The organism is Streptomyces sp. NPDC002104 (genome assembly GCF_053593795.1).
Genome location: NZ_JBSFDF010000049.1, coordinates 1 through 55,477 on the forward strand (window position 1 = coordinate 1; position 55,477 = coordinate 55,477).

At 74.5% G+C, this 55,477-nt stretch carries 52 protein-coding genes and 1 tRNA gene (1 of these 53 cut by a window edge); 33 read left to right on the top strand and 20 right to left on the bottom strand.

Going from position 1 to position 55,477, the window contains the following annotated elements; translation table 11 throughout:
- The 4 genes from ACWCP2_RS30425 to ACWCP2_RS30440 form a co-directional block, all read left to right on the top strand.
- Positions 1–500 (top strand): ABC transporter substrate-binding protein (locus ACWCP2_RS30425; RefSeq protein ID WP_450911770.1); only part of this gene is annotated, 500 nt, incomplete at its 5' end.
- A gap of 57 nt (positions 501–557) precedes the next feature.
- The gene (locus tag ACWCP2_RS30430; protein ID WP_450911771.1) at positions 558–1,352 is read left to right on the top strand and encodes an ABC transporter ATP-binding protein; all 795 of its coding nucleotides are present in this window, start codon (positions 558–560) and stop codon (positions 1,350–1,352) included.
- Complete coding sequence (locus ACWCP2_RS30435; RefSeq protein ID WP_450911772.1) at positions 1,339–2,241, top strand: ABC transporter permease; 903 nt, start codon at positions 1,339–1,341, stop codon at positions 2,239–2,241. The genes ACWCP2_RS30430 and ACWCP2_RS30435 overlap by 14 nt, the downstream gene beginning before the upstream one ends.
- A gap of 5 nt (positions 2,242–2,246) precedes the next feature.
- Positions 2,247–3,023 (top strand): sirohydrochlorin chelatase, encoded by a 777-nt coding sequence (locus ACWCP2_RS30440; RefSeq protein WP_450911773.1) that lies wholly within the window; start codon positions 2,247–2,249, stop codon positions 3,021–3,023.
- A 240-nt stretch (positions 3,024–3,263) separates the two neighbouring features.
- Here the strand turns inward: ACWCP2_RS30440 and ACWCP2_RS30445 are convergent, their stop codons facing one another.
- On the bottom strand, positions 3,264–4,268 hold the full coding sequence (locus ACWCP2_RS30445; protein ID WP_450911774.1) for a ketopantoate reductase family protein: 1,005 nt from the start codon (positions 4,266–4,268) through the stop codon (positions 3,264–3,266).
- 45 nt (positions 4,269–4,313) lie between these two features.
- Here ACWCP2_RS30445 and ACWCP2_RS30450 point away from each other — a divergent pair, with 45 nt between their 5' ends.
- Both ACWCP2_RS30450 and ACWCP2_RS30455 read left to right on the top strand, forming a co-directional pair.
- Complete coding sequence (locus ACWCP2_RS30450) at positions 4,314–5,180, top strand: aldo/keto reductase (protein WP_450911775.1); 867 nt, start codon at positions 4,314–4,316, stop codon at positions 5,178–5,180.
- Positions 5,181–5,437: 257 nt separating this feature from the next.
- Positions 5,438–7,042, top strand: a complete 1,605-nt coding sequence (locus tag ACWCP2_RS30455) for a TROVE domain-containing protein (protein ID WP_450911776.1) — start codon at positions 5,438–5,440, stop codon at positions 7,040–7,042.
- 3 nt (positions 7,043–7,045) lie between these two features.
- Here the strand turns inward: ACWCP2_RS30455 and ACWCP2_RS30460 are convergent, their stop codons facing one another.
- Positions 7,046–7,609 (bottom strand): DUF1697 domain-containing protein, encoded by a 564-nt coding sequence (locus tag ACWCP2_RS30460; RefSeq protein ID WP_450911777.1) that lies wholly within the window; start codon positions 7,607–7,609, stop codon positions 7,046–7,048.
- Positions 7,610–7,648: 39 nt separating this feature from the next.
- A complete protein-coding gene (gene mgt / locus ACWCP2_RS30465; protein WP_450911778.1) occupies positions 7,649–8,875 on the bottom strand; it encodes a macrolide-inactivating glycosyltransferase in 1,227 nt (408 codons plus the stop codon).
- 151 nt (positions 8,876–9,026) lie between these two features.
- Between mgt and ACWCP2_RS30470 the strand changes: the two genes are divergently transcribed.
- Positions 9,027–9,896 carry a phosphotransferase enzyme family protein gene (locus ACWCP2_RS30470; protein ID WP_450911779.1) on the top strand — a complete coding sequence of 290 codons (870 nt, stop codon included), beginning with the start codon at positions 9,027–9,029 and terminating at the stop codon, positions 9,894–9,896.
- A gap of 74 nt (positions 9,897–9,970) precedes the next feature.
- On the opposite strand, the gene ACWCP2_RS30475 is transcribed toward ACWCP2_RS30470, so the two are convergent.
- Complete coding sequence (locus ACWCP2_RS30475) at positions 9,971–10,570, bottom strand: DUF2867 domain-containing protein (RefSeq protein ID WP_450911780.1); 600 nt, start codon at positions 10,568–10,570, stop codon at positions 9,971–9,973.
- Positions 10,571–10,666: 96 nt separating this feature from the next.
- On the opposite strand from ACWCP2_RS30475, the gene ACWCP2_RS30480 reads away from it, so the two are divergent.
- Entirely contained in the window at positions 10,667–11,224 is a 558-nt protein-coding gene (locus ACWCP2_RS30480; RefSeq protein WP_450911781.1) for a TetR/AcrR family transcriptional regulator, read from the top strand.
- A 13-nt stretch (positions 11,225–11,237) separates the two neighbouring features.
- On the opposite strand, the gene ACWCP2_RS30485 is transcribed toward ACWCP2_RS30480, so the two are convergent.
- Positions 11,238–11,981, bottom strand: coding sequence for an exonuclease domain-containing protein (locus ACWCP2_RS30485; protein WP_450911782.1), 744 nt, complete (start codon positions 11,979–11,981; stop codon positions 11,238–11,240).
- A 90-nt stretch (positions 11,982–12,071) separates the two neighbouring features.
- On the bottom strand, positions 12,072–13,352 hold the full coding sequence (locus tag ACWCP2_RS30490) for an SAV2148 family HEPN domain-containing protein (RefSeq protein ID WP_450911783.1): 1,281 nt from the start codon (positions 13,350–13,352) through the stop codon (positions 12,072–12,074).
- A gap of 320 nt (positions 13,353–13,672) precedes the next feature.
- Between ACWCP2_RS30490 and glgX the strand changes: the two genes are divergently transcribed.
- Positions 13,673–15,787, top strand: coding sequence for a glycogen debranching protein GlgX (gene glgX / locus ACWCP2_RS30495; RefSeq protein WP_450911784.1), 2,115 nt, complete (start codon positions 13,673–13,675; stop codon positions 15,785–15,787).
- 57 nt (positions 15,788–15,844) lie between these two features.
- Here the strand turns inward: glgX and ACWCP2_RS30500 are convergent, their stop codons facing one another.
- Positions 15,845–17,128: an MFS transporter gene (locus ACWCP2_RS30500; protein ID WP_450911785.1), complete on the bottom strand. Its 1,284-nt coding sequence runs from the start codon at positions 17,126–17,128 to the stop codon at positions 15,845–15,847.
- Between the two features lie 82 nt (positions 17,129–17,210).
- Between ACWCP2_RS30500 and treY the strand changes: the two genes are divergently transcribed.
- Together treY and ACWCP2_RS30510 are read left to right on the top strand one after the other, a co-directional pair.
- On the top strand, positions 17,211–19,562 hold the full coding sequence (gene treY / locus ACWCP2_RS30505; protein WP_450911786.1) for a malto-oligosyltrehalose synthase: 2,352 nt from the start codon (positions 17,211–17,213) through the stop codon (positions 19,560–19,562).
- 83 nt (positions 19,563–19,645) lie between these two features.
- The gene (locus ACWCP2_RS30510; RefSeq protein WP_450911787.1) at positions 19,646–20,965 is read left to right on the top strand and encodes a M14 family zinc carboxypeptidase; all 1,320 of its coding nucleotides are present in this window, start codon (positions 19,646–19,648) and stop codon (positions 20,963–20,965) included.
- 44 nt (positions 20,966–21,009) lie between these two features.
- On the opposite strand, the gene ACWCP2_RS30515 is transcribed toward ACWCP2_RS30510, so the two are convergent.
- Positions 21,010–21,480 (bottom strand): N-acetyltransferase family protein, encoded by a 471-nt coding sequence (locus ACWCP2_RS30515; protein ID WP_450911788.1) that lies wholly within the window; start codon positions 21,478–21,480, stop codon positions 21,010–21,012.
- A gap of 97 nt (positions 21,481–21,577) precedes the next feature.
- On the bottom strand, positions 21,578–22,141 hold the full coding sequence (locus ACWCP2_RS30520; RefSeq protein ID WP_450911789.1) for an FHA domain-containing protein: 564 nt from the start codon (positions 22,139–22,141) through the stop codon (positions 21,578–21,580).
- A 112-nt stretch (positions 22,142–22,253) separates the two neighbouring features.
- Here ACWCP2_RS30520 and treZ point away from each other — a divergent pair, with 112 nt between their 5' ends.
- Positions 22,254–24,104 carry a malto-oligosyltrehalose trehalohydrolase gene (treZ, locus tag ACWCP2_RS30525; RefSeq protein ID WP_450911790.1) on the top strand — a complete coding sequence of 617 codons (1,851 nt, stop codon included), beginning with the start codon at positions 22,254–22,256 and terminating at the stop codon, positions 24,102–24,104.
- Between the two features lie 43 nt (positions 24,105–24,147).
- On the top strand, positions 24,148–24,915 hold the full coding sequence (locus ACWCP2_RS30530) for a class I SAM-dependent methyltransferase (RefSeq protein WP_450911791.1): 768 nt from the start codon (positions 24,148–24,150) through the stop codon (positions 24,913–24,915).
- A 36-nt stretch (positions 24,916–24,951) separates the two neighbouring features.
- Here the strand turns inward: ACWCP2_RS30530 and ACWCP2_RS30535 are convergent, their stop codons facing one another.
- Complete coding sequence (locus ACWCP2_RS30535; RefSeq protein WP_450911792.1) at positions 24,952–26,073, bottom strand: M24 family metallopeptidase; 1,122 nt, start codon at positions 26,071–26,073, stop codon at positions 24,952–24,954.
- Between the two features lie 170 nt (positions 26,074–26,243).
- Here ACWCP2_RS30535 and ACWCP2_RS30540 point away from each other — a divergent pair.
- Both ACWCP2_RS30540 and ACWCP2_RS30545 read left to right on the top strand, forming a co-directional pair.
- Positions 26,244–26,316, top strand: a tRNA-His gene (locus ACWCP2_RS30540).
- 147 nt (positions 26,317–26,463) lie between these two features.
- Entirely contained in the window at positions 26,464–27,588 is a 1,125-nt protein-coding gene (locus ACWCP2_RS30545; RefSeq protein ID WP_450911793.1) for an alpha/beta hydrolase, read from the top strand.
- Between the two features lie 21 nt (positions 27,589–27,609).
- Here ACWCP2_RS30545 and ACWCP2_RS30550 read toward each other — a convergent pair whose 3' ends face one another.
- Positions 27,610–28,365 carry an alpha/beta fold hydrolase gene (locus ACWCP2_RS30550; RefSeq protein WP_450911794.1) on the bottom strand — a complete coding sequence of 252 codons (756 nt, stop codon included), beginning with the start codon at positions 28,363–28,365 and terminating at the stop codon, positions 27,610–27,612.
- 180 nt (positions 28,366–28,545) lie between these two features.
- Complete coding sequence (locus tag ACWCP2_RS30555; RefSeq protein WP_450911795.1) at positions 28,546–30,609, bottom strand: phosphocholine-specific phospholipase C; 2,064 nt, start codon at positions 30,607–30,609, stop codon at positions 28,546–28,548.
- 280 nt (positions 30,610–30,889) lie between these two features.
- Here ACWCP2_RS30555 and ACWCP2_RS30560 point away from each other — a divergent pair, with 280 nt between their 5' ends.
- The 8 genes from ACWCP2_RS30560 to ACWCP2_RS30595 all read left to right on the top strand — a co-directional run bounded on the left by ACWCP2_RS30560 (position 30,890) and on the right by ACWCP2_RS30595 (position 38,939).
- The gene (locus ACWCP2_RS30560; RefSeq protein WP_450911796.1) at positions 30,890–31,918 is read left to right on the top strand and encodes a 3-oxoacyl-ACP synthase III family protein; all 1,029 of its coding nucleotides are present in this window, start codon (positions 30,890–30,892) and stop codon (positions 31,916–31,918) included.
- On the top strand, positions 31,915–32,667 hold the full coding sequence (locus ACWCP2_RS30565; RefSeq protein WP_450911797.1) for a glycosyltransferase family 2 protein: 753 nt from the start codon (positions 31,915–31,917) through the stop codon (positions 32,665–32,667). Before ACWCP2_RS30560 ends, ACWCP2_RS30565 begins: the two co-directional genes overlap by 4 nt.
- Positions 32,667–34,394 carry a class I adenylate-forming enzyme family protein gene (locus ACWCP2_RS30570; RefSeq protein ID WP_450911798.1) on the top strand — a complete coding sequence of 576 codons (1,728 nt, stop codon included), beginning with the start codon at positions 32,667–32,669 and terminating at the stop codon, positions 34,392–34,394. The genes ACWCP2_RS30565 and ACWCP2_RS30570 overlap by 1 nt, the downstream gene beginning before the upstream one ends.
- Before the next feature lie 152 nt (positions 34,395–34,546).
- Positions 34,547–35,287: a YhjD/YihY/BrkB family envelope integrity protein gene (locus tag ACWCP2_RS30575; protein WP_450911799.1), complete on the top strand. Its 741-nt coding sequence runs from the start codon at positions 34,547–34,549 to the stop codon at positions 35,285–35,287.
- A complete protein-coding gene (locus ACWCP2_RS30580; RefSeq protein ID WP_450911800.1) occupies positions 35,284–36,042 on the top strand; it encodes a glycosyltransferase family 2 protein in 759 nt (252 codons plus the stop codon). Before ACWCP2_RS30575 ends, ACWCP2_RS30580 begins: the two co-directional genes overlap by 4 nt.
- Positions 36,039–37,214 carry a cytochrome P450 gene (locus tag ACWCP2_RS30585; protein ID WP_450911801.1) on the top strand — a complete coding sequence of 392 codons (1,176 nt, stop codon included), beginning with the start codon at positions 36,039–36,041 and terminating at the stop codon, positions 37,212–37,214. The genes ACWCP2_RS30580 and ACWCP2_RS30585 overlap by 4 nt, the downstream gene beginning before the upstream one ends.
- Positions 37,211–38,137 (top strand): NAD-dependent epimerase/dehydratase family protein, encoded by a 927-nt coding sequence (locus ACWCP2_RS30590; protein WP_450911802.1) that lies wholly within the window; start codon positions 37,211–37,213, stop codon positions 38,135–38,137. Before ACWCP2_RS30585 ends, ACWCP2_RS30590 begins: the two co-directional genes overlap by 4 nt.
- Positions 38,138–38,285: 148 nt before the next feature.
- Positions 38,286–38,939, top strand: a complete 654-nt coding sequence (locus tag ACWCP2_RS30595) for a hypothetical protein (RefSeq protein ID WP_450911803.1) — start codon at positions 38,286–38,288, stop codon at positions 38,937–38,939.
- 146 nt (positions 38,940–39,085) lie between these two features.
- Here the strand turns inward: ACWCP2_RS30595 and msrB are convergent, their stop codons facing one another.
- The 4 genes from msrB to ACWCP2_RS30615 form a co-directional block, all read right to left on the bottom strand.
- Entirely contained in the window at positions 39,086–39,502 is a 417-nt protein-coding gene (msrB, locus tag ACWCP2_RS30600) for a peptide-methionine (R)-S-oxide reductase MsrB (protein WP_450911804.1), read from the bottom strand.
- 36 nt (positions 39,503–39,538) lie between these two features.
- A complete protein-coding gene (gene murC / locus ACWCP2_RS30605) occupies positions 39,539–40,933 on the bottom strand; it encodes a UDP-N-acetylmuramate--L-alanine ligase (protein ID WP_450911805.1) in 1,395 nt (464 codons plus the stop codon).
- 88 nt (positions 40,934–41,021) lie between these two features.
- Positions 41,022–41,489 (bottom strand): indole-3-glycerol phosphate synthase, encoded by a 468-nt coding sequence (locus ACWCP2_RS30610; RefSeq protein ID WP_450911806.1) that lies wholly within the window; start codon positions 41,487–41,489, stop codon positions 41,022–41,024.
- A 147-nt stretch (positions 41,490–41,636) separates the two neighbouring features.
- Positions 41,637–42,410, bottom strand: a complete 774-nt coding sequence (locus ACWCP2_RS30615) for a pyrimidine reductase family protein (protein WP_450911807.1) — start codon at positions 42,408–42,410, stop codon at positions 41,637–41,639.
- Positions 42,411–42,446: 36 nt separating this feature from the next.
- Here ACWCP2_RS30615 and zapE point away from each other — a divergent pair, with 36 nt between their 5' ends.
- The 5 genes from zapE (at position 42,447) to ACWCP2_RS30640 (ending at position 47,968) form a co-directional block, all read left to right on the top strand.
- The gene (zapE, locus tag ACWCP2_RS30620) at positions 42,447–43,550 is read left to right on the top strand and encodes a cell division protein ZapE (RefSeq protein WP_450911808.1); all 1,104 of its coding nucleotides are present in this window, start codon (positions 42,447–42,449) and stop codon (positions 43,548–43,550) included.
- A 61-nt stretch (positions 43,551–43,611) separates the two neighbouring features.
- On the top strand, positions 43,612–44,037 hold the full coding sequence (locus tag ACWCP2_RS30625; protein WP_450911809.1) for an OsmC family protein: 426 nt from the start codon (positions 43,612–43,614) through the stop codon (positions 44,035–44,037).
- Positions 44,038–44,187: 150 nt separating this feature from the next.
- Complete coding sequence (locus ACWCP2_RS30630) at positions 44,188–45,603, top strand: alkaline phosphatase PhoX (protein ID WP_450911810.1); 1,416 nt, start codon at positions 44,188–44,190, stop codon at positions 45,601–45,603.
- Between the two features lie 578 nt (positions 45,604–46,181).
- Entirely contained in the window at positions 46,182–47,012 is an 831-nt protein-coding gene (locus ACWCP2_RS30635; protein ID WP_450911826.1) for a PPK2 family polyphosphate kinase, read from the top strand.
- A 17-nt stretch (positions 47,013–47,029) separates the two neighbouring features.
- The gene (locus tag ACWCP2_RS30640; protein WP_450911811.1) at positions 47,030–47,968 is read left to right on the top strand and encodes a polysaccharide deacetylase family protein; all 939 of its coding nucleotides are present in this window, start codon (positions 47,030–47,032) and stop codon (positions 47,966–47,968) included.
- Positions 47,969–48,025: 57 nt separating this feature from the next.
- On the opposite strand, the gene ACWCP2_RS30645 is transcribed toward ACWCP2_RS30640, so the two are convergent.
- Genes ACWCP2_RS30645 through ACWCP2_RS30660 form a run of 4 tightly spaced genes read right to left on the bottom strand, consistent with a single transcriptional unit; the run spans position 48,026 to position 50,464 of the window.
- Positions 48,026–48,226 (bottom strand): hypothetical protein, encoded by a 201-nt coding sequence (locus ACWCP2_RS30645; RefSeq protein ID WP_450911812.1) that lies wholly within the window; start codon positions 48,224–48,226, stop codon positions 48,026–48,028.
- 14 nt (positions 48,227–48,240) lie between these two features.
- Complete coding sequence (locus tag ACWCP2_RS30650; protein ID WP_450911813.1) at positions 48,241–48,912, bottom strand: ABC transporter; 672 nt, start codon at positions 48,910–48,912, stop codon at positions 48,241–48,243.
- Positions 48,909–49,778 carry an ATP-binding cassette domain-containing protein gene (locus ACWCP2_RS30655; RefSeq protein WP_450911814.1) on the bottom strand — a complete coding sequence of 290 codons (870 nt, stop codon included), beginning with the start codon at positions 49,776–49,778 and terminating at the stop codon, positions 48,909–48,911. The genes ACWCP2_RS30650 and ACWCP2_RS30655 overlap by 4 nt, the downstream gene beginning before the upstream one ends.
- Positions 49,779–49,789: 11 nt before the next feature.
- Positions 49,790–50,464, bottom strand: coding sequence for an AIM24 family protein (locus ACWCP2_RS30660; RefSeq protein WP_450911815.1), 675 nt, complete (start codon positions 50,462–50,464; stop codon positions 49,790–49,792).
- 71 nt (positions 50,465–50,535) lie between these two features.
- Between ACWCP2_RS30660 and ACWCP2_RS30665 the strand changes: the two genes are divergently transcribed.
- The 5 genes from ACWCP2_RS30665 to ACWCP2_RS30685 all read left to right on the top strand — a co-directional run.
- A complete protein-coding gene (locus ACWCP2_RS30665; protein WP_450911816.1) occupies positions 50,536–51,285 on the top strand; it encodes an aminoacyl-tRNA hydrolase in 750 nt (249 codons plus the stop codon).
- 215 nt (positions 51,286–51,500) lie between these two features.
- Positions 51,501–52,994, top strand: a complete 1,494-nt coding sequence (locus ACWCP2_RS30670) for a DUF692 domain-containing protein (protein WP_450911817.1) — start codon at positions 51,501–51,503, stop codon at positions 52,992–52,994.
- Positions 52,991–54,073: a TIGR04222 domain-containing membrane protein gene (locus ACWCP2_RS30675; protein WP_450911818.1), complete on the top strand. Its 1,083-nt coding sequence runs from the start codon at positions 52,991–52,993 to the stop codon at positions 54,071–54,073. Before ACWCP2_RS30670 ends, ACWCP2_RS30675 begins: the two co-directional genes overlap by 4 nt.
- An 84-nt stretch (positions 54,074–54,157) precedes the next feature.
- A complete protein-coding gene (locus tag ACWCP2_RS30680; RefSeq protein ID WP_450911819.1) occupies positions 54,158–54,943 on the top strand; it encodes a TIGR04222 domain-containing membrane protein in 786 nt (261 codons plus the stop codon).
- 81 nt (positions 54,944–55,024) lie between these two features.
- On the top strand, positions 55,025–55,477 hold the 5' end (the start) of the coding sequence (locus tag ACWCP2_RS30685) for an alpha/beta hydrolase (RefSeq protein ID WP_450911820.1). It continues 1,332 nt past the right edge of the window; the window shows 453 of its 1,785 coding nt (coding positions 1–453); its start codon is at positions 55,025–55,027; its stop codon lies beyond the right edge, outside the window.

The window sequence follows — 55,477 nt, forward strand, 5'->3', positions numbered from 1 at the left end:
CCTTCAAGCAGGGCTCCATCGACGGCGCCTGGGTCCCCGAACCCACCGCCTCCAAGCTCGTCTCCGAAGGCGGCACCGTCCTCCTCGACGAAACCTCCCTGTGGCCCGACAAGAAGTTCGTCATCACGAACATCATCGTGTCCCAGAAGTTCCTCACCGAACACGCCGACGTCGTCGAAGCCGTCCTCACCGGCACCGTCAAGACCAACGCCTGGATCAACGCCAACCCCGACAAGGCCAAGGCCTCCGCCAACGCCAAGCTCGCCGCCGACAGCGGCAAGCCGCTCGACGCCAAGGTCATCGACCCCGCCTGGCCCAGCATCCTCATCACCAACGACCCCCTCGCGGCAACCCTGAAGACGCAGTCGGAATGGGCGGTCAAGGCCAAGCTCATCGAGCAGCCCGACCTCAACGGCATCTACGACCTCAAGATCCTCAACAAGGTCCTCAAGACCGCCGGCCAGCCCGAAGTCGCCGACGCCGGCCTCGGCGCCAAGTAACCCTCTCCGTCCAGCAACTCCTTCAGTACCCGTCCCGAATCCCAGGAGGTGACGACCATGGCCACCACGCTTGCCAAGGCTGCCGAGGGCACCGTAGCGGAGCAGACGCACGCCGCCCGGATCGAGCACGTCTCGAAGTCCTTCTCCGGCCCGGCCGGATCGCAGCTCGTCCTCGACGACATCAGCCTCGATGTCGCTCCGGGAGAGTTCGTCACCATCCTGGGTGCCTCGGGGTGTGGAAAGTCCACCCTGCTCAACCTGGTCGCCGGACTGGACAAGCCGTCCGCGGGGTCGATCGAGACCCCCGGCGGCCGTCCGGCCCTGATGTTCCAGGAGCACGCCCTCTTCCCGTGGCTCACCGCGGGCAAGAACATCGAACTCGCCCTGCGGCTGCGCGGGGTGCCCAAGGCCGACCGCAAGCCGGAGGCCGAGCGGCTGCTGGAGCTGGTCCGGCTCGGCGGCTCCTACGGCAAGCGGGTCCACGAGCTGTCGGGCGGCATGCGCCAGCGCGTGGCCCTGGCCCGGGCGCTGGCCCAGGACAGCCAGCTGCTGCTGATGGACGAGCCGTTCGCGGCGCTCGACGCCATCACCCGCGACGTGCTGCACGGCGAGCTCACCCGGATCTGGGACGAGACGAACCTGTCCGTCCTGTTCGTCACGCACAACGTCCGTGAGGCCGTCCGCCTCGCCCAGCGCGTGGTCCTCCTGTCCTCCCGCCCCGGCCGGGTCGCGAAGGAATGGACCGTGGGCATTCCGCAGCCGCGCCGCATCGAGGACGCGGACGTCGCGGAGCTGTCCCTTGAGATCACTGAACACCTGCGTGGGGAGATCCGCCGCCATGGCCAGCACTGACACCACCCCCGAGTCCCGGTTCAAGGCCAAGGCCGACGACCTCGCCGGGCTGGAGGCGGGCCTCGACGCGCTCGACGCCGTCCAGACCCACCGCACCCCGGTCCGCGAGATCCTCGTCAAGAAGGTCCTGCCGCCGGTCCTCGCCGTCGGCCTGGTCCTCCTCGTCTGGCAGGTCCTCGTCGCGGCGCACGTCACCGAGGAGACCAAGCTCCCCGCCCTGTCCTCCGTCTGGGACAGCCTGTCCGACATGTGGGCCAAGGGCACCCTGCTGGAGGTCATCTGGACCAGCGTCTCGCGCGGTCTGCTCGGCTTCCTGCTGGCCCTGGCCATCGGCACGCCGCTCGGTCTGCTCGTGGCCCGGGTGAAGTTCGTCCGCGCCGCGATCGGCCCGATCCTGCAGGGCCTGCAGTCGCTGCCCTCGGTCGCCTGGGTGCCCCCGGCGGTGCTCTGGTTCGGGCTCAACGACGCGATGATGTACACCGTCATCCTGCTCGGCGCCGTCCCGTCGATCGCCAACGGCCTCGTCTCCGGCATCGACCAGATCCCGCCGCTGTTCCTGCGGGCCGGCCGCACCCTGGGCGCCACCGGCCTGGCCGGTGCCCGGCACGTGGTCATGCCGGCCGCGCTGCCCGGTTACCTGGCCGGCCTCAAGCAGGGCTGGGCCTTCTCCTGGCGCTCCCTGATGGCCGCCGAGATCATCGCCAGCTCCCCCGACCTGGGCCTGGGCCTGGGCCAGCTCCTCGAAAACGGCCGCAACAACATCGACCTGCCCGGCGTGTTCCTCGCGATCATCCTGATCCTGGTCGTCGGCATCGCGATCGACCTGCTGATCTTCAGCCCGGTCGAGCGGTGGGTGCTGCGCACCCGCGGCCTGCTGGTCAAGAGCTGATCACCATGTCGGCGCGCCCCTCCACGCACTCCCCGGCCCTGCTGGTCATCGCCCACGGCAGCCGCGATCCGCGGCACGCGGCGACCGTGCACGCCCTCACCCGGCGGGTACGGGCGCTGCGGCCGGGGCTGCGCGTGGAGACCGCCTTCCTGGACTTCGACACCCCGACGGTCGACCAGGCGGTCGCCTCGCTCTACCTGTCGGGCGTACGCGACGTCGTGGCGCTCCCGCTCCTGTTGACGCGGGCGTTCCACGCGAAGTCCGACATCCCGGCGGTGCTCGCGGGCGCCGCGTCCCACCTGCCGGACCTCTCGGTCCGGATCGCGGATGTGCTCGGCCCGTCGCCGCTGCTGCTGGCGACCCTGGAGCGCCGGCTGTGGGAAGCCGGCCTCACCCCGGCGGACCGCGCCACCACCGGTGTGGTGCTCGCGTCCGCCGGATCCTCCGACCCGGAGGCGATCGCAGTGATCGCTGAAACCGCGCGGGAGTGGCGGCACACCGGTTGGTGCGCCGTGCGGCCTGCGTTCGCCTCCGCCGCTCTTCCCCGGACCGAGGACGCCGTACGTGCGCTGCGCGCGGAGGGCGTCCGCCGGATCGCGGTGGCCCCCTACGTCATCGCCCCCGGGCGGCTGCCCGACCGCATCGCGGCGGGCGCCGAAGCCGCGGGCGCCGACGTGATCTCGGCCGTCCTGGGCCCGTCCCCGGAACTGGCCCGCCTGCTGCTCCGCAGGTACGACGCGGCCACCGCTTCCCCGGCCCGCATCCCGTCCCTGGCGGCCTGACCCGCCTGCCGCTGCGCGGGGCCGGTTCCCCGACCCGCCCTTCCACCGTTCCCCGGGGCTGCGCCCCGGACCCCGCGCCGCGGGCGATCTCAGCCCCTCCGGCGTTTGAGGAGCGGGGGTCCGGGGGCTGGCCCCCGGGAACGGCGCCGCACGCGGCAAGGGTCCGGGCGGAGCCCGGGGAACGGTGGAAGGGCGGGTCGGTGACAGGCCCCGCAGGGCACGCCCACCCGCGGCCGGCCGCTAGGCTCGCGCGGCCGCCTCGTCGGCCAGGGCCGTCAGGTCCTCGATGGACATCGCCCCCGGCGGCAGACCCTCCCGGGCGAAGATGTTCGCCGCCACGCGCAGCGTGTCGTTGACCGGCGTGGCCACCCCGTGCAGCCGCCCGAGCAGCACGATCTCCCCGTTGAGATAGTCCGCCTCCACCGACCCCGTCCCCCGGGCCAGGCTCTGCCAGGACGACCCGCCCCGCACCACCCCCGCCGGCGCATCGACCTTCCCCTCACGCGCGGCCGACTGCTCGGCATCGGAGGCCCAGTCGATCCCCGCCGCGGCGAAGGCGGCCTTCGCCTCGCGCACGGCCCGCAGCAGCAGCGCCGCCTTCGCGGGCTCCGGCTCGGGCCCGGTGGTCGCCTGGATCGCGTTGCCCAGGTTGCCCAGCAGCTTCGCGTACTTCCACCGCATCACGTCCTCGACGACCGGCGCCCCGAACCCGGCCTTCTCCAGGTCGGCCGCGATCCGCCGGGCCCGCGCGTCCGCGCCCCCGGCGGCCTTCCCGAGGTGCAGGATCCCGGTCAGCGGAGCGCACAGCGCGGAGACCACCCCCGGCTCCAGGAAGGTCGCCGGCAGCCACACGCAGACCCCGTACACGCGCGCGAAGCGCCGTAGGGCGAGGCGTTCGCTCTCCACCCCGTTCTGCGCGCACAGCACCGGCAGCCGCTGCGCGGCCGTGCCGCCGCCCGCGACCTCCGCGTCACCCCACGCGTCGAGGGCGGCGAGCGCGTCCTGGGTCTTCACGGTCAGCAACAGCACGTCGTCGGGGCGCAGTTCGCCGAGCTCGGCCGGTCCGCCGACCACGGGCAGCCGGTGCACCCGCTCCCCGTCCGCCGTGGTGAGCCGCAGCCCGTCGGCCCGCAGGGCCTCCGCGTGGGGGCCGCGCGCGACGAGCACGACCTCGTTGCCGGACTCCGCGAGCCGTCCGCCGATGGTCGCGCCGATCGCTCCGGCGCCGATGATGATGTAACGCATGCCCACGAGCCTGGCACATCCGGCGGCCTGGGTTACCGTCGGGCCATGTCTGTTGACGTGGATGAGACGTTCGCCCTCGGCGGGGACCTGCCCGTACGCCGCCTCGGACTCGGCACCGGCGGTCTGGTCGGCTCCGGCTACTGGGGCCCGCGCGCCGCGCGCCCCGCGTCGGTCGCGCTGCTGCGCACCGCCGTCGCCCGCGGGGTCACCCTGATCGACACCGCCGACAACTACGGCCCCCACCTGGCCGAGGAGCTGGTCGCCGAGGCCCTCCACCCGTACGGGGAGCGGCTGGTGGTGTCCACCAAGGGCGGGGTGGTGCGCACCGGCCCCGACCAGTGGCACGCGGCGGGCCGCCCGCAGGACCTGCGCGCGATGTGCGAGGCGAGCCTGCGCAGGCTCCGCCTGGACCGGATCGACCTCTACCAGCTGCACCGCTTCGACCCGGCCGTCCCGGCAGCGGAGCAGCTGGGCACGCTGGCCGAGCTCCGGGCGGAGGGCAAGATCCGCCACATCGGGCTGAACACGGTGACGGCGGACCAGCTCAGGCAGGCCCTGTCCCTGGTCCCGGTGGCCTCGGTCCAGAACCCGTACAACCTCCTGGACCGCTCCTGCGCGGAGCTGCTGGCCCTGTGCGAGGAACGCGGCATCGCCTTCCTCCCCTACTACCCGCTGGGCAGCGGAGCCCTGACGCGGGAGAGCGCCGCCGCACTGACGGCGGTCGCCGCCGAGCACGGCGCGTCCACCGGCCAGATCTCCCTGGCCTGGCTCCTCCAGCACTCCCCCGTCCTGTGCCCCACCCCTGGCACGGGCTCCCCGGACCACCTGGCGGAGAACCTCGACGCGGCAACGGTCCACCTGACCCCGCACGAGATGACCCTGCTGAACGGACTGGCGGATCCCGCCGTCTAATAATTGGCTGGCACGCGGTGCGCGGGCCTGCCTAAGGTGGCGGCGCGACCGCGTCCCCCGATGCGCTCGGCCGCGGCTACTTCCTTCCGAAACCAAGTGACGCCGCGGCCACTTCTGATCTCGGGGTGGCGCGGGCGCCTGTGCCCCGCCCGTCCCTCCGCCCGTCGGAGGTCTCGGCCGGGGCTCTCCATTGCCTCTGGATCCGGGGGGATTCCCTGCCTCGCCACACCCCGCGCACGTCGAAGATCTGGTCCGAGATGCTCGTGGCCCCGCACGTCTCCGCCGCGGCGGCCCGTACCCCGCCCGTTGCGTGGTCCCAGCCTCAGCGCGCCGGGGCGGACCCGCTCACCCACGAGGGCGGCCCCGGTTTCGTCCGGGAGCCGCGCGAGGAACTCTTCCTCCTGGCCGTGGGGAACTTCGTCTCCCAGCGGACCTTCTACGAGAGCGGCTCGGAACGCGACGAGCGCTACACCCGCCTCGTGGGTGAACTCGCCCTGGAGGACCCCGTGTGGACGGCCGGTCTGCTGCGCTGGCTCCGGGGCGAGGGAAACATGCGTACGGCCTCCCTGACCGGCGCGGCCGCGTACGTCAGGGCGCGGCTCGCCGCCGGGTCCTGCGACGGCCCGTCCAACCGGTCCGTCATCGATTCCGTGCTCCAGCGCGCCGACGAACCGGGCGAGTTGCTCGCCCACTGGACCTCGGCCTACGGGCGCGGCGTCCCTCAGCCCGTGAAACGGGGCATCGCCGACGCGGTACGGCGGCTGTACTCCTCCCGCTCCCTGCTGAAGTACGACACCGAGTCCAAGGCCTTCCGCTTCGGCGACGTCCTGAACCTGGTCCACGCCGCGCCCGACCCGGCCAAGCCCTGGCAGGGCGAGCTGTTCCGGTACGCCCTGGACCGCCGGCACCAGCCGCAGGAGGCGGCGCCGCCGCCCGGCGACCGGTTGCTCACCGCACACCGGATCCTGAGGGAACTGCCGTTGGACGAGCGGCGGGCCCTGGTCACCGGGCCGGACGGCGCCGAGCGGCTGGCGGAGGCGGGCATGACCTGGGAGGCCCTGGCGGGCTGGCTGCAGGGACCGATGGACGCCGCGGTCTGGGAGGCCGTGATCCCCTCGATGGGGCCGATGGCGCTGCTGCGCAACCTGCGCAACTTCGACGGGGCCGGGATCTCGGACGAGGCGGCGGCCGCGGTCGCCGCACGGATCTCGGACCCGCGGGAGGTCGCCCGGTCCCGGCAGTTCCCCTTCCGCTTCCTGGCCGCCCGCCGCCACGCGCCCTCGGCGCGCTGGTCGGCGGGGCTGGAGGCGGCGCTGAGCCATTCGCTGGCCAACGTACCGGCCCTGCCGGGGCGGACCCTGATCCTGGTGGACCGGTCGGATTCCATGTTCTACGACACCGTCTCGGAGCGGTCCACCCTGACCCGGGCGGACGCCGCGGCCGTTTTCGGCACGGCGCTGGCGATGCGCGCCGAGGACGCGGACCTGGTGGAGTTCGGATGGTCGAGCGCGCAGGTGCCGTACCGGTCCGGGGAGCCGGTGCTCGACGTGCTCCAGCGGTTCCGCCGCCTCGGCGGCACCGACACCACCAAGGCGGTACGTGCCCACTACCGGGACCACGACAGGGTGCTGATCGTCACCGACGAGCAGACGGGCCCGGCCCCGAGGCCGCGCGGTCCCGCGGAACCGGTCCCGCGGGACGTCCCGGTGTACACGTGGAACCTGGCGGGGTACCGGCCCGCCCACGGCCCCGGCGGCCCCCACCGGCACACCTTCGGCGGCCTGGCGGACGCCGGGTTCCGGATGATCGGCCTCGTCGAGGCCGGCCGCGAGGCCCGGTGGCCGTGGACGTCCCAGGAGTAGGGATCAGGAGGTGCCCCGCGTGAGTTCGACGAGCTTCACGACCGTGTTCCAGTTGCGGGTGGTCACGTCCAGGCCCTTGACCACCGCGGGCTTCGCGAGGGCCTCGGCCAGTTTGGAGCGGCCCAGGCCGTCCGGGGCGTAGAGGTAGATGACGCGGTCGCCCAGGCGGTACTCCTCCGGGAGGTACGCGGCGGCGTCGATCGGGGCGAAGCGGGACTCGGCGGGCTGCTCGGAGCAGAAGGTGGCGTGGAGCTGCTTGCCTTCGAGTTCGGCGGCCGGGAAGGGGCAGGCGTCGGCGACGGCGCGCAGGTAGCTGCCGTCGAGCACGAGGCAGGGGACCCGGAATCCGAAGTGGGCCTCGATGGCGGCCTCCAGCTCCCGGGCGAGGGCGGTCGGCGTCTTCCCGGCCGGGCCGGTGAAGACGGCGTTGCCGCTCTGGAGGTACGTCTGCACGTCCTCGTGGCCGAGGCCCTCCAGGACCTGGCGCAGCTCGGCCATCGGGACCTTCTTGTTCCCGCCGACATTGATGCCCCGGAGCAGGGCCGCGTACGTGGTCGTCTTGGTCATGTCCGCACGATAGGGCGCACCCCTGACACCACGCTCCGTTCACCCCTCTCCGGGCAGTTCGGCCTCGATCAGGTCGGCCGCCCGGCGCGCGCCGCCCTCGGTGGCCGTCTCACGGCGGATGCGCTCCGCGCGGGCGGCGACCTCCGGGTCGGCGACCAGGGCGAGGACGGCGTCGCGCAGGGTCGCGGCGTCGGCCTCGGCCATCGGGACGTGCCGGGCGACGCCCAGGCCGGCCAGCATGTCGGCGTTGCCGAACTGATCGACGGCCTGCGGAACCGCGACCATCGGGGTCCCGGTGGCCAGTCCCTCCTGGCTGCCGCCGGCACCCGCGTGGGTGATGAAGGCGTCGGCCTGGCGCAGGATGTCCAGCTGGGGAACCCAGCGGTGCACTTCGACGTTGGCGGGGATCTCGCCGAGCTCCGCCTCGTCCGTGAACGTGCCGATCTGGAGCACCACGTGCCAGTCGGGCAGGTCCCCGAAGGCTTCGGCGCAGGCGCGGTAGAAGGCCGGCTGCTTGGTGAAGGTGGAACCGAGGGAGACCAGGAGGACCTTCTTCCCGGCCGCGGCCGCCGGGCGCGTCCAGGTGCCCTGGGTGGCGCTGCGGTCGCCCTGGCAGGCGCCGACGAAGGTGTACACGGCCTCGTCGACCCGGTCGGCGTTGGGCTGCAGGGCGCGCGGGATGAGGACGATGCTGCGGCGGGGGCGGCCGACGAACCGGTCGCTGTCCTCGTCGATGCCGTTCTCGTCGAGCCAGGCCCGGAACCGGGCGTAGTACGCCTTCCCGCGCTCGGAGGCGCGCAGTTCGGCGAACATCGGCTCGGCGACCTCCTCCTCGTAGCCGGTCCAGGCGACCAGGTTCGGGGAGAGGGACACGGCGGGGACGCCCCAGCGGTGGGCGAGGACGATCGCCGGGTAGGCGGTGATGTCGTGGAGCACGAGGTCCGGCTCGTCGCCCGCGAAGGCGGCGGCGAGCTGCGGGAGCGCCTGGACGGCGTCGGCGAGGAAGGGCTCGATGGTGTCGATGAGCTCGGTGCCCCAGGCCTCGGGGTCGTCCTCGGTGGGGAGGGTGGAGTCCCAGACCACCGGGGTGGCACCGGTCTCGGCGATCTTGTCCGCGTACGCGGCGGGGATGGCGTAACTGACACGGTGGCCGCGGGCGACCAGCTCGCGGATCACTTCGATGCTCGGGTTCACGTGGCCGGCGGCCGCGATGGAGAACATGGCGATGTGGGCGGGCTTCGCGGTGGTGGTCATGAGCGAAACCATAACGAGACGATACGTCTCGTGCAACTGATATGGGGACCCGAGAGGAGGCGGGGGTCGGGGCCGAGGCCGGGGCCGGGTGCGAGACTTGTGCGGTCATGAGCGCCCGGTCCTGCCCGGGGCACCCGGGATACGGACGGACTGCGGAGACGGCATGGACGAGGCACGGGCCCGGGAGGCCCTGACGGCGGCGGGGCTGGCCGGGGCGGGAGCGCCCGCTCCCCGACTGCTGGCCCTCGGCGAGAACGCCGTCTTCGCGCTCGACGGCAGCGGCCTGGTCGCCAAGGTCGGCCGGGAGGCGGCGCTGCTGCCGCGCGCCGAGCTGGAGCTCAAGGTGGCGGGCTGGCTCGCCGATTCCGGGGTCCCCGCGGTCCGCGCGGCGGAACCGGAGCCGCGGCTGGTGGACGGGCACCCGGTGACGCTGTGGCACCGGCTCCCCGACGCGGTCCGGCCGGCCGGACCGGAGGACCTCGCCGCGCTGCTGCGGCGGATCCACGCCCTGCCGGCGCCCCCCTTCGTCCTGCCTCCGCGTGATCTGCTGGGCGGGGTGGAGCGCTGGCTGCGGCTGGCGGGCGCGGCGATCGACCCGGAGGACGCCGCGTACCTGCGGGCCCGCCGCGACGGGTACGCCGCCCAGGTCGCCGCCCTCACCCCGCACCTGCCGCCGGGCCCGATCCACGGCGACGCCCTGCCCCGCAACGTGCACGTGGGCCCGGCCGGGCCGGTGCTGGTGGACCTGGAGACGGTCTCCGCCGACCTGCGCGAGCACGACCTGGTGGTGATGGCGCTCTCCCGCGACCGGTACGGCCTTCCTGGCGCGGCGTACGAGGAGTTCACGGCGGCGTACGGCTGGGACGTGCGCGCGTGGGAGGGCTGCGCGGTCCTGCGCGGCGCCCGCGAGACGGCCAGCTGCGCCTGGGTCTCCCAGCACGCCCCGGCCAACCCGAAGGCGCTGGCGGAGTTCCGCCGCCGGATCGCCTCCCTGCGCGAGGACGACCCGGAAGTCCGCTGGCACCCGCTCTAGGAACGGCGTTTCCCTTCCTACCGGGCCCGGTTCGGCCCCGCGGGGTTCAAGGCGATCCGCCCGGCCCGCCCGGATCAGGCCGGGCCGGAGACCGAAGGGGCCCGCCATGCGCGGCCGATGCCGCGGATCAGCGCCGGGTAGACCCCCAGATACCGGAAGGGCTTGATGCCCAGCATGTAGAGGGCGCCGAAGCGTCCGTTCGGCTTGACCAGGACGGCCATCCGGCCGTGGTAGCCGCCCGCGCCGTCCTCGTCCGGGACCCAGCCGATGTGCATCACCCCGTGCACGGTCCGGTTGGCCGTCTCCGCGACCCACTCGTCGTGCGTCCGGTAGACGGAGGTGAACGGGACCGAGCCGAGGTCGGGCCCGCGGGGCCCCTCGCGCAGGTCCGCCGGCAGCCGGTCGCGCAGGGTCGCCACCCGGCCCCCGAGGCCGTCGGCGGGGTCGTCCCAGCCGAGCAGCGCCCCCAGCTTCCAGCGGATCGCGAACAGCGTGCGGCCCGCGAGGGAGGGGACGGGGTCTCCCCCGCCGCGCGCGAACTGGCGCACGAGCCGGTCGAGGTCGTCGGGGCCGCCCGGCGTCGGCAGCTCCCACACGTCCTCGACGCGGAAGTCGCCGGCGATCTCGTGGATCCGCCAGGGGCGGTCGGTGTGCGCGGTTCTGGGGAGTCTCATGAGCAAGCCCCTATCTATACGATGCCGTATAGAAAAAGCCTAGCACCGATTTATACGGCACCGTATAGATCGGGCCGTGCAGGAGGGAGAGACATCGTGGGCACGACCCGCACGCCGCGGCGCGGCTGGATCGAAGAGGGCCTGCGGGCGCTCGCCGCCGGGGGCCCCGAGGCGGTCCGGATCGAAGCGCTCGCCCAGGCCCTCGGCGTCACGAAGGGCGGGTTCTACGGGCACTTCGGCAACCGGGACGCGCTGCTCGGGGAGATGCTCGACACCTGGGAGCGCGAGTCCGCCGAGGCCGTGATCGAACAGGTCGAGGGCGCGGGCGGAGACGCCAGGGCCCGGCTGAAGCGGCTGTTCGCGATCGTCTCGGTCGCCGACGGCCCGGCGCGGGGCGTGGCGGCCGAACTCGCCATCCGCGACTGGGCCCGGCGCGAGGAGTCCGTCGCGGAGCGGCTGCGGCGCGTGGACAACCGCCGCATGGACTACCTGCGTTCGCTGTTCGGCGCGTTCTGCCCCGACGAGGACGAGGTCGAGGTCCGCTCCATGCTGGTCTACTCCCTGCGGATCGGCGGCCACTTCATCGCCGCCGACCACGTCGGGCGCAGCCGCACCGAGGTCATGGAGCTGACCCGCGACTGGCTGCTCCGGTAGGGTCCGCCCCCCGTCAGACCCGGTACGGCACGACGGGCCAGGCGCGCTCGACTATCGCCTCGGGGTCCGAGGTGCGCCGCAGGTAGCTCTGCAGCGAGGCCGCCTGCTCGGCCGCCGCGCGGATCTGCAGCTCGTGCAGGTCCGTCAGGGCGACCGTCCCTATCGCCGCGTGGACGGCGCCCATCCGGCGCGCCGCGCGGGCCGCCGCCAGCGCGTCCGCGCCCGCGTCGTGCGCCGCTTCCAGGCTCACGCCGTAGTGCTCGCACAGGGCCTGGAGGGTCCGCCGGCCCTTGCGGTAGCGGTCCGCGTGCTTGTCCAGCACGAGGGGGTCGATGACGGGCGGCGCGGAGTTCTCCGGCCAGCGCTCGCCCAGCGGACGGATCCCGTGGCGGCGGCACTCGCGGTCCAGCAGGGTCAGGTCGTACCGCGCGTTCATCACCACCAGCGGGGTTCCCGAGCTCAGTGCCTCCACGAGCGTCCGGGTGATCTCCTCGATCGCCGCGGCCGCCGCCATGCCCCGTGAGCGGGCGTGGTCCGTGGAGATGCCGTGGATGGCCGAGGCCTGCTCCGGGATGGCCACGCCCGGGTCGACCAGCCAGGTCCGCTCCCGGGCCACCTGCCCGTCCGGACCGACCGCGACGACGGCCGCCGTCACGATCCGGTCGGACTCGGTGTCGGTGCCCGTGGTCTCCAGGTCGAAGGCCACCATCGGCCCGCCGTGCCAGTCCCCCATCCAGTCCCCCGCCCAGTCCCCCATCGCGTGCCCCCCGTACCCGTCCCTCTACGTCAACGGCTTTCAGCCTGACACGGGCCACTGACAAGCCGGGAACCGGGGCCGCCCGCCCGCTCAGGACACCGGGCGGGAGTCCTGCCAGATCGACTCGAACTCCTCGCGGTACGTCGGGAACAGGCCCTGCTCGTGATCGGGCCGCACCGGTGCGGCCCGGCCGCCGCCCCGCAGGACGAGGACCGGCGCCTCCATGCCCCGGGCCCGGCGCAGGTACGACTGGACCACCGCGATGCCCGAGGACTCGCCCTCCACCAGGTACGCGGTGAAGCGCGGGGTCTCGTCGAAGACGTGGATCTCGAAGCGCGAGGGGTCGCTCAGGCCCGCCCGCACCCGCCGCACGTGCAGGATGTTCATCTCCACCGAGCGGCTCAGCTCGCCCTTGCGCAGCCCCAGCTCCCGCTCGCGCCGCTTGACGGCGCTGCTCGCCGGGTTCAGGAACAGCAGCCGTACCCGGCAGCCGGCCTCCGCGAGGCGTACGAGTCTTCGGCCCGAGAAGTTCTGGACCAGCAGGTTGAGCCCGATGCCGATGGCGTCGAGCCGCCGCGCACCGCCGAAGAGGTCTTCCGCCGGGAGCTGGCGCTGGAGGCGCACCCGGTCCGGGTGGACGGAGATGACGTCCGCGTACCGGTCGCCGACCAGGTCCTCGACGGCGTCGATGGGCAGCCGGTCCGCCGCCGGGGAGCCCGCGCCGCCGCCCAGTACCTCCAGCAGCCGTGCGGAGGCCCGCTCGGCCTGTTCCAGGACCGCCCGGGACAGGGCCCGGTTGCGGGAGACGACGTTGCGCGTGACCTCCAGCTCGTCCAGCGCCTGCTCGATCTCGCGCCGGTCGTCGAAGTACGGCTCGAAGCAGGGCCAGTGCTGGACCATCAGTTCGCGCAGCTGCGGCAGGGTGAGGAAGCTGAGCACGTTGTCGTCGGCGGAGTCCAGCAGGTAGCCCTTGCGGCGGCTGACCTCGCGCACGGCGACCGCGCGCTGCACCCACTCCTGGCCGGCGGGGCCCGCGGCGGCCACCACCCAGTCGTCCCCGCCGTGCACCGGCTCGTAGACGGGCCGCAGCACCGCTCCGACCACGGAGCGCAGCCGCTGCTCGATCAGGTTCAGCCAGATGTACGCACGGCCGGCGCGCTGGGCCCGGGTCCGGACCTCGCTCCAGGCGTCCGCGCCCCAGTCCAGCTCGGCGCCGGCTCCCGCCTGCGCCTTCCCGGTCCCGCCGGCCTCCGGCGGGGCCAGCGACACGGCCCCGGCGGGGATCGCGCCGCCCGCCGGGCCCGCGGCGTCCGCCGGGCCGCCCTCGTGACCGCCGTCACCAGGGGGCAGCTCCAGACCTCCCGAGCTCACCCGTGCACCGCCTCCTGCGTCTGGACGCCCGTCTGAAGTGATCACGGAAGGGTACTCCGCGCGTACGGCACCCTGCAGCCCGATGCGGGCCCCCGGGGCCCGACGCGGGCTCAGGGTCCTCGCCCGGTCCGTCCGTTGGCCCATTATCCGCTCTGACGACGATCGGATGTCCCCATGGTCCGCCCACCCTCTTATCAGCTCTCCGGGTCACCCGGTAGGACCCTCCCAAGTCCCCGCGTGGAAGCCGTCTTTCGGGGAAGATCTGGCAGTGACGTGGTCCAGCCGGATCAGCCCGCCACTGAGGGGAAGAGTCGTTTTCTATGCAGGTCTGGCCGGGACAGGCGTATCCGCTCGGCGCCACGTATGACGGCGCCGGCACCAATTTCGCGGTCTATTCGGAGGCCGCCCGACGCATCGAGCTGTGCTTGCTGCACGACGACGGATCGGAGACCGCGATCGAACTGCGGGAGACCGACGCCTTCGTCCGGCACGCCTACCTGCCGGGCATCATGCCCGGCCAGCGCTACGGGTTCCGGGTGCACGGACCCTACGAGCCCGAGCGCGGCCGCCGCTGCAACGCGGCGAAGCTGCTCCTGGACCCGTACGCGCGGGCCGTCGCGGGGAGCATCGACTGGGGCGAGGAGGTGTACGGCTACCACTTCGGCCGGCCCGACTCCCGCAACGATCTGGACTCCGCGCCCAAGAGCATGAGTTCGGTCGTGGTCAACCCGTACTTCGACTGGGCCAACGACCGCCCGCCGCGGCACGAGTACCACCACACCGTGCTCTACGAGGCCCACGTGAAGGGCCTGACCATGCGTCACCCCGACCTCCCCGAGGAGCTGCGCGGCACGTACGGGGCGCTCGCGCACCCGGCGGTCATCGGGCATCTGACGAAGCTCGGGGTGACGGCGCTGGAGCTGATGCCGGTCCACCAGTTCGTCAACGACCACCGGCTCGTCGACGACGGGCTCAGCAACTACTGGGGCTACAACACCATCGGCTTCTTCGCCCCGCACAACGGCTACGCCTCGGGCGACCGCGGCCAGCAGGTGCTGGAGTTCAAGTCGGCCGTGCGCGCCCTGCACGAGGCCGGCATCGAGGTGATCCTCGACGTGGTCTACAACCACACCGCCGAGGGCAACCACCTGGGCCCGACGCTGTCCTTCCGCGGGCTGGACAACGCCTCGTACTACCGGCTCGCGGACGATCCGCGGCACTACATGGACACCACCGGCACCGGGAACTCGCTGCTGATGCGCTCCCCGCACGTGCTCCAGCTGATCATGGACTCGCTGCGCTACTGGGTCACCGAGATGCACGTGGACGGCTTCCGCTTCGACCTGGCGGCCACGCTGGCCCGCCAGTTCCACGAGGTGGACCGGCTGTCCTCGTTCTTCGACCTGGTGCAACAGGATCCGGTGGTCAGCCAGGTCAAGCTGATCGCGGAGCCCTGGGACCTGGGCGAAGGCGGCTACCAGGTGGGCAACTTCCCGCCGCTGTGGACCGAGTGGAACGGCAAGTACCGCGACACCGTACGGGACTTGTGGCGCGGGCAGCCGCGCACGCTGGCCGAGTTCGCCGGCCGGCTGACGGGCTCCTCCGACCTCTACCAGGACGACGGCCGCCGTCCGCTGGCCTCGATCAACTTCACCACCTGCCACGACGGTTTCACCCTGAACGACCTGGTCTCGTACAACGAGAAGCACAACGAGGCCAACCGCGAGGGCAATCGGGACGGCGAGACCCACAACCGCTCCTGGAACTGCGGGGTGGAGGGGCCGACGGAGGATCCGGAGACCGTGGAGCTGCGCGAGCGCCAGATGCGCAACTTCATCGCCACGCTGATGCTGTCGCAGGGCGTGCCGATGATCAGCCACGGCGACGAGTTCGCCCGCACCCAGGGCGGCAACAACAACGCCTACTGCCAGGACAACGAGCTGGCGTGGGTGAACTGGCCGGATCCCGGCAAACCGGCGCCCGCCCTGCTGGAGTTCACCCGGCGGATGGTGTGGCTGCGGCGGGAGCACCCGGTGTTCCGGCGGCGCCGCTTCTTCCACGGCCGGCCGGTGGAGGGGACGCACGACGAGCTCTCGGACATCGCCTGGTTCACCCCGCACGGCGAGGAGATGCGGGCCCGCGACTGGCAGGCGCAGCACGCGCGGGCGCTGGCGGTGTTCCTGAACGGGGAGGCCATCTCCGAGCCGGGCACCCGCGGGGAGCGGATCACCGACGACTCGTTCCTGCTGATGTTCAACGCGGGCGCCGAGGCGCAGGACTTCACGGTCCCGGCCGGGCACGGCGCGCAGTGGCGGCTGGTCGTGGACACGGCACGGCCCGAGGTACTGCCACCCGGTACCGGGCCGCAGTACGCGGCCGGGGACCGGGTGACACTGACAGGACGGTGTCTGGTGGTGCTTCAGCGCCCGGCATAGGCGCCGCTCCGGCGCCCGGCGCGGGCGCCCGTTCCGGCACCCGGGGCGGGCGCCGCCTCAGTGCCCGGCGTAGGCGGCGCCTTCCAGGACGGCGTCCGGGCGGGCGCCCCCGCCGGCGGCCACCGGGGCGTGCGCGCGGGCCGACGGGACCTTGGTGACCAGGGCCAGGACCAGGCACAGGGCGGCGGCCCCCACGGCCACCGCGAAGGCCGCGGAGGGCCCGTACCACTCGGCGAGCCGACCGGAGACGGCGAGCGAGGCGGCCTGGCCGGCGACGAGCGAGCTGGCGGCGAAGGCCATCGACTCGGCGAGCCGGCAGGGGCTCACCGCACGCTCGGTGATCGCGAACGCGGTGATCAGGTGCGGGGCGTAGGCGGCTCCGAGCACGGTGACGACCACGTACAGCGGCCACAGGGTCTGCGTGAAGAGCAGCGGTACGGACAGCACGAGCGCGGCGGCCGTGGCCCAGCGCCAGCGCAGCCGCAGCCCGAAGCGGGCGGGCAGCGCGCCGAGCGAGAGCCCGACGGCGGCGCTGACGACGCCCATGGCCGCGTACACGATGCCGGCCTGGCCGGGGACGCCCAACTGTGCGGTCAGGGCGGCGATTCCGGCCTGGCAGGCGCCGAACATGGCGCCCTGCAGGGCGAGGGAGCCCCGTACGGCGAAGACCACGCGCGGCGGGCGGACCCGGGTGCGGTCCTTCTCCCGGCGGACTCCCGCGGGCACTCCGGCCGTGACGGCGGCGGTCGGGTGCAGTGCGTAGAGGCTGCCGAAGACGGCGACGAGGGCGGCCGCGCCGCCGAGGGCGACGGCCGGGTGCAGGGCCAGGGTGGCCAGGCCCACGAGGGCGGGCCCGAAGACGAAGGAGACCTCGTCCAGGGTGCCTTCGAGGGAGTGGATGGCCCCCACGACGCCCTCGTCGGACTTGGCGCGGTGGGCCAGGGCCACGGAGCGGGTCCGGGCGAGCGGTCCGATCAGCGGGACGGAGGCCCCGGTGACGAAGCCGATCGCGGCGAGCGGGACGGTGGCGAGGTCGCAGAGCGCCCCGGCCACCAGGGCCGCGGTCGCCACCGCGTTGACGGCGGCGGCCGTCAGGACGACGGAACGCTGGCCGTGACGGTCGGCGAGCCGGCCCAGGACGGGCCCGAAGACCACCTGTCCGGCGGAAAGGGTGCCGCCGACTATGCCGGCGGTGGCGAGGGAGCCGCTGGTCTCGGCGACGAGGAGGACGCTGCCGAACTGCGACATCGCGACGGGCAGTCGGGCGAGGAAGGAAACGAGCGGGAGTAGGGGCCCGGTCAGGGCGATGACTCTTCGATAGGTGTTGACGGTTCCAAACACTTGAGCAACGTTAACCCGGCGCAGTCACCCGGATGCATTGGGTCATGGCACGGAATCCCGCATCCTGGGTACGTACGTTCTCATGAGCCTGCCCCCGCGCACCGGTCGCACGAGTCCCGAGTCCAGCCGTGAGTTCAGCCGGCCGGAATCCGATGGACCACCGGCCGTCACCCCGGCGTCCACCTACCGCCTTCAGCTGCGCCCCGAGTTCACCTTCGGTGACGCGCAGGCCGTCGTCCCGTACCTCGCCTCGCTCGGAGTCTCCCACCTGCACTTGTCCCCCGTCCTGGAGGCGGTGCCCGGCTCGGCCCACGGGTACGACGTCACCGACCACACCCGGGTCCGGGCGGAGCTCGGCGGGGAGGACGGGCTGCGGGCCCTGGCCGCCGAGGCCCGGGCCCACGGGCTCGCACTGGTGCTCGACATCGTGCCGAACCACATGGCGCTGCCCGCGCCGCTCCGCCTGAACCGGCCCCTGTGGGAGGTGGCCCGGGAGGGCCCCGGCTCGCCGTACGCGCGCTGGTTCGACATCGACTGGGAGGCGGGCGGGGGGCAGCTGCTGCTGCCCGTGCTCGCGGAGCCGCTGGATCCGGACGGGATCAAGGTCGACGGGCGGGGCGATCGCGGCGTCCTGCGGATCGGGGAGCTGGAATTCCCCCTGCGGGAGGGCACGGCCGGGCTGGAGCCGGCGGCGCTGCTCGCCGCCCAGTGGTACCGGCCGGCCTGCTGGCGCGAGGCCCGGACGGGCCTCAACTACCGCCGCTTCTTCACCATTTCGGAGCTCATCGGGGTGCGCGTCGAGGATCCCGAGGTGTTCGGCGTCACCCACGCCAAGGTGCTGGAGCTGGTCCGGGACGGGGTCGTCGAGGGGCTGCGGATCGACCACGTGGACGGCCTGGCGGACCCCGAGGGCTACCTGCGGCGCCTGCGGGACGCGGTCGGCGGGGGCTGCTGGGTGGTGGTCGAGAAGATCCTGGCCCGCGAGGAACGGCTGGCTCCCGCCTGGCCGGTGGCCGGCACCACCGGGTACGACGCGCTGTACCGGGTGGACGGGGTACTGACCGACCCGGCCGGGGCCGCCCGGCTCGACGTGCGCTTCCGGGAGGCGACCGGACAGCCCCGCTGGGAGGTGACGGCCTCGGCGGCCGCCCGGGAGGTCCTGACCGGCGACCTGGCCGCCGAGCTGGCCACCCTGGAGCGGCTGGCCGGCCCGGAACTCGCCGTAGCCGTGCGGGAGCTGCTCATCGCCTATCCCGTCTACCGCCCCTACCCCGGCGATCCGCAGCCCGCCCCCGAGGCCGTGGAGCGGGCCGCCGCGGAGGCCGGTGCGGCCCCGGTGGCCGGCGTACGCGCGCTCCTGCTGCGGGACCCGGCCTTCGCGGCCCGCTTCGCCCAGACCTCGGCGGCCCTGCGCGCCAAGTCCCTGGAGGACCGGGCCTTCTACCGGTACGCCCCGCTGCTGTCGGCCACCGAGGTGGGCGGGGATCCGGGGGCTCCGGCGGTCACGGTGGCGGAGTTCCACGCGTACTGCGCCGAGCGGGCGCGGCTGTGGCCCCGCTCCGGGACGGTGCTGACCACGCACGACACGAAGCGCAGCGCGGACGTCCGGGCACGGATCTCGGCGCTCTCGCAGGACCCGGGGTCCGTACCGGCGCCGGCCGGGGCGGACCCCCAACTCGCCTGGGTGGCCTGGCAGACGGCCTTCGGGCTCGGTGCCGACGGGCCCGCCGGGGAACGCGCCGACCGCCTCGTGGAGGCCCTGCTGAAGGCAGTCCGCGAAGCCGCCCTGCGCACCACGTGGACCGAGCAGGACCCCGCGTACGAGGCCACCGTCCCGGCACACCTCCCGGCGGCCGTCCCGGAGCCGGCCGGCGCGCTGGCCGCCGCGGCCCGCGCCAACCTGCTCGGCGCTGCGCTGCTGCATCTGGCGATGCCCGGGGTCCCGGAGGTCTACCAGGGCTCCGAGACGGAGTACCGGGCCCTGGTCGACCCGGACAACCGGCGGCCCGCCGTCTTCCCCCGGGAGGCCCTGGCCCGGCTGGACGCGGGGGCCGCGCCGTCCGGCACGGCGGAGGAGAAGCTCGCCCTCACCGCCGCCCTGCTGCGGCTGCGGCGGAGCCGGCCCGAGCTGTTCGCCGGCTACGCACCGCTGCCCGCCCGGGGCCCGGCGGCGGAGCACTGCGTGGCCTTCGCCCGCCCGGCCGGCCTGGTGGCGGTGGCCACCCGGCTCCCGTACGGCCTGGCCGGGGCGGGCGGCTGGCGCGAGACGACCCTGCCCCTGCCGCCGGGGCGCTGGCGGCGGCTGCCGCTCCTCGGGGCGGGGACGGGAGCACCGGCCGGAGCCTCGTACACCGGGGAGCTGCCGCTCGCGGAACTCCTCGGCGACGCCACCCCGGTGGCCGTCCTCCTCCGGGAGGACCCGGACCGGGGGTGACACCCCGGCCCGGCGCGGTGCGGTGTGTGCCCGGACCAGGCGAATGCGGCTAGGGCGGGCTCCCGGCGGGAATGGGATCACCTGTGACCCTCATCCGTGACATGTGCTACCCCACACCCCACGAACTGGCCCTGGCCGCACGCGCCCTGGCCGATGAACACCCCGCCCTGGCCCGGCTGCGCCAGATCGGCGCCTCCCGGGCCGGGGAACCGCTGTGGCTCCTCTCCGTGGGCTCCATGCCCAAGGCCAAGGCCACGCCCACGCCCACGCCCACGGCGGCCAACGTGCTCGTCGTCGCCGGCGCGCACGCCAACGAGCCCGTCGGCGGGGCCACCGCCCTCGCGCTCGCCCGGCACCTGGTCCGCGTACCCCCCACGGGAACGGCCTGGCACTTCCTGCTCTGCGCCGATCCCGACGGCGCGGCCCTGCACCGCACGCCCCGCCCGTACTCCCTGCTCGACTACCACCGGAACTTCTTCCGGCCGCCCGGTCCCGAACAGCCCGAATGGGCGCCGTCTTTACTGCCCCCCGACCGCCTCCCGCCGGAGACCCTCGCCCTGACCCGGCTCATCGACGAACTCCGGCCCGCCCTCCAGGTCTCCCTGCACGGAACGGATCTCGGCGGCTCCTGGGTGCAGCTGACCCGGGACATACCCGGGCTCGCCGAGCCCTTCGGCAAATCGGCCGCCGACCTGCGCATTCCGGTGGAGACCAGCGCCTCCGACGCCTCGGGCTGGCCCTCGCCGGGGGCGGGGATCTTCGTGATGCCCGAGCCCGGGACCACGGCCGACGGGCCGTTCCACCCCGAGGACACCCGGCTCAGCACCTGGTACCACGCCCACCGCCACGCCGGCACCACCGCGATCGTCGAAGTCCCCACGTGGGCCTCGGACCTGGTGGACGACCCGGCCCCGCACCCCGACCCCCGCGCCGCCCTGCGGCTCCTGGCCGGCCGGCTCACCGCCGACGCCGCCCGGGTGGCGGACCTGCGCGAGGGCGCGGCCGGCGGTACGGATCCGGTGGGCGGCACCGGTCCGGCCGGCGGTACGGATCCCGCCGCCGCGGCCCTGCTGCGGGCGGTGGACTGGACGCTCGCGCTGATCCCGCGGATCGCCGCCGAGTGGACGGGTCCCGGGGCCCCCGCCGAGGCGACGGCGGCGTACATCGGCAGCATCGACGCCTTCGGCCGAAGGCTGTCGCTGCGCGCCGCGGCGATGCTGCTGCGGGTGCTGCGCGCCCAGGGCCACCCGGCGGCGCCGGCCGTGGACCGGCTCGTCACGGGGTGGTGCGAGGAGTTCGCGGACCGTTTCCAGGCCCGCTGGGTCCCGGTGGCCACGCAGGTGGAGCACCAGTCCCGGGTCGTCCTGGCCGCCTACGAGCGGCTCGTGGCGGCGGGCCGGTAGGCCGGGAGGCGGGAGGCGGGAGGCGGGAGGCAGCCCCGCGCGGCCTACTCCACCGGCAGGGCGTACCGGAGCTTCGGCTTGCCGGTGGCCCCGAGCCGGTCGTAGAAGCGGATCGCGCCCTCGTTCCAGTCGGGCGTCTGCCACTCGACGTGGCCGAGGCCCAGCTCGCGGGCGAGTGCGGCCACCCCGTCCATCAGGGCGGCGCCGAGACCGTGTCCGCGGGCCTCCTCGGCCAGGTAGAGGCAGTCCATGTGGAGGTAGTGGCGGGCCTCCCAGAAGGAGAACTCGGCCGAGCAGGCGGCGTACCCGGCGACCTCGCCCCGCGGTGTCTCGGCCAGCAGCACCCACAGCCGGGCCCCCTCGGCGAACAACTGCGCGCCGAGCCGGTCACCGAGACCGGCCGGACGGGGCGCGGACCTCTCGTACACCATGTGCTCGCGCATGAGTTCGACCAGGCGGGGCAGGTCATCGGGGCGCGCGGGCCGTACGACGGGGGCGGCAGACGTGTGTTCCATGGGTGCCATCCTCCGCACGCCCCGCATCCGGCCGCCACCCGGGTCCCGGACCGGCCCCCGTACGCCCGGCCGCGGTCCCGGCCCGCGGCCGCGGACCTCAGCCGCCCGTCAGCCGGAAGCTCATCCGTCCGAAGCCGATCTGGTCCCCGTCCCGCACCACCGCCGAGCCCGTCACCCGCCGCCCGTTGACCGTGGTCCCGTTCGTCGAGCCGAGGTCCCGCACCACCCAGACCCCGTCGCGGATCGACAGTTCCGCGTGGGCCCGCGAGACCGTCTCGTGGCTCAGGCGCAGGCCGTTGCCCGGGTCGCGGCCGATCCGCAGCGGTCCTGCGCTCGGGTGCGGGAGGAGCAGCGGGGGCAGTTTCTCCACGGCCCACGCCCGCCGTACGCCCACGGACACCGCCGAGACCCGCCCCACCCAGCCGAAGAGCCGCCGGGTCCACGGGCTCTCCCCGGCCCCCCTGCCCTCCAGGTCCGCGGTGAGCACCGCGAGGTCCTCGGAGCGCCGGGCCACGAGGGCGAGTTCCATGCGGCGCAGGAACGTGTCGTGCGACAGCTTCCCGACGGCGGCGCCCTCCCTGAGCTGGCCCAGGGCGCGGTCGCGCTCGGCGTCGGAGAGCCGCGGCGCGGGGAAGGAGGGGAACTCGAAACTCGACGTCACCAGGTGATTGTCGGCCTGTCGGGGGCAGAGTGTCCAGAACTCCCGCGCCCGGCCGGAGATGATGGGCAGGACACGCAGGTTGGGGTAGCGCCGCCAGACGAGGGGACCGTCCGTGCAGTTCGAGGTGTGGGCACCGCTGACAGACCGGGTCGCACTGCGGCTCGACGGGGCCGCGTACGCGATGGCCCACGATCCGGAGCGCGCCGGCTGGTGGATCGTGGAGGCGCCGGCGCGGGACGGATCCCGCTACGGGTTCCAGCTGGGCGAGGGCCCGCCGGCGCTCTACCCCGGGGACGATCCGCGCGACCCGGTCCACCCCGGGCAGCACGCGGAACACCCCGGGCACGACGCCGCGCACCCCGACCACGTGCACCCCGTACGGCCCGATCCGCGCGGGCGGCGGCTGCCGGAGGGCACCGAGGGGCTCTCGGCCGTGGTCGACTTCGCCGCTCTCGTCCCCGGCGAGCCGGCCCCCTCGCCCCGGGTCGCGCTGCAGGACGCCGTCCTGTACGAGCTGCACGTCGGCACCTTCACCCGCGAGGGCACCTTCGACGCGGCCGCCGCCCGCCTCGGTCACCTCACCGCGCTCGGCATCACCCACGTCGAGCTGATGCCGGTCTGCCCCTTCCCCGGCCGGCACGGCTGGGGGTACGACGGGGTCGCGCCCTGGGCGGTGCACGAGCCGTACGGGGGCCCGGCCGGGCTGGTCCGGTTCGTGGAGGCCGCACACGCCGCCGGGCTCGGCGTGGTGCTCGACGTGGTCCACAACCACCTCGGCCCCTCCGGCAACCACCTCCCCGTCTTCGGCCCGTACTTCACCGAGACCCACCACACCCCCTGGGGCGCGGCGGTCAACCTGGACGCGCCCGGCTCCGACGAGGTGCGCGCGTACCTCCTGGGCAGCGCCCTGGCCTGGCTGCGCGACTACCGGATCGACGGGCTGCGGCTGGACGCGGTGCACGCGCTCGCCGACGACCGGGCGCTGACCTTCCTGGAGGAGCTGTCGGCGGCGGTGGACGAGCTGGCCGCGGAGACGGGCCGGCCGCTGTTCCTGATCGCGGAGTCCGACCAGTGCGATCCGCGCACCACGAACCCGCGCGCGGCGGGGGGCCTGGGCCTGCACGCGCAGTGGAACGACGACTTCCACCACGCCCTGCACTGCGCGCTGACGGGTGAGTCCCAGGCGTACTACGCGGACTTCGCGCAGGCCCCGCTCGGGGCGCTGGCCAAGACCATGACCCGGGCCTTCTTCCACGACGGGACCTGGTCCTCCTTCCGGGGCCGCCACCACGGCCGGGAGGTGGACCGCGGCCGCACCCCGGCGCACCGCTTCCTCGGCTACACCCAGACCCACGACCAGATCGGCAACCGCGCGCTGGGCGACCGGCTCGCGGCCTCGCTGTCCCCCGGGCTGCTGGCGTGCGCGGCGGCGGTGGCGCTGACGGGGCCGTTCGTGCCGATGCTGTTCATGGGCGAGGAGTGGGGCGCGGGCACCCCGTGGCAGTACTTCACCGACCATCCCGACGAGGAGCTCGCCGAGGCCGTACGGGTGGGCCGGCGGCGGGAGTTCGCGGAGCACGGCTGGAAGGCGGAGGAGATCCCCGACCCCCAGGACCCGGCCACCCGTGACCGCTCCTGCCTCGACTGGGCCGAGCCGGGGCAGGGGGCCCACGCCCGGCTGCTGGACTGGTACCGCACCCTGATCACGCTCCGCCGGACCCACTCCGACCTGCGCGATCCCGATCTGGCGGCGCTGCGGATCGCCCATGACGAGGAGCGCCGCTGGCTGACGTTCCGCCGGGGTGACGTCCGCGTGGTGGTGAACCTCTCCGGGGAGCCGGTCACCGTCGCGCTCGGCCGCAACGGGGTCCGGGTGCTGGCCGCCTGGCTGCCCGTCGAGCATCCGGACGCCGACGGGCGGGTCCACGTACCGGCCGAGTCGGCGGTGGTGCTGGGCCCGTAAACCCGGTGGCGGAGGCGCGCGGGTGTCTGGTGGGATCCGCTCCATGAAGATCGAATCAGCCGGCACCGACGGCACCTCCGCGAAGTACGACAGCATCGGGGCGGGTTACCGGCGGGCCCGCCGGCCCGATCCCCGGCTGGCCGCGGCGATCGGCCGCGCCCTGGGGGACGCCCGCCGCGTCGTCAACGTCGGTGCGGGCGCCGGGTCGTACGAGCCCGCCGACCGCGAGGTGACGGCGGTGGATCCCTCCCAGGTCATGCTCGACCAGCATCCGGGCACCCGGAAGATCAAGGGCGTTGCCGAGGAACTTCCCTTCGAGGACGGGGAGTTCGACGCGGCGATGGCCGTACTGACCGTCCACCACTGGCCGGACCCCGCGCGCGGGCTCGCGGAGCTGCGCCGGGTCTCGCGCCGCCAGGCCGTCTTCACCTGGGACCCGGACCACCGGCCGGAGCTGTGGCTCATCGAGGAATACCTGCCGGAGGTACGGGAGTTCGACCGCGGCCGCTTCACCCCGCTGTCCGAGGTGACCGAGGCGCTGGACGCGCACACCGTGCTGCCCTTCCCGATCCCGCACGATTTCACCGACGGCTTCCGGGCCGCCTACTGGCGCCGCCCCGAGTCCTACCTCGATCCGGTCGTACGGGCCTCCATGTCCACCTTGGCGACCCTGCCGCCCTCACTCCTGGAACCGGCGGTGGCCCGGCTCCGCGAAGACCTCCGGTCGGGAGCCTGGCAGCGGCGCCACGCCGGCCTGCTGGAGCGGGAGAGCGTCGACTACGGCTACCGCCTGGTCCTCGCCGGGGACTGAGCCCCGGCGAGGAGGCGGCGGCCGCCGCGGCCGCGGCTACTCCACGAGGGCGAGCTCCCGGGAGGCGTTGTTGAAGCTGCGGCAGCCGCTGTCGGTGACCGTGATGATGTCCTCGATCCGGACCCCGAACCGCCCCGGGAGGTAGATCCCCGGCTCCACGGAGAAGCACATCCCCGCGACGAGGGGCTGCTCCTCCCCCTCCACCATGTACGGCGGCTCGTGCGTGGTGACTCCGATGCCGTGGCCGGTGCGGTGGATGAACCGCTCGCCGTAGCCGAACTCGGTGATCACCGCGCGGGCGGCCCGGTCCACGTCCTGGCAGGCGGCCCCGGGACGGGCCGCCGCCACGCCCGCCAGCTGGGCCTCGCGGACGATGTCGTGGACGCGCTGCTCCTCCTCCGTGGGCTCGCCGACGTGGACGGTACGGGAGATGTCGGAGCCGTAGCCGTGCTTGAGGCCGCCGAAGTCGAGGACCACCATGTCCCCGTGCCGGATGACCCGGTCACCGGCTTCGTGGTGCGGGTTGGCCCCGTTCGGGCCGGAGCCGACGACGGTGAAGTCGACCTGGGAGTGGCCGTGCACGCGCAGCAGCGCGTCCAGGTCGGCGGCGACGTCGCTCTCCCGGCGCCCCGCGAAGGGGACGTGGAGGATCTGCTCGTACGCGGCGTCCGCCGCCTCGCCGGCCGCCGCGAGCCGGGCCAGCTCGCGCTCGTCCTTGACCGCGCGCAGCATCGGCAGCGCGTCGCTCAGCGAGGCGTACGAGGTGGACGGCAGCTCCCGCTGCAGGCCCAGCAGGTGCAGCGCCCAGGCGTTGTCGCTGACCCCGAAGCGGCCGGTCACGTCCAGCAGCGGCGAGGTCACGGCGTACGGGTTCCTCCCGTCGGCCCAGTCCCTGAGGGTCAGCGCGCCCGCGCCGGGGGCCTTCGCCGCGTCGGGCGCTTCCAGTGCGGGGACGACGAGGACGGGGTCCTGCCCGGCGGCGAGGACGAGCAGGGTCATCCGCTCGGTGTCGACGGGCCGGTACCCGGTGAGGTGGGCCAGGTCGGGCCCGGGGGCGACCAGCAGGCCTGCCAGCCCCGCGTCGGCGGCGGCCTGCGCGGCGGCGGCCATCCGGGCGGCGTAGTCGGCGGCCGTGAAGGGATCGAAGTCGTGGTCCATGCCGCGATCCTCCCGCGCCCCGCCCCCGCCCGGCAGGGGGCCGCGCCGATCGGCCCGGGGCTGCCCGCGCGCCGCCCGCTGCGCGGAGCCGGAAAAGGCGTCGCGGGAGCACCCCGCTGATCAGCTATGCTGTGCTTGCACATCGAACGGGTGGTCCGCCGCCCTTCGTGGTGGGTGTAGCTCAGTTGGTAGAGCACCTGGTTGTGGTCCAGGTGGCCGCGGGTTCAAGTCCCGTCACTCACCCTGTTGATCCCGTGGGGGTCGCGAGTTCTCCTCGCGGCCCCCACGGGTTTTTTCGTTCCCCCGCTGGAGTGGCGCGCCCCGGCCGGCGGGAGCGGCGCGTCGATGACGGCCGGGCCCGCCCCGCGGAGGCCTGGCAGGATCAATCGCATGAAATGGGACATCGGGGGTGCCCCGGCGCTGTTCCTCGCCGCCTTCGTGGCGGCCGCGGTGTTCGGGGCCGCGGTGTGGCTGTGGCCCCGGCTCGCGAGGCCCGGGGTGCGGCCGGTGCTGGGGCGGGCCGGGATCCAGCTCGCCATCACCCTGACGACCGGGTCGGCGCTGCTCCTCGCGGTGAACTCCTCGTACGGCTTCTACGGCTCCTGGCGCGACCTGCTGTCCCTGCGCCGCGAGGACCCGGTGCCGGCCGGCGCGGACATCTCGGGGCGGGCGGCGGTGCTGGTGCGGGGGACCCACTCGTGGCGGCACGCCGGCTCCGACGATCCCGCGGTGATCGGCCGGATCGAGGCGGTGACCGTGCGCGGGGCCCGCAGCGGGCTGTCGGGGCAGGGCTACGTGTACCTGCCGCCGCAGTACGTGCACGCGTCGGCCGGTCGGCGGGCGGAGTTCCCGGTGGTGCTGGCGCTGAGCGGGTTCCCGAGTACGCCGGGGGTGCTGATCGACCGGCTGCGGTACCCGCAGCTCGCGCTGGACGCGGTACGGGCGGGCCGGATGCGGCCGGCGGTGCTGGTCCTGATGACCCCGACGGTGGCGCCGCCCAGGGACACCCAGTGCGTGGACGTACCGGGCGGGCCGCAGGCGCAGACCTTCTTCGCGCGGGACCTGCGGGCGGCGGTCGCCTCGTACTACGGCCTCGCCCGGGATGCCCGGGGGTGGGGCGTGATGGGAAATTCGGTGGGCGGCTACTGCGCGCTGAAGCTGGCCCTGCGCGCGCCGGACGCCTACCGGGCGGCGGCCGCGCTGTCGGCCCCGTACGCGGCCGCGCGCGACGCCGACACCGGCGACCTGTTCGGCGGCGACGCGGGCCGCAGGCAGCAGGACGACCTGCTGTGGCGGCTGCGGAACCTGCCGCAGCCGCCGGTGTCCCTGCTGGTGGCGAGCAGCCGCACGGGCGAGCACCAGTACCCGCAGACGCTGGAGTTCATCGACGCGGTACGGGCGCCCGCGCGGGCGTCCTCGATCATCCTGGCGAGCGGCGGCCACAGCTACGAGACCTGGGCGCGCGAGGTGCCGTCGGCCCTGGAGTGGCTGGTGGGACGGCTGAGCCCGCATTGAGGGACGCTCCCGCGCGCCGCCCTACCCGCGCAGGAAGGCCTCCACCTCGGTGGCGAAGGCCACCGGTGTCTCGTGCGGCGGGTAGTGGCCGGCGCCGGGCAGCGGCTGGATGCGGCAGTTCGGGTACGAGACCTGCCAGGTGGACCGCATGAAGTCCACCGTGAGCGCGAGGTCGTACTCCCCGACGAGGACCAGCACCGGGACGGTGCTGCCCTTGACGGCGGCGGACAGGTCGAGCGGCTGCCAGCTCGCCAGGTACGCGGCGAAGGCCTCCGGCCGGGACACGTCGAGGGAGTGCGCGACCATCCGCTCCAGCCAGTACGGGCTCGCGCGCCGGCCGGTGACGATGTCGAGGATGGCGCGGCGGTTGTCCGCGCTGGCGGCGGCCCCGTGGAAGAGGTCGTGGGTGGCGTCGTCCATCTCGTAGGGGCCGGCGGGGACCGGGTTGACGCCGATCAGCTTCTCGACCCGCTCGGGGGCGCGCACCAGGACCTGCTGCATCGCCTTGCCGCCCATGGAGTGGCCGAGGAGGGAGAAGGTGTCCCAGCCGAGCTCGTCGGCGAGCGCGAGGACGTCGTCGGCGATCTCGGGGAGCGCGTACCGGCCGGGGACGTCCCTGCGGTCGCCGTAGCCGCGGTAGTCGAGGAAGGCGTACGAGAACTCCCGCGGGTCCAGGTGGTCCAGTACGGAACCCCAGTTGGCGGACGTGCCGAACCAGTCGTGCAGCACGATGACGCGGACGGGGCCGGTGCCGGTCCTGCGGTGGGCGATGGCCATGCGTTCTCCCTCGGTGACGGGGCGGAAGGAACTGCCGCGGTACGTCCTTCCCACCGCGCCCGCCGTCACACCGTGGCGGGCCCCGCTGCTCCGGCACGCCGCAGCCACCGTCCCCGTGACCTCCCGGTCCGGGAGCGGTGGCTGCCGCGCATGCGGGACGACCGCGTCGGGACGACCGCGTCAGACGGTCTTGATCGCCGGGTCCGAGACTCCCGCCGCGCCCGTCTCCACGTGGCCGGCGAAGCGGCGCAGGAAGGTGGCGTCGGCGTCGGAGACGACCGTGACGTCGTACCAGCGGGCCGTGGCGGACAGGGCCACGGTGTGGGCGACGGTGGCGCCCGCCGCGACGCGCACGACCTGGGCCGCGCCGCCGTAGGCGTTGGTGACGGTCAGGTTGACGGCCGCCGTGCCCCCGTTGGCCAGGGACAGGACCAGATTGCCGGTGGCCTTGTCGTGGCGGGCCGTGGCCTCGGGGCCGGCCTTCTTCGCCGGGCCCTTCCAGGTGCGCAGGAAGCCGTTCGGACCCCAGACCGTGAGGTTGATCTGGTTGCCGGTGGAGCTGCTCGTGCTCCAGGTGTCCGACAGGGTCTTGCCCGCCTCGACCGTGTAGGGCCAGGGGCCGTCCGTACGGTTGCCGGAGGTGCTGTGGAAGTGGGCGCCGAGGGAGGGACCCGAGGAGAAGGTCAGGGTGAACTTGCCCGTGGAGACGGTGGCCTTGCCGTCCACGTACGGCTCGTAGCCCAGGGCGCGCGTCGGCTTGGCGCCGGCTTCCTGCTTGGGCAGGGTGCCCGTCGCGGGCGGGGCCGGGTTGTAGGACGCGTGACGGTTCTTGTCCGGCGGTACGTACGCGGCCGTGGACGGCAGGGCGGCGGGCGCGGAGTCGGCCCGGGTGAAGTCGAAGGCCGAGGTCAGGTCGCCGCAGACCGCGCGGCGCCACGGGGAGATGTTGGGCTCCTGCACGCCGAAGCGCTTCTCCATGAAGCGGATCACCGAGGTGTGGTCGAAGGTCTCGGAGCAGACGTAGCCGCCCTTGCTCCACGGGGAGACCACGATCATCGGGACGCGGGGGCCGAGCCCGTACGGGCCGGCGGCGTAGCCCGAGACGTTCCCGGTGTACAGGTCGCCGGTGACGCTCGCCGTGGACAGGCCCCAGGAGGCGGACGCGGGCGGGTACGGCGGGACGACGTGGTCGAAGAAGCCGTCGTTCTCGTCGTAGGTGATGAACAGGGCCGTCTTCGCCCACACGTCCGGGTTCGCGGTCAGCGAGTCCAGGACCTGCGAGATGTACCAGGCGCCGAAGTTCGTGGGCCAGTTGGCGTGCTCGCTGAACGCCTCCGGGGCGGCGATCCAGGAGACCTGCGGGAGCGTGCCGTTCACGACGTCCGCGCGCAGCTTGTCGAAGTAGGTGCCGCCCGCCTTGACGTCGGTGCCCGTACGGGCCTTCTCGTACAGGGCGCTGCCGGGCTGGGCGTTGCGGAAGCTGTTGAAGTACAGCAGCGAGTTGTCGCCGTAGTTGCCGCGGAAGGCGTCGTTGATCCAGCCCCAGGATCCGGCGGCGTTCAGGCCGTCGCCGATGTCCTGGTAGACCTTCCAGGAGACGCCGGCCGACTCCAGGCGCTCGGGGTAGGTCTTCCAGCCGTAGCCGGCTTCCTGGTTGCCGAGGACCGGGCCGCCGCCCACGCCGTCGTTGCCCGTGTAACCCGACCACAGGTAGTAGCGGTTGGGGTCGGTGGCGCCGATGAAGGAGCAGTGGTAGGCGTCGCACACCGTGAAGGCGTCGGCGAGCGCGTAGTGGAACGGGATGTCGTTCCGGGTCATGTACGCCATGGTCGTGGCCGTCTTGGCCGGGACCCACTTGTCGTACTTGCCGTTGTTGTACGCCTGGTGGCCGCCGGCCCAGTCGTGGTTCAGCCCCGTCAGGAACTGCATGCCGAGGTCGTTGATCTGCGGGTTGAAGGGCAGGATGTCCTTCGTGCCGTTGGACTGGTAGAAGACGGACTTGCCGTTGTCCTGGACGACCGGCCTCGGGTCCCCGAAGCCGCGGACCCCCTTCATCGCACCGAAGTAGTGGTCGAAGGAACGGTTCTCCTGCATGAGGACGACGATGTGCTCGATGTCCTGGATGGTGCCGGTACTGCCCTGGGCCGAAATCGCGGCGGCCCGCGCGATGCTCTCGTTCAGCATCGTGACGGCGGCGGCGCCACCGGCGATCTGCAGGAACCTGCGCCGATTCAATTCAGTCATGGAGAACGACCTCTGCGGGTGAGACGGGTGCGGGGGGATGTCGTGGGCGCCCCAAGAACAGCGGCCCCGGGGTACCGGTCGGCATTGCTTTCATGACAGTGAGCCGTACACCTGGAGAACGGAATACCTCGTCAGACGGTTCGTGCCCCGCGTGCCACGTGTGTCCGGAATCGTCTCCTCCGTTCGGTGGCCGGGCCGTCCCCGGTACTCACGCGGCCCGGCGGGCGGGTTGAGCATCCGTACTCAGGACCGGGGCCGGCCCGCGCGTCATCGTGGAGGCATGCCGAATCAGCCATCCGTACCGCACCCGCGGCCCCGCGCCGGGATCACCGCCGTCGCCGGCGTCCTGCCCGCGGACGTCCTCTCCTCCGACCGGCTCCAGCGCGAGATCGCCGACCGGGCCGCGATCGCGCTGCCGCCCCGGCTGCTGACCCAGGCCACCGGGATCCGCACCCGCCGGATCGCCGCCGACGGGGTGTACGCCTCCACGCTCGCGGTGGCCGCGGCCCGCCGGGCGCTGGACCGCGCCGGGCTCGAGGCAGCCGACATCGACCTGCTGCTCTTCGCCTCCGCCTCCCGTGACGTCGCCGAGCCCGCCACCGCGCACATCGTGCAGGCGGAACTCGGCACGCGGGCGCACGCCTTGGACGTCACCAACGCGTGCAACAGCTTCGTCAACGGCATCGACCTCGCCCGCGCCATGATCCTCGCCGGCCGGGCCCGGCGGGCCCTGGTGGTCACCGGGGAGACCCCGAGCCGGGCCGTGCGGACGGCGCCCGCCGACTTCGCCGAGTTCCGCGCCGGCTTCGCCGGCTACACCTTCGGCGACGCGGGGGCCGCGGTCGTCGTGGAGCCCGTGGAACGCGGCGGGATCCTCGACGTGGACACCGAGACCCACTCCGAGCACTGGCGGGTCGGGGGCATACCGGGCGGCGGCTCGCGCCACCCGCGCGGGGACGCGTACACGTACTTCCGCGGCGACGGGCACGAACTGCGCGGGGTCTTCGAGAAGGTGGGCACCGCCGTCATCGACCGGACCCTGCACCGTACGGGCATGGACTGGGACGGCTTCTCGAAGGTGCTCGTGCACCAGGTGACCGTGCCGTACCTGGAGCGGTTCGCCGAGCTGACCGGGGTGCCGGCCGGAAAGCTGGTGGTGACCGTGCCCGAGCTCGGCAACATCGCGAGCGCCACGATCGGGGTGCAGCTCGACCGGATATTCGGCGAACTGAGCAGCGGGGAGCGGGTGTTGTTCGTCGGGCTCGGCGGCGGGATCAGCATCATGACGATGGTCTGGGAGAAGTCGTGAGCGCGCCCGGGCGGCTGTGGGTGGTGGTCCCCGCGCACGAGGAGGAGGCCCGGCTCGCCGCCACCCTCGCCGCGCTCGCCCGCCAACGGGACCGGGATTTCACCCTGTTGGTCGTCGACAACGACTCGGCCGACCGCACGGGCGCCGTGGCCCGGGAGTTCGCGGCGGGCGCCCCCTTCGCGGTGGAGGTCATCGAGGAACCCGAGAAGGGCGTCGGCTCCGCCGTGGACACCGGCTTCCGGTACGCGATCGGACGCGGCGCGACCCTGCTCGCCCGCACCGACGCCGACTGCCTGCCCCACCCGGGGTGGACGGGCGCGGCGCGCGCGGCGCTGGCCCGCCGCCCCGGGCTGGTGTGCGGGCGGATCGTGGCCCGCCGCGACGAGCACGGCCCCCTGGGGCGGGCCGGGTTCGCGGTCCTCGTACGGCTCGCCGCGCTCTTCGGCCGGCTGCGGCCCGAGCACGCGCGGCGCCGCGGCTACCGCGCCCCGTACCGGATGCACGCCGGGAACAACATGGCCATCACCGCCGAGCTGTACCTGGCCGTCGGCGGGATGCCCCGGCGCCCCTCCCCCACCGACCGGCTCTTCCTCAACGCGGTCCGCCGCCACACCGACCGGATCACCCACTGCCGGGCCATGGTCGTGGAGAACTCCACGCGCCGGCTGATGGCGTACGGGATCGCCGGCACGGCCCGCTGGTACCTCGGCCGCGGCAGCGGCCCGCACGGAACGGACGACCCCCGCTGATGCTGGACCGCCTCGACCACGCCCTGCGCGCCCGCCCCGAGCGGCCCGCCGTCCTGACCGCCACCCGTACGGGAGCCACCCGGACCGCCGCGACGCGCGGGGAACTCGCCGAACTGTCCGACGCGTTCGCCGCCGCCCTGTACGCCCGCGGGCTGCGGGCCGGGGACACCGTCGCAGTCGCCGTGCGCCCCGGCCCGCGGGCGCTCGCCGTGCTGCTCGCGCTGTGGCGGCTCGGTCTGCGCGGGGCCGTCCTGGACCCGGGAGCCGGACCCGATGTGCTGCGCGCCCGGCTGGCTTCGGCGCGGCCCGCGCTCGTACTGGCCGACGCCGCCGCGCAGGCGGTGGCGGGGTGGGCGCGGCCGCTGGCCCGGCGGGCGGCCGGGCTGGAACTCCCGGAGCTGGCCGGGCTGGGCGCGCCGGTGGCCACGGTCGGGCGGCGGCTGCCGGGGTGCGCGCCCGCACTGGACCGGCATGCGGGGCGGCTCGGGGTGCCCGCGCGGTTCGCGGGCGGCGGGGACGCCGACGCCGTCATCGTGTTCACCTCCGGGACCACCGCGCGGCCCCGGGCCGTGGTGCACACGCGGGCGAGTCTGGCCGCCGGGATGGAGACGGTGGCGACCCTCTTCTCCCCTTCTCCGGGGGAGAGTTCGGCCTCCGGTGCGGGCGCCGGCCCCGTGCTCGGCGGTACCTTCTTCGTGCTCGTCCCCTCCCTCGTGCGCGGCGCCCCCGTGGCCCTGCCGGCCCGTTCGCCCCGGGTCCTGGCCCGCCAACTGGCCCGGCTGGCACCCCGGGACACCTACCTGACCCCGCCGCAGCTCCGGGACGCGCTGCGGGCGGGCGCCCGCTTCCGCGGCCGGGTGTGGACCGGCTCTGCTCCGGCGAGCGCGGAACTGCTGCGCCGCGTGCGGGAGTCGGGGGCCGATGAGGCCTGGGGGGTGTACGCGCTGACCGAGCTGTTCCCGGCCGCCGCGGTGGAGTCCCGGGAGAAGGCCGCCCACGAGGGCCCGGGCGACCTGGCCGGAGCCCCGCTGCCCGGTGTGCGCGCCGAGTGCGGCGCCGACGGGCAGCTGCTGCTGGCCGGCCCCGGGGCCCGGCACCGCTACCTCGGCGAGGAGCCCGATCCGTGGGTGCGTACGGGGGACCGGGGCCGCCTGGACGGGTCGGGCCGGATCGTGCTGGAGGGCAGGGCCAAGGACATGGTGCTGCGCCGGGCCGAGAACATCTACCCGGGCCTGTACGAACCGTCCCTGCACGTCCCGGGGGTGGAGCTGGCGCTGCTCGTGGGGATCCCGGCGGACGGCGGCGACCGCCACGGCCGCGGCACCGGCACCGATGGCAGCGCCGACTACGGCGACGAGCGGCTCGTGGCCGTAGTCCAGCCCTGCCACGGCGCCGCCGAGTCCGCGCTGCGGTCCGCGCTGGCGGGCCCGCTGCGCCGGATGGGCAAGGCCGCGCCCGACGCCCTGCTGTTCGCGCGGATCCCGCTGTCGGGCCGCTCCCGCAAACCGGACCGCACGGCAACGGCAGCCCTGGCGGCCCACCGCCTGACCCCCGGCCCCGGCTCCAGCCGCAGCTCGGGCACCGGCTCCGGCCCCCGCTCTGGCTCCAGCACCTGCCCCGGCCCCGCCTCCGGCTCCAGCTCGGACTCCCGCTCCGCCCCCGGCTCCGGCCCCGGCTCGGGCTCCCGCTCCGCCCCGGGCCCCGGCCCCGCACGGGGTGCCCCGTGATGGACGCGCCGTCCGCGTGGCGGGCCCGCGCTCGCGCCGTCCGGGAGCGGGTCGGGGCGTCCTCCCCACCCCGCCCCCGGAGGGGATCGCACGTCCCCCTGGCCGCCGGCACGCCCCGGCGGGCCCGCGTCGCGGCCGTCCGGGAGCGGGTCATGGCCTCCCATCGCCGCTACACCCGGGCCAACGGCGACGCCCTCGCGGGTTCGCTCACGTACGCCCTGTTCGTCGGGACGGCCCCGGCGGTCCTGCTGCTCGGTTCGCTGGCCGGCCGGGCCGGGGCGGGCGCGGACGGGGTCCGGCGGGTTGTGGACGGGCTGGCCGCGGCCCTGCTGCCCGCCGCCGCGGCTCCACTGGCCGCACGGCTGCCGACCGCGGCCCCGCACTGGCGGCCGCTGCTCGCCCTCACCCTCGGCTGGTCGGTGGTGCGGACGACCCGGGCCCTGCGCACGGGCGTCCGGGCCATGTGCGGGCAGAACGCGGGCAGCGGAAACCCGGTGCGCGACGCGGCCCGCGACATCGCGGGAGCGGCCGCACTGTGCCTCGCGGGCAGTGCCGTCGCCGTCGTGGTGACGGCGGGCGGCCCGGCCCTGACCGTCCCCGCGCTGTGGGCGCTGTTCTCGGCCGTGCTGTGGCTCGCCCCGCGCCCGGCACCCGGCAGGCCCCGCCCGGGCGCCGTCGCGGGTCCGGCGCTGGCGGCCGCGCTGGCCTGCCGGCTGCTCCTCCTCGCCGCGGGCCCCTACGCCGCCGCGACCGCCGCCCTGCACGGCGAGCTCTACCACCGGGCCGGGCCGCTGATCGGACTCCTCGTCTGGTGCGGCCTGTGCGCCCGGGTCCTGCTCCGCGCGGCCTCCTGGGCCGCCACCACCAACTCACCTGAAGGAGCATCGCGTTGACGAACCTGTGGGTGGTCGTGCCCGCGTACAACGAGGCGGCGGCCATCGGGGCGGCCCTGGCCGCGCTCGCCGCGCAGCACGACACCGGATTCACCCTCGTGGTCGTGGACAACGCCTCCACCGACGGAACCGCCCTGGCCGTACGGGACTTCGCGCGCTCGGCGCCCTTCCCCGTCGAGCTCGTCGCGGAGGCGCGGCCCGGCGCCGGAACCGCCGCCGACACGGGTTTCCGCCACGCCATCGCCGCCGGCGCCACCCACCTGCTGCGCACCGACGCCGACTGCCTGCCCGCCCCGGACTGGACGGCCGTCGCGAAGGCGGAGTTCGGGCGGGGCGCCGACATGCTGTGCGGCCGCAGCGTGCCGCGCCGCGACGAGGGGCCCGGCCTCCTCGAAGCCCGGCTGCTGCCGGCGCTGATCCGGCTCACCTCGCTCTACGGCCGCTACCGGCCCGCCCACCGGCACCCGCGCTACCGCACCCCGTACGTCCTGTGCCACGGCCACAACCTGGGCATCACCGCCGGCCTCTACCTGCGCTGCGGCGGAACCCTCCGGGTACCGCTGCACGAGCGGTCCGAGGACGTGGCCCTGCTGAACCGGGCCCGCGAGCACAGCGACCGGATCGTCCGTGCGGAGCATCTGGTGGTGCAGAACAGCCTGCGCAGGCTGCGGAGTTGGGGCGCGCGCCGCACCCTGCTCTGGTACTGGGACCGGCGCTACCGGCCCGCCGACACCACGGAGGCACACGTCCGATGACCACCGACCCGATCCGCACCCGCCGCACCCGTACCCGGACCCGCACGGCGGCCGGGGCCCGAGCCCGCCGCCGGGACCGGCGGGTCTACCTGCGCTCGCACCCGTTCCTGTTCGCGCTACTCGCCGCCACCCGCGGGCGGCCCGTGCGCCGGCTCGGGCGCGGCACCCTGCTCGTCCACGGCACGGCGGCCTACCGGGAGGCGCTGACCCGGCTGCCGCTGGACCGCACCGCGCCCGGCACCACGGGCGGTGCGGCCCGGGCCGCCCGGGTGGAGGGCGTGCTCTTCGACCAGGAGGGCTCCGGCCACCGGACGGCCCGGCGGGAGCTCGCCGAGCTGCTCGGCGCGGCCGGGACCCGGGAACTGCGGGCGGCCTGGCACCCGTTGCTCCTGCGGCGGCTCGCGCCGCTGTCGCTCGGCGGCTCGGTGGACCTGGTCCCGCTGGCCCGGGAACTGGCCGGCTCGGTGGTGTACGCCCTGCTGGGCCCCGGCGACGGCTCCGGATCCGGATCCGGATCCGCGGGAGGCTCCCCCGGCTGCCCGCTCGCCCTCGCTCAGGCCGCCGCCGAGGCCGCGGCGGCCTCCGTGCGCAGCCACCTCCCCGGCCCGCCCCGCCCCGGCGCCGAGGCGGCCGCGGTCCGCGCCGCCGAGCGGCTGCGCGTGCTCCTGGGGCCGGGGGCGGACGCCCGGGCGGCGATGCTGGCGGTCGCGGCCGTCAACACCACTGTCGCGGCGCTGCCCCGGGCCGTGGCCTGGTGCGCCGACGCGGGGTTGTGGGACCAGGCGGCGGACCCGGAGCTGTGCCCCGCGCTGGCCGGTGAACTGCTGCGCGTGACGGCGGCCTCCCCGCTCCTCCCCCGGGTGGCCGCGGCCGGCGGCTCGGTCGGGGGCTGCCCGGTCCGGGCCGGGGACCGGCTGCTCCTGGTGGCCCGGCACGCGGCCGGGGCCCACCTGCGGGACCCCGACGGGCACCGCCCCGACGGGCCGGGCACGGCCCGCCTGGTCTTCGGCGCCGGGCCGCACGCCTGCCCCGGCGCCCGCCTGGCGCAGGAGCAACTGGCCGGCGTACTGGCGGCGCTGGCTCCGCACCGGCCGGTCGTGACCCGGGCCCGGGTGGACCGCCGGGCCGCCCTGCCCGGGTGGCGTTCGCTGGTCGTACGGGCGGCGGCATGACATCCCGTAGGCCGTCCGCCGCGGCCGGGACCCGGATCGCCGTCACGGGCGCGAGCGGCTTCTGCGGCGGGCACGTCGCCCGCGCCGCGGCGGCGGCCGGGGCCCACGTGGTCTGCGTGGGCCGCAGGCCGGGCCCGCTCGGGGAACACCGCTTCTGGGACGCGTCCCTCGGGGAGCCGGACCTCTCCGGTGTGGACCTCGTCGTGCACTGCGCGGCGGCGGTCGGCGATCCGGCCCCGGGCTCCCCCGCCGAGGCCGTCATGCATGCCGTCAACGTGACCGGCACCGAACGGCTGGTGCGGGCGGCGGGCGGCCGCCCGGTGGTGTGGGTCAGCAGCGCCAGCGTGTACGACCCCCGCCGGGACCGCACGCTCGTCCGCGAGGACCACCCGGTCGCGGGGCACCTGAACGCCTACGGCCGTACGAAGGCAGCCGGCGAGGCCCTGGCGCTGGCCGCCGGCGCGGTGGTGCTGCGCCCGCGCGCCGTGTACGGCCCCGGCGACACCCAGCTCCTGCCCCGGCTGCTCTCCCGGGTCCGCGCCGGGACCCTGTTCCTGCCGGGCCCGGACGTCCCGCTCAGCCTGACGGCGGTGGAGAACCTGGCCGCGGCCTGCCTGGCGGCTGCCGCCTGGCCCGCGGGCGCGTACAACATCGCGGACGCCCTCCCGTACCGGCGCGACGAGGCCGTCGCCGAGGTCCTGCGGGCCCACGGGGTCCGCGCCCGCGTACGCCACCTCCCGCCGGCCCTGGCGGCCCTCGCGGCCAGGGCCGCGGAAGCCCTGCCCACGCGCGAACCGCTGCTGAGCCGCTATGCGGTGGACCAGCTCGCGCACCCGGTGGTCCTGGACCTGACCCGGGCCCTGGCCCAGGGCTGGAGCCCGCACCGGACCCTGCCGGACCACCTCGCCACCCTGCGCGGGTGAGCCGGCGACTACGATCCGGACGGGATGAACGCACAGGCCACCGACGAGAACCGGGTGCAGGTGAGGCTCATCCGCAAGGACGGCCTGGTTCCCCCTTTCACCGTGCTCACCGCCATGCCGCACAACGGACCCCGGAAAGGTGGATCACGTGCAGCCGTCCCCTGCGGCGCTGTTCACCGGCGGCCCGGCGCTCCGGCTCGTCGATCTCGCCCTCTCGGTCCAGGACTCGGGCGGAAAGCTCTCCCTGGACGACGAGATCCGGCGCTACGTCCGGGTGGTCGGCAAGGACTGGACCGCCCAGTGGAACTGCCCGGTCCGCGTCGTGGCCGGCGTACTGGATTTCACCGCGGATCGCGTCGCACAATCCGGCACCCTGGCGCCCTTCCCGCCGGAATTCAGGGAAAAGGTGACCCGGGCCGCGGCCGGAATGGATCCCGCCGACTATCTGCGCACGCTCGCCGAACTGGTGCGGACGCTCGACCGCGAGCCGGCGCCCGAGTACGACGAGCTGCCGATGGCGGGCTGGGAATTCCTCCAGGCGTTCCCCCACCTCTTCGGGCTGGACGCCGTCCTCATGGACGAGGGGGACCTCCCGTTCGCGGACGTCGTCCGCAGGCGCGTGACCGCCGAGCATCCGTACTGCGCCGATCACGCCGTCGCCCTCACCACGGAGGCGCAGCGCGCCCTCGTGCTGTTCCCCGGCGAGCTCTGCCTCGCGGGACACCTCTCCTGGGGCACCCGCGACCGGCTGCGCGAGCTCATCGGCACCATCGACGACCACATGCGGCGCGAGCACGCATGACCCCCGCCCGGCTCGCCGAACGGGTTGGCCTGCTGCGCTGAACCGGGCCGACGCGGGCTGAAACGCACGGACCCGCTCCCGGCAGGGAGCGGGTCCGTCGTTCCGTCGGTCCGTCGTTCCGTCGGTCCGTCGGTCCGTCGGTCCGGTCAGCCCTCGGCGGCTGCCGCCGGGGTGAGCCGCAGGGAGATGCTGTTGATGCAGTACCGCTGGTCCGTGGGGGTCGGGTAGCCCTCGCCTTCGAAGACGTGGCCCAGGTGGGAGCCGCACTTCGCGCACAGGACCTCGGTGCGGACCATGCCGTGGGTGACGTCCGCCTTCAGTTCGACCGCGTCGGAGTCCTTCGGGTCGTAGAAGGACGGCCAGCCGCAGTGCGACTCGAACTTCTCCGTGGAGCGGAAGAGCTCGGAGCCGCAGGCGCGACAGCTGTAGACGCCCTCCGTCTTGGTGTCCGTGTACTCACCGCGGAAGGCGGGCTCGGTCCCGGCGAGGCGCAGCACCTGGTACTCGGACGGGGTCAGCTCCGCCTGCCACTGCTCGTCCGTCTTCTCTACCTCGTACGACATGACTGTTCTCCCGTGTTCCCGCTCTTCCCAGAGCCGTCAGTTCGACAGACGGGCCAGGATGGCCGGCCCCAGGTCCGTGACGTCGCCCGCACCCATGGTGAGAACGAGATCGCCGGGCTTGGCCATTCCCGCGATGACGTCGGCGACGGCTTCCTTGGAGTGCTCGGGGGTGACGTCGGCCCCGGCGGCGCGGGCGGCGTCGATGATGATCTCGCTGGTGATCCCCGGGATCGGGTCCTCGCGGGCCGGGTAGATGTCGAGGACGACCGAGGCGTCGGCGAGGGCGAGGGCCCGGCCCATCTCCGTGCCGAGCTCCTGGGTGCGGGAGAAGAGGTGGGGCTGGAAGACGACCAGGATGCGGGAGTCCCCGGCGGCGCCGCGGATGGCCTCCAGGTCGGCGGTCATCTCGGTGGGGTGGTGGGCGTAGGAGTCGATGACCTGGACCCCGGCGGCCTCGCCCTTGAGCTGGAGGCGGCGCTTGACCCCGGTGTACTTGCCGAGGGCGGAGGCCAGGTTGTGCGCCGGGATGCCGAGCGCGACGCCGGCGGCGAGGGCCGCGACGGCGTTGTGCGCGTAGTGGCGGCCGGGCACGGAGACGGTGAAGGTGAGCATCCGGCCGTCGACGACGACGGTGACCTCGCTGGTCAGCCCGCGCGGGGTGATCTTGGTGATCCGGACGTCGGCGGTGGGCTCCTCGCCGTACGTGACGACCTTCAGGCCGGGGTTGCCGGAGACCCGCCCGGCGATCTCGGCCGCGCCGGCCTGGCCGTGGGCGATGACCAGGGTGCCGCCGGCCGGGATCTTGCCGACGAAGGTCTCGAAGGACGCGTAGATCTCTTCCATCGACGCGTAGTTCGCGTGGTGGTCGAGCTCGGCGTTGAGGATGATCGCGACCTGCGGGGTGTACTTGTGGAAGCTGCGGTCGCTCTCGTCGGCCTCGGCCACGAAGATGTCGCCCTCGCCGTGGTGGGCGTTGGATCCGGGGGCGTCCAGGTCGCCGCCGATGGCGTACGAGGGGTCGAGGCCCAGCGCCGAGAGGGAGACGGCCAGCATCGAGGTGGTGGTGGTCTTGCCGTGGGTACCGGCGACGGCGATCGGCCGCAGACCGTCCATCAGCCCGGCCAGGGCGTCGGAGCGGTGCACGACGGGGATGCCGAGCTCGGCGGCGCGGGCCAGCTCCGGGTTGTCGGCGCGGATGGCGCTGGAGACGACCACGCAGGTGGCGTCGTCGGCGAGGTGCCCGGCGGCGTGCCCGATGTGGACCGTGGCGCCGTGGGCGCGCAGCGCCTGGGCGGTCTCGGAGTCACGGGCGTCGCTGCCGGCCACCTTGGCGCCGCGCTGGGCCAGGATCTTCGCGATGCCGGACATGCCGGCGCCGCCGATGCCGATGAAGTGGGGCCGTTCCATGGCGGTCGGCAGGCCGGGCTTCATTCAGGTAGCTCCAGGATCGAGTGCGTACGTACGGCAGCCGGTGCGCGGACACGGGGACACCGGGATCCGCGGTCCGGCCGACCCCACCCTATTCCTTGTGGGCGAAGAGCTTGAGCACCGGAACGCCGACCTTGTGGCGCGCCCGCGAGGCCCAGTCCCGGTGGAAGAACTCCTCGACGTAGTGCGGGGCGGTCAGCACGATCACCTCGTCGGCGTTGGTCTCGGCCACCACCGCCTTCAGCTTGTCGAGCGGGTGCTCTTCGACGATCTGGCCGACGGCCTTGGCCCCCTTGGCCCGCAGCGAGGCCAGGGAGTGCTGGATCGCCAGTTCGGCCGGGCCGCGGGCGGCGTCGCCCTCCGGCTCCTCGCCCTCGTGAATGGCCTCGGGAAGCTCACCGAGCGCTACGTCGTCGATGGCGCGCAGCAGCCGGTCCCGGTCGCCGCGGGGCTGCATGAGGACGATGAAGGAGACCTGCTCGTCTCCGTGGAGGGTGGTGACGAAGTCCACGTCGACGGGGGTCAGCGGCTGCTCGATCATCAATACGCTCGTGAACACGGACGCCCTCTCCTTCGTGGGCCGAGACCGGCCGGCCGGCCCCTGCGGAAACCATCCTGCCCCGCTGTCGCACGGGGCCTGCGCGGTTATACCTGCCCACTACTGTGCCCAGCGGAAGCTAAGCGGAACGACAAATTCCGCCTCTCTTCAGATCCGACGGTAACGCGTGAAGAGAAACCCGGCCTCTTCCAGCAGGCAGGCCGGTGCGAGCCGGTGCGGAACCGTGACGGACGGCCCCCCGGAGATCCGCTGGGCGTCACCCGCCGTGAGCATCGGCGAGATCGTCAGGCACAGCTCGTCCAGCGCGTCCGCGGCCACGAACTGGCCCAGCAGCCGGGGCCCGCCCTCGGTGAGCTGGCGGCGCAGCCCCCGGTCCGCGAGCTCCCGTACGGCCCGGGCCGGATCCACGCCCGCCCCGTCGCCGGCCACCACCACCTGCGCCCCGGCCTTGGCGGCCTCGGCGACCCGGTCGGCGGGGGCGGTGGCACCCGTGAGCAGCAGGGTGGGCGTCAGCGGGGAGGTGAAGAGCGGCAGCGAGAAGTCCAGGTCCAGGCTCGCGGAGACCACGGCGATGACGGCCGCGGGCCCCTGGCCGGCCGCCGCGCGGCGGGCGGCGAAGGCCTCCCGGGCCCGTGCGGGGCGGTAGCCCTCCTGGCGAACCGTTTCCGCGCCGACGACGACCACATCGGCCAGGGCCCGCAGGGTGCCGAAGATCCGCATGTCCGTCTCGTTGGAGATCGGCTGCGAACGCCCGTCGTGCTGGGCCGCGCCGTCCAGGGTGGAGACCATGTTGGCCCGCAGCCAGTGGCCGTCCGGGCCGAGCGCGGGGTACTGGTACGCCTCGGCGAGTTCGTCCAGCGACCACTCACGGTCGGTCTGGTCCGCTGATGTCTGATCGGTCACAGGGAACAGGCGTCGCATCGGTGCAGTGTGCCACGCCCCGTAGAGTTAAGAGCTGTGTCAACCTCTCTCTCGCCCTCAGCGTCAGCCTCCGGGCGGCCCCCCATAGCCGACGCGGGACCGCAGTCCCTGTGCGCCCGCGAGCCGCGGGTGCCCGCAGAACGGCTCGTGGCCGAGATGGTGCCGCCGCCGCGCTTCGACGCCGTGCGCTTCGACACCTACGACCCGGACCCGGCCCAGCCCAGCCAGTCCGAGGCCGTCACCGTCCTCGCGGACTTCGCCGCGGGCCTCGGCGGGGCGCACGCGAGCGGCTCGGGCAAGAAGCGCTGGTTCTCGAAGAAGGCCCCGGCTCCCACCGGCCCGCGCGGGGTCTACCTCGACGGCGGCTACGGCGTGGGCAAGACCCACCTGCTCGCCTCCCTCTGGCACGCCACCCCGGCCGAGCCCGCGCTCAAGGCCTTCGGCACCTTCGTGGAGCTGACCAACCTGGTCGGCGCGCTCGGGTTCCAGCAGACCGTGCAGACCCTCGGCGGACACCGCCTGCTGTGCATCGACGAGTTCGAGCTCGACGACCCGGGCGACACCGTCCTCGTCTCCTCCCTGCTCAGCCGCCTGGTGGAGCAGGGCGTGGCCCTGGCCGCCACCTCCAACACCCTGCCCGGCAAGCTCGGCGAGGGCCGCTTCGCCGCCGCCGACTTCCTGCGGGAGATCCAGGGGCTGTCCGCGCACTTCCGCCCGCTGCGCATCGACGGCCAGGACTACCGCCACCGCGGCCTGCCGGAGGCTCCCGCACCGTTCTCGGAGGAGCAGGTGACGAAGGCCGCGTACGCCACCGAGGGCGCGAGCCTCGACGATTTCCCCGGGCTGCTGGAGCACCTGGCGCGGGTCCACCCCAGCCGGTACGGGGCCCTGACCGACGGCATATCGGCCGTCTGCCTCACCGATGTCGGCCCGGTCCCGGACCAGTCGACGGCGCTGCGGCTGGTGGTCCTGGCCGACCGGCTGTACGACCGGGAGGTCCCGGTCCTGGCCGCGGGCGTCGCCTTCGACCGGCTGTTCAGTGACGAGATGCTGAACGGCGGCTACCGCAAGAAGTACTTCCGCGCCATCTCCCGGCTCACCGCGCTGGCACGCGACGCGAAGCCCCTGGTGTCCCAGTAGGTTTGGGGACGCCGGCCCGTTCCGCGGGCCGGCCGTTTCCACTTCTGCGAAGGGATCCACCATGGCCACCACGCGTACCGCCCACACCAACTGGGAGGGCAACCTCCTCAAGGGTTCCGGCGTCGTCTCCCTCGACTCCTCGGGCCAGGGCTCGTTCGACGTCTCCTGGCCCTCGCGCGCCGAGGCCGCCAACGGCAAGACCAGCCCGGAAGAGCTGATCGCCGCCGCGCACTCGAGCTGCTACTCGATGGCCCTCTCGCACGGTCTCGACGGTGCCGGTACCCCGCCCACCCGGGTGGAGACCAAGGCCGATGTGACGTTCCAGCCGGGCGAGGGCATCACCGGCATCCACCTCACCGTGGTCGCTGAGGTGCCGGGCCTGGACGCCGAGGGCTTCGCCGCCGCCGCCGAGGACGCCAAGAAGAACTGCCCGGTCAGCCAGGCGCTGACGGGCACGACCATCACCCTCTCCGCGACGCTGGTCTAACCCCGCGCTCCGCCCGGGCGGCCCGACGGGTCCCGCCCGGGCGAGCCCCGGCCCGCCCGGCCGGGTCCGGCTCCGCGCGGCGCGCCGGGGAGGGCGGGGTGCCCGTGGTACCACGGGCCCGACACGACCGTCCCGCACCCGGAGCCACCGATGAACCTCAGCCGACGCAGCCTGATCGCGGCCGCCTCCGTCTCCTTCGCCGGGTCGCTCGGCGTCCTCTTCGCCGGAGCCGGGTCGGGGGCGGGCGCGGGCACGGCCTCGCGCGGCAACGGCCCGGGTACGAACAGGGGTACGGGTACCCGTACGGCCGCCCCCGTCGCCGCCCGCGGCTACGGCCCGCTCGTGGCCGACCCCGCCGGACTGCTCGATCTGCCCGCCGGGTTCACGTACCGCGTCCTCTCGCGCGCCGGCGACCCGCTGCGCTCGGGCGAGGGCACCGTGCCCGGCAACTGCGACGGCATGGCCGCCTTCGACGCCGGGCGGGGCCGCGTCCGGCTGGTGCGCAACCACGAGAACCGCACCACCGCGCCCCTGCGGGTCCCTCCCGTCGAGGGGCTCACCTACGATCCGCACGCCCTCGGCGGCTGCACCCTCCTCGACCTGGACCCGGCCGGTCACGTCACCGCCGAGCGGGTCGCCCTCGCCGGCACCGCCGTCAACTGCGCGGGCGGCCGTACTCCCTGGAACACCTGGCTGTCCTGCGAGGAGACCGAGGACCGGGCCGGCACCGCCGGCTACACCCGCGACCACGGCTACGTCTTCGAGGTCGACCCCGCCGACCCGCACCGCTCCGGCGCCGTCCCGCTCACCGCGATGGGCCGCTTCGCGCACGAGGCCGTCGCCGTGGACCCGTACCGCGGTGTGGTCTACGAGACGGAGGACGCCTTCGTCGAACCCTTCGGGCTCTTCTACCGGTTCCTGCCCGCCCGCCCCCTCGGCGGCCCCGGGTCCCTGCGCGCAGGCGGCGCGCTGGAGGCCCTGCGGGTCCCCGGCCTGGCGAACCTCTCGGTGGTGGACGAGCCCGGGGCCGAGTTCCCGGTGGAGTGGGTGCCCGTACCGGACCCGTCCGCGTCCAGGACTCCGATCCGGCTCCAGGACTTCGGCCCGGGCGGGATCACCCACGCCCAGAAGCTGGAGGGCTGCTACTGGGGCGACGGCGGCGTCCACTTCGTCTCCAGCTACTCCCGCACCAGTGAGGGCTCCCCGGCCGACCACCACGGCCAGGTGTGGTTCTACGACCCGCTGCGCGCGCGGCTCCGGCTGGACGTGGTCTTCGGCCCGGCCGCCGACATCCAGCTGCCCGGCGACTCCCCCGACAACATCTGCCTGGCCCCCGACGGCGGACTGATGGTGTGCGAGGACGGCGGCGGCGCGCAGTACGTCTTCGGCGTGACCCCCGGCGGAGAGGTCTACCCGATGGCCCGCAACGCCGACGACATCGGGAAGCCGGGAGCGCCGGAGTGGGGCGAGTTCGCCGGGGTCACCTTCTCCCCGGACGCCCGGACGATGTACGTGAACGCGTACACGCCCGGGACCACCTTCGCGGTGACGGGTCCATGGCAGTGATCCGCACTGCCTTATGACCCGCCCGCACCGCCTTCCGGCCCGCCCGGCCTGGTCTTTCGCCACATCGCGGTCCACCGCGTTGTGGTGGAGGATCGTATGGAGTCGACGGATCGAGGTAGGTAGCGGTGGCCAAGAAGGACAGCAGGAAGCCGGCGGGGGCGGCCGAGGCCGCCGAGAACGCGAAGGGGTCCAAGGCCGCCAAGGGCGAGAAGGCGAAGTCAGGGTCACCGGCCAAGGCGGCGAAGCCCTCCAAGGCCGACAAGGCCGAGGCGAAGGCGAGGGCCAAGACCGCCGACGCGGGGAAGCCCGCCAAGGGCGCCAAAGCCGACAAGGCCGAGGCCAAAGCGAGGGCCAAGACCGCCGACGCGGGGAAGCCCGCCAAGGGCGAGAAGAAGACTGATCCCGATGCCGGCCCCGCCGCCAGCGACAGCGGCAAGCCGAAGTCCAAGCCCCTGTCCCTGCGCGAGCTGCTCCGCATCTCCGCCGAGAACTCCAAGGGCTCGAAGGGCTCCGGCCGCAAGTCCTCGGGCCACGGGCACGGACACGGACACGGTTACGAGTACGGGTACGACACCCCCCTGCGCCCCCTGCTCCGCGTCCCCTCCGGCGAGCGCGTCGACCTCGGCTCCTTCCACCCCGGGGCGACCCCGGCCGGTCCCACCGACAAGGCGGCCGGCGTGGCGGCCACCGCCCTGATGGGCGAACGGCTCGCCTCCCTCCAGGAGCGGCTCTACGCCGCCAGCACCGCGGGCGACCGCCGTCGCGTCCTGCTCGTGCTGCAGGGCATGGACACCAGCGGCAAGGGCGGCACCGTCAAGCACGTGATCGGCCTGTTCAACCCCTCGGGCTGCCGGATCAAGGCCTTCAAGGCGCCCACGCCGGAGGAGCAGAACCACCCCTTCCTGTGGCGGATCATGAAGGCGCTCCCCCAGCCGGGTGAGATCGGCATCTTCGACCGTTCGCACTACGAGGACGTCCTGATCGCCCGCGTGCGCGACCTGGTGCCGCGCAGTCAGCTGGGCCGCCGCTACGCGCAGATCAACCGGTTCGAGAAGTCCCTCGCCGACGACGGCGTCACCGTGGTGAAGGTCTTCCTCCACATCGGCTACGACGAGCAGCGCAAGCGGCTCCTGGAGCGGCTCGACAACCCGGACAAGCACTGGAAGTTCAACGTCGGCGACATCGACGAGCGCTCGGTGTGGCCCGCGTACCAGCAGGCGTACGAGCTGGCCCTGGAGCGCTGCTCCACGGACGCCGCGCCCTGGTACGTCGTCCCGTCGGACCGCAAGTGGTACCGCAACTGGGCGATCAGCAAACTGCTGCTGGAGCATCTGGAGGACATCGCCCCGCAGTACCCGAAGGGTGACTTCGACGTGGAGGAGTGCCGCACCCGTCTGCTTGCCACATAGTCATATATTTTGCGCATGTGACCATCTCAGTGCGCAGGACGGCCGCCGTCGCGGCCGTAGCAGCTCTCAGTGCCGCCCTCGCCGCGTGCGGGGGCGGCACCGGCACGCCGGACGCCGGCGGCCGGGCCCGGATGGGAGCCTCCCCGGCCCCCTCCGCCCCGGCCTCCGCCTCCCCCTCCACCGCGGGCTCCGCCACCCCGGCGCAGGGCTCCCGGAGCAGTCCGCCGGCGTCCCCGCAGGCCGGTGCCCCGGGCAAGGTGCCGACCATGGCTCCTGGTCCGGGCGGTCTGACCCCCGTCTTCGACCGGGCGAAGCAGCGGACCGACAAGACGGTGGCGCTGACCTTCGACGCCGACATGACCTCCGATCAGGGGCCGCGCGCGGAGGGCGGCGAGCACTTCGACAACCCGCAGCTGATCTCGACCCTGCGCGCCCTCAAGGTGCCCTCGACGGTCTTCATGACGGGCCGCTGGGCCGAGGAGTATCCGGACCAGGCGAAGTCCATCGGCACGGACCCGAACTTCGAGATCGCGAACCATTCGTACAGCCACCACGCCTTCAAGTCCCCCTGCTACGGACTGCCCACCCTCGACGAGGCCGCCGCCCGCGCCGACGTGGACCGGGCCTTCGAGGCCTTCCGCAAGGCGGGCGCGGTCAACACCGTCCCGTACTTCCGCTTCCCCGGCGGCTGCTACGACGACCAGGCGCTGCGGGCCATCTCCACGGCCAGGGTCACGGCCGTCCAGTGGGACGTGGTCAGCGGGGACGCGTTCGCGAAGGATCCCGACGCGGTGGCCGAACAGGTCCTGGCGGGGGTGAAGCCCGGCTCGGTCGTGGTCATGCACTGCACGCGCAGCGCCGCCCCGGTCACGGAGGAGGCCATCCGCACGATCGTCCCGGAGCTGCGCAAGCGCGGCTACCGCTTCGTCAAGGTCTCCGACCTCATCGGGAAGTAATCCGCGGGCCCCTGCTGCGGCCCTGCTCCGGACCCTGCCGCGGCCCCTGCTGCGGCCTCAGCCGGAGCAGGCCGTGCGCTGCGCGTCCTGCCACTCGCACACCGGGCACAGCACCACGCCCGGTGTCGCGACCCCGTACTCGGTGGGCTTCCCGCACTCCACGCAGTCGGCGTAGGGCGGCCCGGGCACCCGCCCGGCGGGGGCCGCGGGGGCCGGGCAGTACGAGGAGTCGGGCGCGCTCTGCTCGGTCTGGTCCATGCGTACGAGCCTACTCACCTGCGCCGGGCCGCGACCGCGCAGGCCACCGCACCCGCCCCGGCGGCCAGCAGCAGCGCGACCGCGCACTCCGCCAGCGGCAGCGGGACGGTCCGCTCCCGTGACCCCACCACCAGCGCGGTCACCGCGAGGCGGGCCGGGGAGGAGGCGACGCCCCAGGCCAGCAGCGAACCGAGGCACGTCGCCAGGACCGCGTACCCGGGGCGCCGCAGCAGCGGACGGCTGCCCAGCGCACCGACCGCGCCGCCGGTCAGCGCGCAGGCGCCCACGGCCAGCGCTCCGGCGAAGGCGGCGGCCCCCGCACGCACCCCGGTGCGGTCGCAGAGCAGCAGCACCGCGAGCGCGCCGGCTCCCCCGGCCGCGAGCGCCCCGGCCAGTGCGGTGAGCAGGGCGGCCGCGTGCACCCGTACGGGACCCGCCGCGGCGGCGGCGCAGTCGCGGGCGGCGTCGGGCTCGGCCGTGACGCAGATCCGCACCAGCCAGGCGGTGACCGGGACCAGCCCGGCGGCGGCGTAGCCGAGGGAGTCGAGCACCGGGTCGCCCGGCCGGACGCCGACGGCCAGGAAGGCGGCGTACAGCAGCAGCGGGGCGAGCCAGCGCTGCGAGCGCAGCAGCAGGGCGGCCTGGTAGCGCACCAGGGCCGCGAGGAGCGGGAGTCGGAAGGTCACGGCAGCTCCCGTACGGAGACGACGTGCCAGGGCGGGTGCGCGGCGAGCAGTTCGCGCAGCACGGCGTCGGAGCGCGCGGCCGGCACGGTGAGCACCAGGCTCCGGCGGCCGCCACCGGCCCCGCCACCGCCACCACTGCCGTCACCGGCCCCGGGTGCGGGTGTCCACGGCTCGCCCGTCAGCCCCGGCGGGAGTGCGGAGCCGGGCGCCCCGGTCACGTGGACGCGTACGGACGGGCCCCGGTCCGCGCCGTCCCGGACCGCCACCACGGTGACCCCCTCGACCCGGTACCGGGCGTCGGCCGCGCCCGCGAGCCGCCCGGGGTCGTGGTCGACGAAGAGCACCGAGGCTCCGGCGGCGGTGCGTTCGGTGACGGCCCGGTCCAGTTCGGCGCGGGCCGCCGCGTCCAGTCCGGTCCAGGCCTCGTCGAGGACGAGCAGCTCCGGACCGGCCAGCAGGGCCTGCGCGACGGCCACCTTCTGGCTGCTCCCCTTGGACAGTTCGGCGAGCGGCGTACGCGCGAAGGCGGCGGCCCCGAACCGCTCCAGCCAGTCGGCGGCGGCCCGGCGCGCGGCGGCGCCCCGCAGTCCGTGCACCCGGCCCATGTGGGTCAGATACGCCTCGGCGGTGAGCGGCAGGGCGGCGGGAAACCGCTCGGGTACGTACGCGCTGCGCCGGGGGCGGCCGGTGATCCGCCCCTCGCTCGGGGTGTCGAGCCCGGCGACGAGGCGCAGCAGGGTGGACTTGCCGCCACCGTTGACGCCCTCGACGCGCACGAGGGCCCCGGGCGGGATCTCCAGCGTGATGCCGCGCAGCACCCAGGGCCGCCGCACTCCGTAGCGGCGGCCGACCGCGGTCAGTGTCACGGTGTGCGCGGTCAATGGGCGGCGGCCGATTCGGTGACCTCGCTCGGGCGGACGATGACGAAGCCCTCGCCGCTGAGCCCCAGCTGGACGGCCTCGCCGGAACCGCCGCGCATCATCGAGCCGAACGACTGGGAGCGGTGCAGTCCGGTCTCCAGCCGGGCGCTCCAGCCGACGACCGCGTCGGTGTCCACGTAGACCGGGGCCTGCGGGGTGACCGGGATGACGATCGGGTTGCCGTCGCAGACGACGGCGAGCTTGCCGGTGCCGGTGAAGAGGCTGTTGAAGAGACCGCCGCCGGTCATGCCCGCGCCCTTGAGCATCTTGATCTCGTAGCCGAGGGTCGCATCGAAGCACAGGACGTTGCGGCCGTTGACGGTGAGGGCGTCGCCGTGCTCGAACTCGATGATGAAGCAGTGGCCCGCCTGGTGCGCGAACCAGGCCTCGCCCTGCCCGCGCACGGACATCAGCGCCAGGCCCTCGCCCGTGACGGCCCGCTTGAGCATGCCGCCTATGCCCTGCCCCTTGCGCTCGAACTGCAGGTTGCCCCGGAAGGCGACCATCGAGCCCTGACGGGCGAGCATGTCGCCGTTGACGGTGTACTTGACGGACTTGGCGTTCTGCAGGGTCATGCCGGGTACGGCAGAGGCCTGGGCCAGGTTCTCGGACGCGAAAAGATCACTCTTCATGGCGTCGATCCTCACCCGGCCGGGACCCCTCCGGCATCATCCGCAAGGCGGAGGCTGGCAGAATCGTGCGGATGAGCACCGAGGACGCGCAGCAGGACACCCGGGTACCCGCCGTCGGGGAGGACAGCCCCTTCCGGCAGGAGCGGATCGCCCGCGACGAAGCACCGCAGTTCGTACTGCCGCTGGTGGTGCGGATCGAGAAGACCGGTCCGCCGGCCCGGACCGACGCGCTGGAGACGGCCGCCCGCGCCGTGCTCGTCCTGCTCACCGACGAGCGCTCGGCCGGCGAGGGCGAGTGGGCGGCGGCGGTCCGGGACTGGCAGGACGCGCGGATCCGCAAGGTCGTGCGCCGGGCGCGCGGGGCGGAGTGGCGCAAGGCCGGGACCCTGCCGGGCCTCACGGTGCACGGCGCGGAATCCGAGGTACGGGTCTTCCCGCCGGTCCCCCTCGACGGCTGGCCCAAGGAGCTGGCCAAGCTCCAGGTGTCGGGCACCGACCTGGACGACCCGGAGCCGGCCGCCCCGGCGGAGCCCGGGCTGCCGGTCCTCTGGCTCAACCCGGACCTGGACATGTCGGCCGGCAAGGCCATGGCCCAGGCCGGACACGCGGCGCAGCTCGCGTGGTGGGAGCTGACCGGCGCGGAGCGGACCGCGTGGCGGGAGTCCGGCTTCCGGCTGGCCGTACGGACGGCGGCGCGCGAGCGGTGGACGGAGCTGTCCGGGAGCGGGCTGCCGGTGGTGCGGGACGCGGGCTTCACGGAGATCGCGCCCGGCTCGTGCACGGTGGTCGCGGACCATCCGGCGCTGCGGGCGCGGCTGTAGCACGGGGCGGGCTGTCGCGCGGGGCCCGACCGTGGCGCGCGGCCCGACCGTGGCGCGCGGCCCGACCGTGGCGCGGGCCCGCCGTCCCGGCATCCGGAACGCTGCCCGGACCGGGAACCTCAAATGTTGCTCTGAACGTCCCCCCGGTCGGATTGGCGCGGCTCCGACGGGGCCATGACATCGGCACACGGACCGATGAGAGGGGGCGAGGGGACATGAAGCCCATGGCACACCTGGGGGTGGGCATCGGCTGGCGGCCGGAGATCGCGGGGGCGGTCGAAGGCCTGCCGGGGCTGGACTGGGTCGAGGTCGTGGCGGAGAACGTCTGCCCCGGCCACCTGCCGGAGTCCCTGCTGCGGCTGCTCGAACGCGGGGTCCGCGTGGTGCCGCACGGAGTCTCGCTGGGCATCGGCGGCGCCGACCGGCCCGACCCGGCGAAGCTGGCCGCGCTCGGGGAGCGGGCGGTGGCGCTGGGGGCGCCGCTGGTCACCGAGCACATCGCCTTCGTACGGACCTCCTCGGTGGCGCCGGGACCGCTGCTCGAAGCCGGGCACCTGCTGCCCGTGGCGCGCACGCGGGACGCGCTGGACGTGCTCTGCGAGAACGTGCGGATCGCGCAGGACGCACTGCCGGTGCCGCTCGCGCTGGAGAACATCGCGGCGCTGGTGTCGTGGCCCGGGGAGGAGCTCACCGAGGCGCAGTTCCTGACCGAGCTCGTGGAGCGGACCGGGGTGCGGCTGCTCATCGACGTGGCCAACCTGCACACCAACCGGGTCAACCGGGGGGAGGACCCGGTTGCCGTGCTGGACGGGATCCCGCTGGAGGCGCTGGCGTACGTGCACGTCGCCGGGGGCGTGGAGCGGGGTGGGGTGTGGCACGACACGCACGCGCATCCCGTGCCGGAGGCCGTGCTGTCCATCCTCGCGGAGCTCCGCTCCAGGGTGGAGCCGGCGGGGGTCCTGCTGGAGCGGGACGACGACTTTCCGCCTGCCGCGGAGCTGGCGGGCGAGCTGACCGCGATCCGGCGGGTGCTGGACGGCGGCCCTGCGGGGGCCGTCCCCTCCCCTCCCTTCCGCCGTTCCCCGGGCTCCGCCCGGACCCGCGCCGCCCAGGCCGGCGAGGCCGGAACCGGCGCGGGCCCGGACCGGAGCGCGGACGACGGCGCAGCCGCGGTCGAGGCCGGCACGGACCGTGCCACGGCCGGTGCTGGAGCCCGGATCGGGGCCGGCACCGGCCGCGTCTCCGGCGCCGCCGATGGTGGAGCGGACCCGGCCCCGGACGACGGCGGAGCCGGGGCCGACGGGGCGCGGACTCGGGTCGGGATCGGGCAGGCCGCGCTGTTGTCGGCGCTCGTGGCCGGCACTCCGGTGCCCGAGGGGTTCGACCGGCAGCGGGTGCGGGTGCAGGCGCGGGCGCTCGCGGCCAAGCGGGGCGGGGTCGTGGCGAAGGTCGCGCCCGAGCTGCCCGGGATGCTGGGCGGGGAGGGCCCGTATCTGGAGGCCTTCCTGCGCTACGCCCGGCACCGGCCCATGACCGGCGGATACCGGCGCGACGCGCTGGACTTCGCCGAGCACCTGCTGGTCCGCGACCTGCCCGCCGACCCCGCCGCGCGGCGCCGGCTCACGCTCTGGTGGCGGGACCGGGCCGGGGCGCGGCCACCGGGCCGGGCCGTGCGCTGGGCCCGCGCCCTGGTGGGGAGAGCGGCATGAACATCCTCGACCTCCTCGCCGTGGCCGTCTGGATCGGTGTCATCGCCTCCAGCGTCCTGCTGCTGCGCGGCCTGCGGCGGTCGCGGCCGGCCGCCCTCGGCCCCGCCCCGCGCCTGCACGACCTGTCCGAGGCCGCCTTCATGGCCGGCGGCCCCGGCGCGGTGGTGGACGCCGCGGTCGTCTCCCTGCTCTGCGACGGCCGGATGCTGGCCGGCGGACCCGGCATCGTCCAGGTCCGGCCCGGGGTGCGGGGCGGTGACCCCGCCCAGCGGGCCGTGCTCCAGGCCTGCCAGGGCGCCCCGTCCGGGTGGCTGTACCAGATCCGCTACGCCGCCATGCGGGACCCGGCCGTGCAGGAGACCGGCGACGCGCTGGCCGCCCGCGGGCTGATCGCCGCCCCCGGCGGCCGCCACCGCTGGCTGCGCCACGGGGTGGTGCAGGCCGTCGCGTGCGGGGCGCTGCTGATCCTCGCGCTGCCGCTGTCCTTCGTCGCCTTCGCGCTGCAGGACGGCCCCGCGGACTTCCACGTGCCGTTCATCGTGGAGGTGCTGCCCGTGCTGCTGGGCGGCATCGTCGCGGGCACCGTCGGGGCCTCCCGTGCCCGGCAGCGGATCACCCCGGCGGGGGCCGAGGCGCTGCGCGCCATGCGCGCCCACTACGGGGCCGACCAGAGCCCGTACGTCCAGACCTCGCTGTTCGGGCTGCGGGGCCTGCGGGACCCCTATCTGCGCGAGCAGTTGGTGCCGGCGGCCCGCGGGACCCGGCTGGCGGCGGCCCAGTCCCGCACGCGGTCCGGCGGCTCGGGGTCGGACTGGGATGCGGGCGCCGCGATGGTCCCGGTGGTCTGGTGCGCGGGTTCCGACGGCGGGGGCGGCTCCGGCGGGACGGGCTGCGGGTCCTCGGGGGGCGGCTGCTCCTCGGGTTCGGGCTGCGGCTCCTCCTCCGGGAGCGGCTGCGGATCCAGCGGGTCCAGCTGTTCGGGAAGTTCCAGCGGATCGAGTTGTTCCAGCGGATCGAGTTGTTCCAGCGGGTCGAGTTGCAGCAGTTCATCCAGTTCCAGCTGCGGCAGCAGTTCCTGACCGTCCATCACGGACCCGTCACGAGCTGCTCACACCTCGGCACAGGGCTGTACCGGGCGGTTCAACGTCTTGTAGAACTCTGACATGTTCTGGGTCCTGTTCCTCCTCCTCGCCTGGGCAGGGCTGCTGGTCGCGTGCACCCGCCTCCTGAAGGCCGCCTCCGAACTGGCGGAGCCCCCGCCGGGCACGGACGCACGCCACCACCACGACGAGCTGAACCTGTACGAGGCCGCCTACCTCGCCGGCGGCCCGGAGCGGGTGGCCGAGCTGACGCTGCTGTCGATGCAGCGCCAGCGGCGGCTGCTGCTCGCGCACACCGGCTGGGCGACGGTGGTCGACCCGGTGGGCCGCGATCCGCACGAGCGCTCGGTGCTCGGCGCCTTCGGGCCGGACGGGCAGGAGCCGGTGACCTCCGTACGGTCGGCCGTGGCCCGGGATCCGGCCGTACGAGCCCTCGCGGAGCGGCTCGGAGAGGCCGGGCTCGCGTCGTGCGACCAGGCCCGGCGGGACGTGGACTCGGGGATCAGGGCGGTCCGGCAGGCCACCGGGCTGGTCCTCGGCATGGCGGTGGCCGCGCTGTGCGTGCCCGATCCGGGGACCACGACCACGATGATCCTGTGCTGGTTCGCGCTGCCGCTGATCCTCGCGCTGGGCTGCCTGGCCATAGCCCGCGTCGAGGGCCACGGGCAGTCCGGGTGGGCCTCCCCCGCGGGCCGGCGGCTCCTCGTGGAGCTGGAGCGGGCGCAGGGCGCGCGGGGCACGCTCACCGCGGTGGCCCTGCGGGGGCTGCGCGCGGTCACCGATCCCGAGCTGCGGGCGGCGCTCGCGCACGGCAGGCGCGGGCGGATTCCACACCAACGGGGGTATTGAGCGCGACACCGGCCGGTGGTCCTGTACAAGGGGTCGCCCGCCGGATCTCATCGGAAGGTCCGTTGAGATGAGAGGTCCGCCATGCGCATGCCCCGGGTGCCCGCCACGGTCGCGCTGGCCGCCCTCGCGCTGGCCGCTTCCCTGCCGGCGGCCCCCGGCGCCGGGGCCGCTCCCCCGGGCCCGCCCGGGGTGACGGCCGGTCCTCCCCCCGCGGGCCGAGCGGCCGCGGACCCCACCGGAGCCGCCCGCGCCGCCACCGGGTCCGCCGAGGCGGCCGGGGCCGAACTCGTGGCCCGGCTGGCCGCGGCCGCCGCGAGCGGGGGGCCGCCGGGTCCGGGCGGGGGTGCGGCACCGGGCCGTCAGCAGGCCGGTGCGGGGCTGGAGTTCGGGCCCTGCCCCGTCGCCGAGGGGCTCGGGCCGGACGTGCGGTGCGGCACGCTGCGGGTCCCCGTCGACTATGCCCGGCCCTTCGGGGAGCAGACGCAGATCCTCGTCAGCCGGGTCTCCGCCTCCGGCGCGGGCGGGGTCCGGCGG

What these genes read in the sequence shown, in the direction of transcription:
- ACWCP2_RS30430 (WP_450911771.1), top strand. Translation starts at nt 558, where the DNA reads ATGGCCACCACGCTTGCCAAGGCTGCCGAGGGCACCGTAGCGGAGCAG.
- ACWCP2_RS30435 (WP_450911772.1), top strand. Translation starts at nt 1,339, where the DNA reads ATGGCCAGCACTGACACCACCCCCGAGTCCCGGTTCAAGGCCAAGGCC.
- ACWCP2_RS30440 (WP_450911773.1), top strand. Translation starts at nt 2,247, where the DNA reads ATGTCGGCGCGCCCCTCCACGCACTCCCCGGCCCTGCTGGTCATCGCC.
- ACWCP2_RS30445 (WP_450911774.1), bottom strand. Translation starts at nt 4,268, where the DNA reads ATGCGTTACATCATCATCGGCGCCGGAGCGATCGGCGCGACCATCGGC.
- ACWCP2_RS30450 (WP_450911775.1), top strand. Translation starts at nt 4,314, where the DNA reads ATGTCTGTTGACGTGGATGAGACGTTCGCCCTCGGCGGGGACCTGCCC.
- ACWCP2_RS30455 (WP_450911776.1), top strand. Translation starts at nt 5,438, where the DNA reads ATGCTCGTGGCCCCGCACGTCTCCGCCGCGGCGGCCCGTACCCCGCCC.
- ACWCP2_RS30460 (WP_450911777.1), bottom strand. Translation starts at nt 7,609, where the DNA reads ATGACCAAGACGACCACGTACGCGGCCCTGCTCCGGGGCATCAATGTC.
- mgt (WP_450911778.1), bottom strand. Translation starts at nt 8,875, where the DNA reads ATGGTTTCGCTCATGACCACCACCGCGAAGCCCGCCCACATCGCCATG.
- ACWCP2_RS30470 (WP_450911779.1), top strand. Translation starts at nt 9,027, where the DNA reads ATGGACGAGGCACGGGCCCGGGAGGCCCTGACGGCGGCGGGGCTGGCC.
- ACWCP2_RS30475 (WP_450911780.1), bottom strand. Translation starts at nt 10,570, where the DNA reads ATGAGACTCCCCAGAACCGCGCACACCGACCGCCCCTGGCGGATCCAC.
- ACWCP2_RS30485 (WP_450911782.1), bottom strand. Translation starts at nt 11,981, where the DNA reads ATGGGGGACTGGGCGGGGGACTGGATGGGGGACTGGCACGGCGGGCCG.
- glgX (WP_450911784.1), top strand. Translation starts at nt 13,673, where the DNA reads ATGCAGGTCTGGCCGGGACAGGCGTATCCGCTCGGCGCCACGTATGAC.
- treY (WP_450911786.1), top strand. Translation starts at nt 17,211, where the DNA reads ATGAGCCTGCCCCCGCGCACCGGTCGCACGAGTCCCGAGTCCAGCCGT.
- ACWCP2_RS30515 (WP_450911788.1), bottom strand. Translation starts at nt 21,480, where the DNA reads ATGGAACACACGTCTGCCGCCCCCGTCGTACGGCCCGCGCGCCCCGAT.
- ACWCP2_RS30530 (WP_450911791.1), top strand. Translation starts at nt 24,148, where the DNA reads ATGAAGATCGAATCAGCCGGCACCGACGGCACCTCCGCGAAGTACGAC.
- ACWCP2_RS30535 (WP_450911792.1), bottom strand. Translation starts at nt 26,073, where the DNA reads ATGGACCACGACTTCGATCCCTTCACGGCCGCCGACTACGCCGCCCGG.
- ACWCP2_RS30545 (WP_450911793.1), top strand. Translation starts at nt 26,464, where the DNA reads ATGAAATGGGACATCGGGGGTGCCCCGGCGCTGTTCCTCGCCGCCTTC.
- ACWCP2_RS30550 (WP_450911794.1), bottom strand. Translation starts at nt 28,365, where the DNA reads ATGGCCATCGCCCACCGCAGGACCGGCACCGGCCCCGTCCGCGTCATC.
- ACWCP2_RS30555 (WP_450911795.1), bottom strand. Translation starts at nt 30,609, where the DNA reads ATGACTGAATTGAATCGGCGCAGGTTCCTGCAGATCGCCGGTGGCGCC.
- ACWCP2_RS30560 (WP_450911796.1), top strand. Translation starts at nt 30,890, where the DNA reads ATGCCGAATCAGCCATCCGTACCGCACCCGCGGCCCCGCGCCGGGATC.
- ACWCP2_RS30570 (WP_450911798.1), top strand. Translation starts at nt 32,667, where the DNA reads ATGCTGGACCGCCTCGACCACGCCCTGCGCGCCCGCCCCGAGCGGCCC.
- ACWCP2_RS30575 (WP_450911799.1), top strand. Translation starts at nt 34,547, where the DNA reads ATGGCCTCCCATCGCCGCTACACCCGGGCCAACGGCGACGCCCTCGCG.
- ACWCP2_RS30585 (WP_450911801.1), top strand. Translation starts at nt 36,039, where the DNA reads ATGACCACCGACCCGATCCGCACCCGCCGCACCCGTACCCGGACCCGC.
- ACWCP2_RS30590 (WP_450911802.1), top strand. Translation starts at nt 37,211, where the DNA reads ATGACATCCCGTAGGCCGTCCGCCGCGGCCGGGACCCGGATCGCCGTC.
- msrB (WP_450911804.1), bottom strand. Translation starts at nt 39,502, where the DNA reads ATGTCGTACGAGGTAGAGAAGACGGACGAGCAGTGGCAGGCGGAGCTG.
- murC (WP_450911805.1), bottom strand. Translation starts at nt 40,933, where the DNA reads ATGAAGCCCGGCCTGCCGACCGCCATGGAACGGCCCCACTTCATCGGC.
- ACWCP2_RS30615 (WP_450911807.1), bottom strand. Translation starts at nt 42,410, where the DNA reads ATGCGACGCCTGTTCCCTGTGACCGATCAGACATCAGCGGACCAGACC.
- ACWCP2_RS30625 (WP_450911809.1), top strand. Translation starts at nt 43,612, where the DNA reads ATGGCCACCACGCGTACCGCCCACACCAACTGGGAGGGCAACCTCCTC.
- ACWCP2_RS30630 (WP_450911810.1), top strand. Translation starts at nt 44,188, where the DNA reads ATGAACCTCAGCCGACGCAGCCTGATCGCGGCCGCCTCCGTCTCCTTC.
- ACWCP2_RS30645 (WP_450911812.1), bottom strand. Translation starts at nt 48,226, where the DNA reads ATGGACCAGACCGAGCAGAGCGCGCCCGACTCCTCGTACTGCCCGGCC.
- ACWCP2_RS30660 (WP_450911815.1), bottom strand. Translation starts at nt 50,464, where the DNA reads ATGAAGAGTGATCTTTTCGCGTCCGAGAACCTGGCCCAGGCCTCTGCC.
- ACWCP2_RS30665 (WP_450911816.1), top strand. Translation starts at nt 50,536, where the DNA reads ATGAGCACCGAGGACGCGCAGCAGGACACCCGGGTACCCGCCGTCGGG.
- ACWCP2_RS30670 (WP_450911817.1), top strand. Translation starts at nt 51,501, where the DNA reads ATGAAGCCCATGGCACACCTGGGGGTGGGCATCGGCTGGCGGCCGGAG.
- ACWCP2_RS30675 (WP_450911818.1), top strand. Translation starts at nt 52,991, where the DNA reads ATGAACATCCTCGACCTCCTCGCCGTGGCCGTCTGGATCGGTGTCATC.
- ACWCP2_RS30680 (WP_450911819.1), top strand. Translation starts at nt 54,158, where the DNA reads ATGTTCTGGGTCCTGTTCCTCCTCCTCGCCTGGGCAGGGCTGCTGGTC.